This is a genomic window from Microcoleus vaginatus PCC 9802, assembly GCA_022701275.1.
Lineage (GTDB): Bacteria > Cyanobacteriota > Cyanobacteriia > Cyanobacteriales > Microcoleaceae > Microcoleus > Microcoleus vaginatus_A.
Map to the genome: position 1 here is coordinate 3998983 of CP031740.1, position 57671 is coordinate 4056653.

Consider the following 57671-nt stretch of genomic DNA (forward strand, 5'->3'; position numbering starts at 1 on the left):
CACCGACAAGTGATAGCCACCGCGAGTACCTAATTGAATCTCTCCACGAGCCGGAAGAAGCTGCTGGTTTTATCGGCGCTATCTTGGAAGAAAAAGACCCTGAACCAGCACTTTTGAGAAATGCCATCCGAAAGGTGATTGAGGCTCGAATCAGGATGAATACTCTTTCGGAGTCAGCAAAACAGCATCACGAAAAACTCGACAAGATGCTGGCTGAAAGTGCAGGTTCGGAAATCTATAGTTTGGTAGAATTGCTCGAAGCATTAGGATTTAAACTAGAAATTACTGTCGCAGATACTGAGTTGTCGCCTGACTCGGAATCAACGGATTTGGGGGAATCAGAATTATCGCCCGAACCAGTAGTAATTAATCCCAGTTAATGAGTAAATCGCGCCCTCACCCTTCCCTCACAAAATCTAACAATCGGTGAGCCATTTCTAGCTTGCTGCAAGGTGCTATTTCTACTTGCTTGCCGGCGGCATTAATTAATATTGCTTGATTGGTATTGCTGCCGAAACCGGCACCTATTTGATCGATCGGGTTTGCGGCAATTACATCTAGTTTCTTCGATCGCAATTTCTCCAAAGCCGGCTTGACAATATCTCCAGTTTGTGCTGCAAACCCGATTAATTTTTGGTGCGGCTGTTTCAATTTTCCCAACTCTGCCACAATATCCGCTACCGGTGCCAACGGTAAACAATTCGGGAGCGATCGCTTCGGCAATTTCTCACTACTGTACTCGGCAGGTTTCACATCCGCTACCGCCGCCGCCATCACCGTCAAATCCGCATCGGGGAAGCATTGCAGCATCGCCTGCCGCATTTCTTGTGCACTGGTAACTGCGATCGCCCGCAAACCTGAGAGCGGCAACTCGCCAGTTATACTGTGTACCAGCGTCACTGTAGCGCCGCGGTGCTGTGCAGCTTGCGCCAAAGCTATACCCATTTTGCCACTGGAAGGATTGCCGATAAACCGCACCGGATCGAGGTGTTCCCGCGTTCCTCCCGCACTGATCAACACCCGAAGGCCCGCTAAATCTCGATCGCCCTTCGCATACAACAGCGATTCAATATGAGGCAAAATCTCATAAGGTTCTGCCATGCGGCCGACACCCGCGCGATCGCACGCCAGCATTCCCGCCCCCGGATTCGCAGCATGATAGCGCCGATAAGTCAACACTTCCCGCCAATTCCGCTGCACCGTCGGCTGTTCCCACATATCCGTATTCATCGCCGGTGCCAGCAAAATTGGGCAACTAGAAGCTAAGACAGTATTAGTCAGCAAATTATCCGCAAAACCCCCCGCCAACTTAGCCAAAGTATTAGCTGTCAAAGGAGCAATAACAAAAACTTCCGCCCATTCTCCCAGTTGAATGTGCAGGGGGCGCCCGTGGCTTGCTTGCCAAAAATCTTTGTCAGTAAAAGCAGGATGGCGGCACAGAGTAGCAAAAGTCAAAGGCGTTACAAACTCCGCGGCTGCATCAGTAAGAATAGCTTTAACTTCAGCTCCAGCTTTCGCTAAAGTGGAAACTACTTCGCAAACTTTGTAAGCGGCAATCCCGCCACTAACGCCGATTAAAATTCGTCTGCCCTTCATGTCATTTTTTCATAAAAAAAAATCAAGAAAGAAATTAAGATAAAAACAGACTCAAATCTCTAATTCATCTGTTTAATCCGCAACAAGATATGCTGCTAACTTCTTCCTCAATTCCGTCGAAATTTTTGAGCTAGATTTTTAAATCTATGCTTCGTCGTAGGCTTCCATATCCAGAAGGTGGAGATAAGGTTCAACCAGCTCCGGCCGCTGAAAGGCAAGCGATCGCAACAAATGCCAATCATTCAATCCCTCAAAAGGATCTGTATAATCGTCAACTTCCAAACGGACAGCCAATTCTGCCACGTCCTGAGAAGTAAGTACAGCAATATCGCGCGATGCTTTGGTTAAAGTTTTCATTTTTTTCCCCTGCCCGAGACTTCCGCCATACTATATACTAAACCTTTAATCAGATTTCGACACAGTTTGTACAACAAAACTTCGCATTACATCTATAACTTCCGGCAGAATCTCGTGTCCCATCTTAAATTCTTGATACTGCACCGCAGCTCCCCAAGCCGTCAAACTCTCGCGCGATCGCACAGCAGCACTAACCGGCACAATAGTATCTTGAGTACCGTGCACGATTAAAACAGGTGGCAAAGCACTCCCAGCAACTGGCGAAATCGGGTGTAAATAACCGCTCAGACAAATTAAACCGGCTACAGGCAAAGTCAATCCCACATCTAGAGTCATCGCTCCGCCTTGAGAAAAGCCACCTAAAATCGTGCGAGACAAAGGCACGCCCGTGCTGCTTTCCAAAGACAGCAAAAATTCCCTCAGCAATTGCCGGCTTTCTACCAATCCCTGAGCGTCTTTGCTTTGAAGGTTATACCACGCTTTGCCGCTCGTTACCTGGGGATGGGGAAAGGGGGCATGGGGAAACACAAACTGATAATCCGGCAAATTGAAAACGGGTGCTAAGGAAGTCAAATCCCGAGCATTAGCACCCCATCCATGCAAAGCGACAATCAAAGCGACAGGTTTGCGATCGGTTGTGGGTGGAATGCTAATAGATTGTAAAGACATCGTAGTTAATAATTGGTAATCTGGCCTTGCTACAATTATAAATTGTCACGACGGGTAAAACCCAAAATATTTGTCTTTGGCGATATTGGACTCGAAATTAGCACACGCTTGCCAATAACTATAACAGTTAACAGTTGAAAGTAGAGTGCCAAATCCGCACCTTTCCCAAGTTGAGTGCGGATAGTTCACTTTTTCTAGACAGGAATTAGGGAGCATCTCAAATTTGTAAAAACACTTATTCTGGCTCCTGCCTTCTTCCTTTTTTTTTCTTCCTCTTTCCTCCTAGCTCCTGCCTTCTTCCTTTTTTCTTCTTCCTCTTTCCTCTTTCCTCCTGCCTCCTGCCTCCAAACTCCAATTTCTCGCTTGGCTGCTTTCATGGAGATGCTCCCAGCAAGACTCAGCTAGAAGAGAGATTTCTCCCGCTAATTCCAACTGGCACCTACCGCAGGTGAAACCTTAGAAACAGATTGCTTAGAGTGTTGTCGCACCGGCACCTCAATCCAAAATTCAGTTCCCTCTCCGGGAGCCGATAGGCACCTGAGCGAACCTTTATGTTTGTCCACTATTTGATAGCCGATCGACAATCCCAAGCCAGTACCTTTGCCTACAGGTTTGGTAGTAAAAAAGGGATCAAATAAACGTTTTTTTACATTCTCCGTCATGCCCGCTCCATTGTCAGCAATTCGCACGCATACACAATTAGAACTTAAAAGTTCAGTGCGAATCCGAATCCTAGGTAAAAAAGCCGCATCATAGGGATTTTTACCATTTGGTAAAATGTGACTCTTTTTTTCATGTAAAACATCAATGGCATTGCTCAAAACATTCATAAATACCTGATTCAATTGTCCCGCCCAGCACTCCACTAAGGGCAAATTTCCGTATTCTTTGATGACTTGAATGCCCGGAAAACCAGGTTGGGGTTTCAGCCGACTATCCAAAATCATCAAGGTGCTGTCAATGCCTTGGTGAATGTCAACCGACTTCATTTCTGCTTCATCCAAGCGCGAAAAATTCCGCAGAGAAAGCACGATCTGCCTGATCCGTTCAGCTCCCATATTCATTGATTGTAGGATTTTAGGCAAGTCTTCACTGATAAACTCCAAATCAATCTCTTGTAGTTTCGCTTGCACTTCGGGCGTTGGGTTGGGATATTGCTGCTGGTATAGTTCCACAAGTTCCAGCAAGTTTCGGGTATATGCGCCTGTATGGATCAGGTTGCCAGAGATGAAGTTGACAGGATTGTTAATTTCGTGGGCAACTCCCGCCACCAACTGCCCCAAGCTGGACATTTTTTCAGTTTGGATTAGTTGAAATTGAGTTTCCTGCAAATTTTTTAGTGCTGTTTCTAGTTCAGCGGTGCGCTGTTTTAGTTGAATTGTGCGATCGTACACTTGCTGTTCTACTTTTGCGGTACGTTCTAGAGACATCAACAGGTAAATCGTCAAGCTGCCAGTCATCAATAGCCCGATCGCGCCAATTGCCAGCGAACCCTGATGCGTCCTCATACTGTTGTACCCCTTCCCAGGCAAAACTAGCAGCCTCCACTGGCGGTCTCCTACGTTAAATAAGCGAGTGCAAGCACTAGGATTTTGACAGATTTTTCCCTGCAAATTAGCTAACTCTGGCTTTTCGTGTTTTGGGTTATCTATCAACTGCTTAGCTTGTGAGTCGTAGCGCACCAGAAAGCGTTCTTTCTCTATAGCAGAGTTGTCATAGAGGTAAAAATTAATCTTGTCTAAATTTAGCGATTCTAAAGAGAAATCGACCATATTGGTAATCTGAAACAGACCCGCAATAACTCCCATTAGGTTTTGGGGGGCGTGGATCGAGTTATCAGCAGAAGTTCTGCGGCGGGGTACTGGTAGAAATACTTGCAATCCCGGTTGATTGTTGCTGACTAATCTAATCCGCCCGGAAGCGGCTATTTTCCCGGTATTCACCGATTTCTCTAAAGCTGCTTTGCGATCGGGGCTGGAGGCAACATCAAAACCGATCACTTTGTTATCTTCTTCTAGTGCTTCTCTGTAAATAATTGGAAAATATTCCGATCGCACTTTTGCTTTGACCTGCTTTTTGTCAGGAGTTCGCTCGTAAATTTGAAATGCCGGAAAACCTTCGGCTCGAATTGTTTGTTCGTAAGCTGCTTTTTGGGCATCCGGCACGCGCCGAATCCAGTTAACAGAATGTATAGCAGAATTTCGGGAAAGTGCAGGTTGAGTGAATTGCTTAAAATCTTGTCTGCTAACTTTAGCAGATGCGCTGTAGAATGCTTCAAGTGAGTACAGAAATTCTAAATTTTTGTTGATGCTTTGCTGCAATGCCACATTCAGGCGATCGGCTTGCTGATGAAATTCAGCTTGCAGTCGTTGATTTTCCCCATGCCAAACAACGGCCACGGCTGCCAATGACAAGCTTGTACCGGTGCAAAGAGTCAGCGCTGCTGGAATGTAGCGACGGTGCGACAGTAAACTTTCCTTCAGCGAATTAAACCAATTGCTCGCAACATTCATATTTCCACACCTTCTGCTACCGGAGTGCAATTGTTTAAAGACTTGTGAAGTTCCTTGATAGCACGAAGGACAGCCTAGAAACTAAATTGTTTAAAAACTTACGATCGCAGCAATAGGACTTACCCTGAGAAACCCAATTTCTACGAAAATATTGGTGTGGTAACAAGAAAGTTGGGAAGCAATTGGCTTTTTACCAATAGTGCATCCACGACTGAGGAATTGAAAGCAATTGTAACTAAGTGTAACGAAGCCAGTTCCCATCTGGGCCCTCCCAAGTTCCTGCCCCGCAAGAACCTGGGAGCGAAAAAAAACCTTGATCTGCTGGTGGGGCGGGTAATCAATACCCGCCCTACAAAGCTAACTTAAATGTGGAACAGCTCACAAAACAGTCCCTATTTCCTTCAAATAAACCCGTGTGAACGGTTCATCATCTCCCAGAGTATACTGTTCGATCAACCCTTGGCGGCGAAGAGAAATACTATTTCCTTCTCTCACCACAACAGTATCGTGATCAGTGCTTTCTCTGATCAACATCATCTCCGTTTCTCCCGGATTGTCCAGCACCACCATATTGCTCCCCCCATAAAACATTCCCTCAGCTTCCAAAATATTTGCGGGATATTCAGCAATTAACAAATCGAGCTTGGGATTCCGCAGCAAACTTTGCACGTTAAGATTGTAATTCTTATGCAAAACTTTTTCAGAACGGTTAACAAAAAGTCCCCCGCGGCAAACAGCACCGATCGTCCAATCGGGATGCTGCAAAAGAATGTGGTCGATTGTTTCTTGCAGATCGTGCACCGAAATTCGGTTGAAAGTAATAATCGGAATTCGGGCGGATTTTCCAGAGTCAAAGAAAGTTTCGATAATATGCGACGGCACATCAACCCCTTCTCCGACAGCCGGGTTAAGGTGCATAAAAATTCCCGGCGCGGCATTGATTTCGAGAATCCCAAAATTGCCGGTTTTCCAAGATTTGGCGAGAGTTTCTGTGATCACATCAACCCCCAAACAAGTTAACCGAAAATGTAGGGCTATATCTTGAGCTAAAACAATGTTATCCGGGTGAATAGTGTGGGTAGCATCGATGCTGACGCCGCCTGCGGAAAGATTGGCGACTTTGCGTAGATACACAATGCGATCGCGCTCTAGGACACTATCCAATGACAGCCCTTGTTCTGCCAGATACATTTCCATCGCTTCGTCGGACTGAATTTTGCTCAGGGCCGAAGTTGGCGTATCCAAACGTTCTGGTTTGCGGTTTTCACGGCGGATCAATTCGCGAACTGTTGAGTCGCCGTCCCCTGTTACCCAAGCGGGTCGGCGTTCAGTGGCAGAAACAAATTTGCCGTCAACGCACAACAGCCTAAAATCAGATCCTTTGATGCTGTTTTCCACAATTACTCGCACCGATTCTGTTTCGGGAATTGCCTTAACAGATCTTTTAAAAGCGGCCTGCAATTCCTCAGCATCTCGGATATCTGCTGTGACGCCAATTCCTTTATGACCGACTACTGGTTTGACAGCAACTGGATAGCCAATGTCTCTAGCAACTGTCAGAGCTCCGTTTTCTGTGGAGACGATATCGCCTTTGGGAACAGGAAATCCTAATGTAGCGAGAAAAGCTTTACAATCGTCTTTGCGCGTGGTAAAATCTGAGTCTAAATGGCTGTCAGAATCAAACGTAGTTGCAGAGCCGCGCACGAGTTTTTTGCCGTAACCGTATTGCATCAATCCTTCATCCCACAAATAAAATACGGGAATGCCTTTTTGAGATGCCGCTCGCATTAACGAATAAACTGTCGGGCCTCCGTAAACTGACTGCCGGAACATATTTTGCAGCGCCCCGATTTGTGCTTCCAAGGGAAAGTCTTGATTTTGATTGATGGCTTCAAACCAATCCCAAACGGCGTAAACTACGGATCTGGCGGTGCGGGCGTGAAGTGCTTCTATGCTAATTCTGTTAAACTGAGAAAACGCCTGGATGTTCCAGTTGTGGAAGTGCAAACCCATGTCGAGTTTGGCTACTTCTGAGGCGGTACGGCCGAAGAGTTGGGCGTGGTTCGAGAAAGTTTCGTGCAGGAGTTGCGGGTAGCGATGGCCAATAATTTCCTGGTAATGTGCGATCGGCAAAGGTTCGCTCGCGCCCGTCAACGCTAAATCGAAAACTAAAGCTGCTGTGTCTAAATAAGGGTTTGGCCCCATATAGTGTTTGAAGTTGAACACATCAAAAACATCTGTTTTTCGAGCATTGACGCGGGCTGTTTCGGTGCTTTTTTCTTGCAGCATTTTATAACCTCCTTTGAGCTAATTTTTAAAGTTAACTTTATAGTCGGTGCGTGGGATACTACCTGCGGGCATAGATATTATTGCACTGCTCAGTTGAGACAAATACTCCGGCCAATTCTGCCTTCGGCATTCCGGAAGAGGAGGAGAGTAAAAAAATATTTCTTCTTCCTTCAATATCTGACTAAAGGTTCATGACTAAGCACTAATAACTAAGCACTAATAACTAAGCACTAATAACTAAGGACTACTTTCTTCCCGCTTTAAAATAAAATCTATAACTTTAGAGAGGTACAGGGCCCAGTTATAATTGTTTATGACAGTGAAAGAAAATGTAAGAGGCAGCAAATTATGAAAATCGCACAAACTGCTCTCAGGGACAAAGTTCACCACTTAGCCGAGGAAGCCTTTCACCGGAAGCTAATTTCTGGCTACGGCGACGGTCAAAACAGCAACGAATATCAGATTGTCTGGAACGGCAAACCCAGACACCTGCCTTTAGAGCGGGCGAGTACCATATTGAGCAATTTGATCGAGCGATCGCACTAACGGGCGATCGGACTAATTGAGGACTGACGCTCATCAATCTGATTTCTACGAGCAATCAGAGGAGGATTAGCGAAGAATCTGGTCAGAAACCGGATTGATCGCCCCCCGCGCGTCAGCCTGGTAATTTAAGCTCATTTTTTGACCCCTCCTATCTCCTGTTAGGGGGGGTAAGTTTTTTGTGTCGATCATCGAGGATGAGTTAAATAGATAGTCCTAGACGCAGAAACCGGTTCTTTTTACCAGTCGCGGACGCAAAAGCTCTGTCAAAAACCGGGGTTTCGGAGTTAAGTTTATCCGTTAAAACGTAGAATTTTCGTTCATATTCCCGGTTTCTTTAGTCTAGTGCCTCCAAGACTGTTTACAAAACCATCGTTACAGCCCGGGGCAAGAGTAAAAAACAACCAGAACGCTTGAGCTGTGTGCCTGCTGGAGGGGTAGAAGTCTGAGATGTTTTTGGTATCTATATATACCTTTGGGCAGTTCTCGGAAAAAGGAATTTTGTGTTTTAGTGAAACTTAATAAATTAAAAGTGGAGATAATATGGCGGGCCAGGAAACTCAGGGAAAGTTGCTAATAATTGGTGGCGCGGAAGACAAAGAGGGGGACTGCAAAATTCTGCGGGAATTCTTGCGGTGCGCCGGAGGGACTAAAGCGCACATTGTTGTCATGACTGCTGCGACAAGCCTACCGGGAGAAGTAGGAGATAATTACATCCGAGTGTTTGAGCGACTCGGCGCTGAAGATGTGCGAGTGGTTGACACCCAGACACCCGAAGATGCCAAAAATCCAGATTATTTAGAAGCGATCGAACAAGCGACTGGCATATTCTTTACCGGCGGAGATCAAGCGCGGATTATTAGCTGCTTGAAAGACACCAAACTCGACGCAGCTATGCACAAACGCTACTCTGAAGGGATTATCATTGGCGGCACCAGTGCCGGCGCGGCGATGATGCCAGACATGATGATTATTGAAGGAGACTCGGAGACAAATCCCCGCGTTGATGTGGTAGCAATGGGTCCGGGAATGGGTTTCCTTCCGAATGTTGTCATCGACCAGCATTTCGCCCAACGAGGTCGTCTGGGACGCTTAGTTACCGCACTCTTGCTGCAACCTGCTGTGTTGGGATTTGGTATTGACGAAAATACAGCTATTTTAGTCAGCGGCGACGAGTTGGAAGTCATTGGCGAAAACGCTGTAACTGTCATCGACGAGTCGGAAAAACTCCACGACAATATAGATGGACGGTTGAAGGATGAGGGTTTGGCGATTTGCGGGGCCAAGTTGCACATCCTCCCCCACGGATATCGGTTTAACTTGAAAACTCGCCAGCCGGTGTATGATAGCGCAGCAACAACAGCAGATAGACAAAGGCAGCTCGCCTAATTTACTTGCAACTGGCAAACATCTCAAAAGTATGTAGGGTGTGGAGTACACACCTTACCGCTGCAACGAAGTAGGATGGTTAAAAACCCAGTTTCTGCGTCCCGAACCAATAAAAGAAGAGATAAAATTCTCTTCTTTTATTGCTGCGGTTTCGGATTTTTTAAGCACTTTTCTGTTGGCCAAAAATCGACTGCTGCCCTTCTTCAGTCGATATTAAATTCCACCCTTGAACTCTCAGCTTCTGATATGTTGCCCATCCCTTAGAACCGCCCGGTTCCCGGTAATCGGATACAGCAAACTGCGGAAAAGCTGTATAAGGCCGCCACCCTTGACGGGCTTCAGTGCGCAAGTGCAATATCTTTTCTCCATTGCGTCCCAATCTGGGCAACCAACACATTTGTTTTAGCATTTTTAACACTCCAGAGTTTTACAGTAACGGTAATTCGCCAACATCCCACATTAAACTTTTAGAGCCTTAGAGCCACTGCTCGGAATATCTAACGGGTAACAGGGACGAATGAGATTTTCACCAATTACCAATTACTGAGATAGCAGCAGTCGTTAAAGCTGATTTTGGTTCTACAAAGTTTGCCAGTCAAAAACTATAAAACAAGTGGTGCCAAGACATAAGCAAAAATAATCATTGCTATTCTCGGCTCAAACTTGGCTTAAAGTCGCAGGAAAACCCAGTGGAATAAAGGATTCATTTTTCTGGTTTCCCTTGCCTTATAATTACAAGCTCATCCTCGCGGTTTCCGCCTAAAATGACATCTTTCTACGGTATTACCCCTGCCGGATAAAAAATGTTTGTTTAGTTACAAATGTTAAATATTAACCACGATTTATTTAGTTATCAAAAGTTAAATTACTTTTCATACAATACTTCGGACAGTTTTGGATAGCCAACCGTAGAATAAGGGTTTCAAGGCTCCAATGCCTGTTCGCTACCAACGGAAAATCTAGGGTTTCAGACTACGAAATCCAAACAGTCCGGACTATTGTTCATAAATAGCACTTAATAATTTTTAGTTACTTTAACTACATTTTTGATTAAAAGCAGGTTTCCGGGTGCCTAGGGCGCACCTTACTCAATCGCTAGGTTTCGCACTACTAAATCCTCCGGCTGCGCCCCCAAGTACCTTACAACTTAAGAGTGAGAGGTTTAACTCTTAAGAACGATGGCGACAGATTTGCAAAATGGTAAAAATCAATACTTATCACACTTATAAGTTCTGAAAACAAGGCATTCATGGCCGCTGCAATTGAATTCAACCTCTTCGCTCCCAACAACAAAGCAGCTACACTGCTCGGCTCCTTTTCCCAATGGGCAGAAATTCCCTTAGAAAAAGATGACAATGGTTATTTCCGCACTAACATTAAGTTAGAAGACGGTATTTATCAATACAAATTCCGAGTTCAATCGCAAAGTCCATGTTTTGAACCGGACGAATGGGTAGAAGTCAATGACCCCTAAGCGACTGAAATTGAGCGCACTACTAATACAAGTACAGTTCGCATCAAAGCAGGCGCGCGAATTATTGATACCTATGTTTGGCAGCACGACGACAAAGAACTCCCAAATAATGAAGAATTAGTCGTTTACGAAATGCACGTTACTGATTTTTCCGGGCGGGATGGTTGCGAAAGTGGCCGTAAATTCCAGCAGGTGAGGGAGAAATTAGATTATCTGTGCGATTTGGGGATAAATGCGATCGCACTAATGCCAGTTAATGAATATCCGGGCGATTATAGCTGGGGCTACAAAGTCCGCGATTTCTTTGCCGTAGAGTCCAGTTACGGCGCAACCGCAGATTTGAAGCAATTGATGGACGAGTGCCACTGACGGGGCATTCGGGTGATTCTGGACGGGATTTATAACCACTGCGATGAAGAATGTCCCTAATTGCTCATCGATCGCAATTATTGGTACTACCGCGACAAACACTATCCCGAAGATCCGGCTAACTACTGGGGCCCGGAGTTTAACTACGAAAACTTCGACCCAAAACTCGGCATTCGTCCCGCTTGGAAATTCATCGGCGATGTCGTTAATTTCTGGATTCAAGAATATCATATCGACGGCATTCGCTAGGATGCCGTGCGGCAGTTGGACAATCGAGATTTTCTACACGGGCTAACTCGTTAAGCGAAAAAAACCGCCGACAAAAAGCCATTTTACAACATAGCAGAACACATTCCCGAACTTCCCGAACTCGTCGCTGCGGACGGGCCGATGGATGGCTGCTGGCACGAAAGTTTTCGCATTTTTGCCATAGAAAATCTCGCGGGGATACTTTCGATATCGAAAAGCTCAAGCAAGTTTTAGAACTCAAACAACAAGGCTATCAAAAGGTAACTAATGTTATCAATTATTTAGCCAGTCACGACCGATCCCACTTGCTGGCGGAAGAAAGCTTTCGGACTCTCGACCCAGAAGCGGCTTTTAAACCCGCTAAATTGGCAGCAGTTTTGTTAGTCACAGCAGTAGGAATACCGATGCTGTGGATGGGCGAAGAATTTGGACAATCCACTCGGCAAACTCCCAACCAGCCGAATAAACTGCAATGGTCTTTGTTGAAAAACCAGCCAAATCATGAGTTGTTGGAATACTACAAACACGTGATTCTCCTGCGGTAAAAAGTTCCGGCACTTTATACCGAAAATATTGAATTTATCCACGAAAATCCGGAAACCAAAGTGCTGGCTTACTCGCGCTGGAGCGATGAGGGAACGCGAGCAGTAGTTGTCGCCAATTTTTCGGATACTTATCTATCTGGTAACAGCATTCTTAAGTTTCCGGCTGCGGAAACTTGGCACGAGTGGATGTACAACAAAATCGTAGAAGTTGGGGAAGAAGGGTTTAAGTTTGATTTGCCGGAATGGTCAGCCCAAGTATTTGTTTTAGAGCAGGAGAATTATGTCTCCAGGCAGATGAGCGGCGGAGTTGTACAACAGTAAATTGTATTTAAGACGGGCGCACCAAACTCAACAAACCGGGTTTTTCTGCCTAGGTGGATGGCTGTAACGATACTTTTTTGTAAAAAAACTCGGTTCCTGCATCCAAGAGTGCGATCGTAATTCCTGGTATTGAGAATAACAATTACAGGGCGACTTGCCAACCGTGAATTAACACGTCAATTAACACGTCAATTAACACGTCAATTAACACAAACTTTGTCGGAGGACAAACTCTATGGGCTGGCTAAAAAGATTGTTTGGTTTAGAAAAACTTGAAAATCAAGAAACTGTTGAGGCTCCTGCTTACCAAGCACCTGTAGCTGAAGCTCAAGCTCAAGCTCAGTCTGGTGGGAGCGCTCAGACAATCCCGCCGGAACGCATGGGATTGAATGGAGAATACGATCAAAGCGGTTTAGCTAAACGGGTGGCTCAGGCTTTTGATGCAAATCCAGATGTTGCGGATATTGAGACTGTTTATGTGGCTCAACTTGGCACTACTGTGGTTCTCAAAGGTACAGTTCCCAGTCAGGAAATTGTCAACAAGTTGGTGACAATTGCTAAAGGCGTTAAGGGTGCAACTGGGGTGGAAACTAATGAAGTTACTGTCGGCTAACGCGACGGTTATTTCTAACAGTTAGCAGTTAGGAGTTAACAGTTAACTTAACTGCTAACTGTTAACTGCTAACAGTCTTTTTTATTTATCTATCATGGTGTCAATAAAAAATATGACAGGGGAAACCTTAGGACCTACTCGGGGGAAATTAGAACGGACTCTTTCGCAGGGAATTCAAGCTTTGTACCGTTCTCAACTCGGACACCCAACGAGTCAGGCGCTCTGCAATCTTTTGGATAACAAATTGATAATTGTTGTCGAAAATGGGCTTACTCAACCCGAAAAACTGCTGGCCCAGAATGGTCAGCAAGATTTGGCCTTGCAGGTGCGGACACAATTAGAATCACTTCTGGAATTGCCACTGAAAGAATTAATCCAAAAGGTTTTGGGCGTGGGAGTCATTGATTTGCTCCGCGATGCGACCTTGGAGACTGGCCGCACTGGAACGATCGCGATTTTGGCCTCTGCACCTCAAGTTCGTGATTCTAATTATAAATCTAAAACTCAACCAAAAGCATTTGAGAGTTGAGGTGCTGGCGGATAATTCTTTCTAAATCTTTGATGTTAAAAGGTTTGGAAAGGTATTCCACGCAGCCGGCTTGGAGAATTCGAGCGCGGTCTTCTGGTTTTGCTAGTGCTGTGACAGCAACAATCGGAATATCTTTGAGCTCGGGGTTCTGTTGAATCCGTTTTACTACTTCCATACCGTCTATATCCGGCAAGCAAATGTCGAGTACGATTAGGTCGGGAGGTCGATCGACTGCTGCTGAAATAGCTGCATACCCGTCAACGGCTCCCATGCACTCGCAGCCGAATAAATCGAGTATTTGTGCCAGCAGCTCTAAGTTGTCGTGATTGTCGTCTACAGCCAACACTAAGGGACGCTGGTCTAGCGCCTGTTGACCGCTATTTACAAACGAGGATTCCAATTTATTGTTCCAGTGAGGGTAGTTCATAAATGCTGATCGAAATGATCAAAAAAGTTGCCCCCGAGGCATTCTTCAAGTGGCGCTGCGGCACTTGAGACAGATTGGCTCGTATTTGTAGCTTTCCGATGACCAGTTTTTGGTCTAATCCGATACCATATCGCTACAAGCTGCGGGCAAAACGACCACAGTTGATAACCCCATAGCATCTGTTTAATTCTACCTCTCCTAGCGCCAATTACCAACTGAGGCGCTCTTGGTGCGTCAGCCTTGGTAAAAATACGCAATAAATACGAAAAATCTTACCAATAAAGCACCCTCGCTTAATAGCATTCAATAGTGGCGACAGCTTTTTAGGATATTAACCAGATTAGACATGGGTTCCCATAGACGGATCTACCTAAAGGAAGATTCTAGCGGACACTTAAGTTTCCTAACTTCCATCTGCTGAGAGATACTTGATTACTCTACTTTATACTTCAATGTTTTTAAGTAGTAATCATCACCATTTAAGCCAGTAAAAAAATTCAGTTTTTACATGAGCTTTATTTACCGGATATTAACCTAGGAGGTTTTAATGACAATTCCAATCAGAGACGACCTGACTTACATTTTGCTGAAAAAGATTGGCAGCGGCAACGCCAAGGGAGAGTCGGAAATTAGGAATGCAGCGGAAGAATATGTCGGTCACAATGTGGCGGAAGCGGAATTGCTCGGTCATTTGGACTACCTCAACCAAAGAGAATTTATCAAAGCGGACTTTAGTGGAGAACCTTACGGAGGAGCTGAGTTAGTGCCGCCTTTAGTGGCATTTCAACAAGCTGAGTTAACAGAAAAAGGCCGCAAACTGTTACAAAAAATGGAAACGAATCCTCCGACTTCGCTCCACCACAAAGGATCGGCAGTTCCTATCGCTTCAAAGGATATGCCGTTTTTGGAAAAAGTGTTGGTAAACGGTCACTTGGAGGATATTTTTGATGCCAGGGACATTACCGAAGTAGTGTACCGGGTCATGCGCGACGTGATGACAAAAGATGCCATCGAGCACGTGGAATCTGAATTGCACAAAGAAGTTTTGCCTACGGATGACAAAACCCTGCAACAAGAAATAGCAGACCTCTGGAAAGATACAAATCCGCTGGTGGGATTGCTCAGCCGCATACGTCAGCCTTTGACCGGCCCGCCTGCACCTGCGGGGATCGATGGCAATTTGTTTGCACGGAGGGTGGAACTAGAAGGCTCACTTCCTTCAGGAGTAAAACCGGAAACTGCGATCGCGGCTGTATTTTCGGCAACGAAGGATGAGCTGTCCAAGGAGCGAATTGACGAAATAGCTGGCTTTTTGCCGGACAGAATTCGGGAAATGTGGGAGGCGGCTTAACGCCCTATTTCCGGGTATAAATACTTACAAGCCGGGTTGACGACCCAGCATTCTGCGCTCTTGAGCCAGAATGCTGGTTTATCAGCCCGGTTTCTCTATATCTCTTGCCTTGTAAGTCTGCAATTGTTTTGTAGTAAGAACTTGAGCCCTGATCAAACTCGATCGAACTTTCGTCCTCACTAATGGTCAGCTCGCTCTTTCTTTACCTTGTAAATGCGGTGAAAAACCCGGTTTATCACCCAAATTTGTCGGAAAACCAGAAATATCCCCAGAAACGGAGTTTCTAGCTGTTGGGTTGAGTCAAGCCCCTAGACAGAGGCAAAGTGTTGTAATGTATAATACAGGGCAACTTAAGACGGTGGCTCGCAAAAATGCTGTCAACAGCCCGGGAGATCAAAAGGCATGACCCGCACCAAAGCTAGACAAATGTCACGATCGACTTTAGAACAAGAGATTTTACTCAATCGAATTACCAATCGCATCCGCAACTCTTTAGAACTCCAAGAGATTTTAACGACAACAGCCCGAGAAATCCGCAGCTTTTTAGAGAGCGATCGAGTAAAAGTTTATCGCTTTGAGGCCGACGGTAGCGGTGAGGTCATTGCTGAGTCGATCAACGGCGACTATTTGCCCTCTATGCTGGGTTTGCGCTTTCCACCAGGCGACATTCCCCAGAGTGCTCGGGAAATGTTTCTCAAAGCGCGGCAGCGAGTGATTGTAGATGTGGAATTGAAGCATCAAACAATTAATCGGTTAGATTGTCCCGACACCGGCAAAACTTTAGCAGTTGAAGATATTACCTATCGTCCTGTAGACCCCTGTCACGCTGAATATCTGAAGGCTATGGGGGCACGTTCTTCTCTGACGGTGCCGATTGTGCATCAAAATCAGCTTTGGGGGCTGTTGGTGTCTCACCACAGCCAACCAAAACGGTTTAGCGATCGAGAATTAAAAATGGTGCAGTTGCTTGTGGATCAGCTTTCAATTGCGATCGCCCAATCTTTTCTACTTAGTCAAGCTAAACAGCAAGCGCGTGACGAAGCCGTTATCAACCAAATTACCAGTTTGCTGCATTCTCCTCTGGAACTCAACGAAATTCGGAAAGCAGTTCTCGAACAAACAGTCAAGCATTTGCATGGTTCAGGAGGACGACTCTACCTTGCAGCCGAGTTTGGCGATCGGCCGGCTTTGCTTTATACCTGTGGCCAGCAGCCCCCGGACATCGACCTTGAACTCAGCCCGTTTTGGCAGCAGATTATGGGGAGGGCAAACCAAGACGATCAAGCACAAACTGATAATCATACTACCCAATTAGGTATTTTTGAAAATCTATATTCCCAGCATTACACTTCAATTGACACCAATATTTCCAGTTTTCTCGTACCGCACTTGTACGCAATTTCCGATATTTCTAAAGAACCTCAACTTAAATCTGTATCTGCCAATTTAGTCGCAGCTTCCATTCGATCATTTTTGGCAGTACCGCTGCAATACCGCCAACAGTGCATCGGCTGTCTCACCGTTTTTCGCAGCCCTATACAAACCGAAATTTTGTGGGCGGGCCGTTGCAGTTCGGACGCCCGGAACGATCGTCCCCGACAGTCCTTTGCAGCTTGGAAAGAAATCAAAACAGGCGAAGCTCAAAAGTGGACCAGCGAAGAACAGAAGTTAGCACAATCTTTAGGAACTCACCTGTACATGGCTGCAATGCAGAGGCGCGTCGAGGCGATGATCCGACATCAAGCTTCTCACGATCCCTTAACCGGTTTACCTAATAGATTACTGTTTAATGAAAGGCTGTCTTTAGCTTTAGCTAGCGCTCACCAAAATGGAGAAATGCTGGCGGTAATCTTTCTAGATTTAGATAGATTTAAAAATGTTAACGATACTCTCGGTCACCCAGTGGGCGATTTGTTGCTGCAAAGTGTATCTCGGCGTTTAACTCACTGTTTGCGCGTGGGGGATTCGATGGCTCGTTGGGGCGGAGATGAATTTACTGTGCTGCTGTACAATATCAACAGCCCAGAGGACGCAACTAAAATTTGCCAGCTAATTATCCAGAGTTTAAGCAGTCCTTTTGATTTTGAGGATCGGGAACTTTATATTAAGGCTAGCTTGGGAATTGCTTTGGCTCCTTATGACGGAGAAGATGCAGAAACTTTGCTAAAAAATGCTGATGCTGCGATGTACAAAGCTAAACAGAAAGGTCGCAATAATTATCAGTTTTACACGCAGGCGATCGGCAGTAAAGTCTCCGAAGAGCTTAACTTAGAAAATTATCTTTACACAGCTCTAAAAAAATCCGAGTTTGTCCTGCACTATCAACCGCAAATAAACTTAAAGACTGGTAAAATAGTCGGCATGGAAGCTCTGATTCGCTGGGAGCATCCCGAACGCGGTTTGATTTCTCCCGATCGATTTATTCCCTTAGCTGAGGAAACAGGATTAATCTGCCAAATTGACGAATGGGTGATGCGGACTGCTTGCGTGCAAAATCGAGCGTGGCAGTTACTGGGATTGCCGCCGATGCGGATAGCGGTGAATTTATCAGCCCGCCAGTTTCTGCAACCTCACACGGTACAAATCATTGCTGAAATTTTATCAGAAACCAAGTTAAATCCAGAGTATTTAGAAATAGAAATTACCGAGAGCATTGCCATGACAGATGTGAGCTTTACGGTGTCGGTATTGCAGCAGTTGCAGGACATGGGAATTCACATATCTCTGGACGATTTTGGCACCGGTTATTCTTCGCTGTGGTCTCTGAAAAACTTTCCCCTCAATAATTTAAAAATAGACAAATCTTTCGTAGCCGATTTGGTGACTGGCAGCAGCGGTGCTACTATTGTGAAACTGGCGATCGCCTTGGGACAGGGCCTGAATTTACAGGTGATTGCTGAGGGAGTGGAAACAGCAGAACAGTTGGCGTTTTTGCAATCGCATCACTGCGATATGGGTCAGGGTTACTTCTTTAGCAAACCCATACCGGCGGCGGCTATAACCCAATTGTGCTTAGAAAATCAATCTGGGGAAATAATATCAATTCCGGTTGCACCGGAATGATTGTTGACTGTTGACTGTTGACTGTTGAGTGTTGAGTGTTGACTGTTGAGTGTTGACTGTTGACGGGCGGGTCGAAAAACTGAATGGTTGAGTGTTAACTGTTGACTCGGTTTTATTATTCCGATGCAACCGGAAACGATATGAATTAGATTGGAGCCTGTCAAATAACCCTTATAAGTTTGTAGTGAGACATCTGTTCTCGGAGTTTGGGGGAATTAAGAAAAAACTCAAGTTCTTACTACAAAATATTTTTTCGGCTTGGTAGTAAGAACTTCAGTCCTGATATTTTTGAATTGGGAATCAGTGCTTTGGAGGTCTGACAACTTACTGCCAAACAAACACTTTCGCTTCGTATTCCGGCAAGTCAATCATAATATTGTCATCGCCCGATTCAATATCATAATTCCCTGTCCATTCGTGCCAAGTTCCGTTTGCCGGGAAGTGGGGCACGCTGTAACCTGCTAGATAATTTTCCGACATATTCGCCACTACTACAACTCTCGAACCTTCATCGTTCCAGCGAGTGTAAGCAAAAACTTTCGAGTCGGGGTCTTCGTGGAAAAAGTCGATGTTTTCTGTGTAAAGTGCTTGGTTATTTTTACGCAGGTGAATCAAGCCTTTGTAGTATTCCCACAAACCTTTATTCAAGTCATTTCCTAGCAGCGTCCAGTCAATTTTAGATTGCTCAATTGTTTTGGCTTTGTATTCGCCAAATTCTTCGCCCATCCAAATCAGCGGCACGCCAACTGCTGTCATTAACAGTACGGTTCCCAACTTCGCCCGCTTAAAGGCGGCTTCATCCAAAATGCCGCGCGAACCCAATTCGGCAAAAAGGCGATCGTGGTCGTGATTGCTCAAATAATTAACTACATTCGTAGCACCCAAGTAACCTTGCCGCTTGCAGTCGATTACCTCTTTGAGCCGTTCTAAATCAAAATTGTCGCCACAGAGTTGTGGAATTAGGGAGTGATAGAAACTGTCGTGCCAGCAGCCGTCCATCGGCCCGTCTAGATTCGTGATGCTGGGATTGTCGGGAATGTATTCGGCAACGGTGTAAAATGGTTTGGGGCCGGCGACACTTTTGGCTTCTTGAACGATCCAGTGCATGAAATCGTAGTTAGCAATTTGTCGCGCCGCGTCGAAACGAATGCCGTCGAGATGATATTCTTGAATCCAGAAGCGGACTGTATCGCCAGCAAATCTGCGTGCGGGGAAAGTTCCTAAGTTTTCGTCATAGAATTCGTAGTTAAATTCCGGGCCCCAATTGTTGTCTGGATCGCGGGGTTCGTGGTGAAACCAATAATCGTGATCGATTTGAGTGAGGGGGCTTGATGCTTCCGAGTGGTTGTAAATCCCGTCGATGATGACGCGAATGCCGCGCCCGTGACACTCGTCTATCAGGTTTTTGAGTTCTTCTGTGGTTCCGTAGCTGGACTCGGCAGCGAAGAAGTAGCGGGGGTTGTAGCCCCAACTGTAGTCGCCTGGGTATTCTTTGAGAGGCATGAGTTCGATCGCGTTGATGCCGAGTTCGACTAGGTAATCGAGTTTTTCGACGACGTGCTTGTACTTGCCGCGGGCGAGGGGATCGGCTTCGCCGCCGGAAAAGTCAGCAACGTGCATTTCGTAAATCACTAATTCCCGATCGGCGGGTAGCGGTTTATCGTCGTGTTTCCAGACGTAAGTATCGACAATGCGATCGCCATCTTTGATCCGAATAAGACCGTTTTGAGTAGGATCGTCGATGTCAGTCGCGTAGGGATCGACTATATCTACCCACTGATCCGCTTCCAGAAACCAGCTTTTCGACTGAACGCGGAATTTGTATTGATAAACGCCATCCTCCAACTCAACTCGCGTGTGGAAAAAACCCTCTTCGTCCTTTTCCATCGGAATCTCTTCCCAATTAGAAAAAGAGCCAATCAAGGCAGCTCCTTTGTTGTAGGGAGCAAATAACTTGAATTCAATTGGAGCGGCCATAATACCTCTTTCTAAAATATTTCCGTAGTAGTTGATACTTTTAATTTCGCTAATTTAAGCGAACTCAGCATCGCTCTGCGGATATAATTTCTTTAAGGCTTAACTATTCCTAAAAGTATCGTAATCTCGCCTCTGCCTGCGCCTTTTATGAAGTGAGATCGCGCAATATTGGCAGTGCGAGCGAAATTTATTTAACTGGGGATCGCTCAACAATAAGTATTAGTAATATGCTATTTTTTTAGCATCTATCTTCAGGTATATTTAGTTATTTAAAAATTGAAAAAAATATCTATACTGGGATAGATGCGGATTTAAACTTTATTACTTTTTTAACAACAAACAATTGCTCGGCTGGTGCACACTGCCTACCGTAATTTTTTGGTAATAATTAGTCAGTCGGTGTGCACTGCACACCCTAAATCAGTGGCCGTAAGGTGCGCACAGCGCACCCTACTTTTAACTTGATTTTGCCTGATGATCAGGCTTCATCCAACCAAGCCAGAACGCAGGGCGAGAACGGCAGCCTGAGTGCGGTCATCAGCACACAACTTGTTCAAAATATTGCGAACGTGAGTCTTGACTGTACCGACAGTAATGTAAAGCTTTTCGGCGATTGCAGCATTGCTGTAACCCTGCACGATCAGTTCCAAAACCTCTAATTCCCGCTCGGTTAAAGGGTAAGTCTCAATGATGTGACTAAACTCGGGTTCGGCAGCCTTAATTGTGACTCTTTTACCCTCAGCCTTCGGTTCTTCCGGCGCGGACTCCTGAGTGCGAGCTTGTTTCAGGACGATGCGGGCGATCGCCGGATCAATCCAAGAGTTACCTTCGTGAGTTACTTTTACTACATCTAATAACTGATCGAAGCTAATATCTTTCATGCAGTAAGAGTCAGCTCCGGCGGCAAAAGCTGCCAGAACTTCTTCTTCATTGTCCTGAAAAGTCAGAATCAAAATTTTGGTATCCGGATCAGACTCGGCTACCGATTTTTTAAACTTTTGTGTCAATTCAATGCCGTCAAAATCCGGCAAGCCAATGTCTACAATTGCTACGTCAGGTTTTGAAGACTGAAGCAGTTTCAATCCCTCAGTAGCGTTAGCGGCATCCCCGACAACTTCTATCGTGTCACGCTGTTGTAAAGCTGTGCGGATGCCGACTCTTGTCAGGTCATGGTCTTCTATCAAAGCAACGCGAATTTTACTCATCTTTCTTCCAATAGTCCAGTAAACTTTAAAAATATCGTCAACTGACTCAGCTAAACTGAGAAAAATTGAGAATGTGTCCTGATTTAGGGTTTTACAGGTCGCACATCATTTTTAAGCATACTCATGTAGCAGCCCAGAATGCAAGTTAATTTTTAAGTTATTTTGCGACGATGCCTGCACGAGCCCGATCGGGACAGGTAAGCTCTCAATGTTTCAACAGTTTAACTGAATTATCTCATTGTCCGCCCGTTGATAGAGGTAAAGATACCACTACCCAGATAGATTTAAAGTATAAAAAATTTTGATGCACTTGGGCGGTCAAAATCAATAAAGCTAGCAGCACGAGTCTTTAGCCGGTGTTAGGGGTGAAGATCCAATGCTTATTTATATAACCTGTTATGACTCAGTATCCAGGCAATAAGTCTTTTCAGTCGGAGTTTTCCGACTCGGAAATCTTACACAAAGTATCTGAAATAACATCCCCCCAACCGCAAGTTTGCGACTGCCAAACTCAGGACGATTGCCTGTGGTCGGCAAATCCTCACATAGTTTGGAAAGCATATGCCGACGGCTGGGTGACTTATTTAGGTCAGGGCTGGGAGGAATATACCGGGGTACCAACAGCAGCAGCTTTGGGTTTCGGCTATCTGGCGCAGGTTCACCCAGAAGACCGTTCTCGTCTGTTAGCGAGATGGCACACTTCTCAGTTCCCGCCGCCAAGTTACGAAATTATATTTCGTCTGCAGACGCGAGATGGCACTTACCGCTGGAATCTGGCCAGAGGAACGCCCGCTAATCCAGACAGTCAGGAAGTTTTGGAATGGGTGGGAACCTATACAGATATGGACGCGCTCCAACAAACTCCAGCCGAATCCCAAGCAGAATCAGAATTTTTGCCCCATCAAGTGCCCTCGGAAGACAATTTCACAGCAGAAAAGTTGTGCGAAGCCCGGACGGCAAGGGACAGGGGGCCGGATTTGCACGCGCTTGATCGGTTTACAAATCTGTTGACCCAGCGCGCGGGTAGCTTGTGCCAGTTGTTGCAAGGCATTGCGGATGCGACTGTAGAGGCGATCACAGGAGCTGAATTTTGCTTAGTTGCTCTCCTGGAGTACGATTCCAGCGGCCTCAAACTCAGCGCTGTCGGGGGCACGGAAAACTTTGGTAAGGGCAAAACCCCGCACGTGCAAAACAAGCTGCTGTGGGAAGCATTTGCGACGGGAGAGTCTGTACTGTTGCGGTCGGAGTCGAGCGACGGCTTCCTGCCGGCGGCGGCTTGTGCTGCGGCGATCGAGTCCGGGCCAAGCGGGCGTTTGGGTGTGTTGGCTATCGGCAACGGGAAAGACAGCACGGCCATGGACGCCCATACTCAGCAACTGCTGGCGGTGATGGGAAAACAAGCTGCGATCGCGATTAACAACGCGCGGGCGATCGAAATATTAAAAAAACAGGAACAGCTTTTAGACTTGCAAAACGAGCTGCTAATTCGCCAGCAGAAAGAACTGGAAAATCAGGGGCGACGCCTTCAACAGCAAAAATTGCAACTGCTAGAAGCAGCCAAGTTAAAATCGCAATTTTTGGGCATCATGTCCCACGAATTGCGAACTCCCATGAATTCGATTATCGGCTTTTCCCAATTGCTGCTGCGCCAGCACAAACAACTGCTGACCCCCCAGCAAACAGAAATGGTGGGGCGCATTTTACATAACGGCAAAAACCTGCTACTGCTAATTAACGATATCCTCGACCTCTCCAAAATCGAGAGTGGCCGCACAGAATTAAAAATTGAAAAATTTCATTTAGGGCATTTAGTAATGGATGTCGCCCGGGAATTAGGAAATCAAGCCACCGATAAGAACGTGGCAATGGCCGTCAGCGTCTGCTTGCCGGATCAGTTTATAGTTAATGACAAGTTGCGCCTGCGGCAAATTTTGGTCAATCTCGTCTCCAACGCCGTTAAATTCACACATGAGGGCAGCATTTACATTGAGGTACGGGAATTAAATTGCGATCGGCTAAGTATAACCGTTCGGGATACAGGAATCGGCATCTGTGAAAAGGATCTTCCCCACATTTTCGACAAGTTCCACCAAGGCGACCAAACCACAACTCGCCAATATCCAGGCACCGGTTTAGGACTAGCTCTTTGTGCTTCTTTAGTCAAGTTGATCGAGGGTACAATTACTGCCGAAAGTCAACCCAAAAAAGGTTCGATATTTCGGATGGAATTCCCGCGAAAAATTTACCCTAAAAAACTCCCTGGCTGACTGAAGACCTTTTTTCTAGAACTTCTGAAAAATAGGGCTATATATAGATTATAGGGGAGCATCTGTACGGAAACGCCCAGACCTAAGTCGGGCGCGGGGTGCTTCGGCTTTTAATAATTGGTATAAGATTGAGGATTAGAGTTCTTGCATAAGTCAAATTCACCCCCCGCAAGTCCCCCCTTATTAAGGGGAAACAAGAATAATCCTCCCTCCTCTCCTCCCCTTGAATCAGGGGAGTGTTCCCGATAGGGCGGGTGGAGTGAATCTAGTTCACTCAGTTGAAATGTGCAGCAGCAAGACTTTGTTAAACAGGTATTATATTTCCAGCAAATTGCTGCTCTCAAGAGTGATGTAATAGTCATGGCGAGCGATTGTTTCGCGATCGCTCGCCATGACATCCTATACTTCTGCAACTAAAAAAAGCAACTATTAAAACCCGATTTAGTATACAAACCTGCGGACACAATGAGGTTTATTTATGTCCGCTAATCAGAGAAAATCTGGTTTTAATATCTCCTTTATTTTTCAGTCTGCGGATGACGTTGGGCGAAGCTCAGTCGATCCGCCGGCTGGGTTTGACTCTCCGCAGCGGTTTGAACCGCCGAGTCTTCTCTAAAGACTAGAAGTTTTCCCTACTTCCGCCTGAGTAGCAATTGGTTTAACATCGGTGTAGCCCATATTATTAGCTACGTCGCGCAGCACTGTAATTTGCTGTTCAAACTCAAGACCTTCAATTTGACCCAACAAGCCATTGACCGCCTCAGTTGCCTCATATCCTTCGGGGATATCGACAATTGTTTCCCCCATACCAATAGCCCAAGCATACCAAACAACCAACTGATTGTTGGCAGTTAAAGCTCCGTAAGCGTGGGAATACGGCGTGTCGTCGCCGTTGACAATACCGCGCATTATATTCAGTTGTTGGTCATGGGAAAGCTTGTAAAAATCATCGAGCAGCATGGGAGCTAATTGTGGGTCGGCGGCGGCGGGAGCGGCTGGTGTAACTGAATCTCCCATTTTTTCATAAACAAAGTAGAGCAGCGCCAGTTTTTCATCTGTACCCAACCCGTTGATTGCCTGAACGATGTTTTGAGTTTCGTTGGAGAGAGAGTGAGGATTGGTCGCGGCGGGTGAGTTCATAAATAAAATTCCTTAAAAATGTTTCCAGAATATATAAGTATCAACATTTGTAAGTGCAAGTCACCATCCCCGAGAGGTAATACGATTTGAGATTTGAGATTTGAGATTTGAGATTAAACAATGGGGAATGGCTGAGTATGTATGGGTTTGGAGCTTGCCTAAAGTTGCATTATTTTCAGAAAGTGGTGTAATGTTAACACACCACCCTAGAATAAATCATCCTTAAGATAGAAGCCAACGATACATCTGCGGGTAGATGAAAAAGCCTGGGATTCAAGTAATAATTGATACAGTGCATTGTTAAATAAAACTAGCAAGGAGTCGGCTATGTCTGAAATCAATAATACAGAAGTCAATAACATTGAAAACTTTGACGCTCAGCAGATCACTGAAAGCGCGGAAGCTGGAGAACAAAAGTTGCCGACCGTTAATGTATCAGCAGACTACGAAGCTTCAAAAGAATTCAGCGTTAGTGACATCGATCGCACGGGTGCCGGCGCTGAAGCTGCCGCCGCTGCAACTGCACCTAAATTTGATATTCCCGCTCCTACAGAGATCCCAATGCCGGCAGATTCAAGCGGCAATCCCGATGCTTTTCGTTCGATGGCTCACGACATTACGCCTTCTGGTACACCGGGCGAAGTTACCGACGATTTGATCCAGAAAGCGCTCGATCTTGGTACTCCTGGCAGTTAATTTAGAAATTCTCCATCCTCGATGCAAAACCTCTGTATTGTAGGGTGCTGATGGCGCGCCTTACCCCTCTAATTCGCGCGTCAAATCACTTTTTGCATAAGTCCTGAATAGTCAAGTGAGTGCACGATAAGCTGCAATACAGTAGGGACACAACAATGTTGTGTCCTTAAAAGCTGCAATAAGGTAGGGACACAACAATGTTGTGTCCTCAAAGCGTTAGTTTTAAGTCTTTCTAATCGCTTAATTTTAAGTCGATCGCCCGACAAATTTTGCCGACAGTGCGATCGCCCAAAATTTCAATTACTAAATCCACCCGATCGCCCTCCTCAACCATCGACTTAATAAATAACTCGGGATGCAGCGCTTTCCAGAAATATTCGACAAACCGATTAATTTCAGCTTCTGACATTCCCGGCTTCCCCGTCGCCATCATTTCCCGTTCCGCCTGATTGCGCCACACTTGAGAAATGCGATAATCTTGGGGATACAAAACTATCAACCGATCTAATCGGTTCCACAGCGGCAGATAGTCGTGCAGCTTCGCATTCATATCGCGCGCAAACTGACAGTCGCCCTCTGTGGAAATCGGAAACGGTGCACCCGCCAAAAACTCGTTTAATTTGGCATCAACCACCGGATTCACGCCGACAAACCAACCTTCAAAAAGTACAATATCCGCACCGGAAATAATTTCGGGTTGACTTCTATCTCCTGCACCTGCGTAGGCTGATTTGTCAAACCTGGGAATTTCTATATTTTTATTAATTATATCCGGTTTGAGGGCATCAGATTTGGGATTGTCAACTGCTGCTAAATTGTGAGTTTGAGAACCGCGCAACTTGTCTAAAACTGCGATTCCCAAGTCAATATCGTGAGTGCCGGGGGGGCCGCGCCAAATTAAACGCGGGTCGGCTTTTTGGAGTTGTTGGCGATCGGCATAAGTCTTGTAAAGATCGTCTAAAGAAAGGCTGACAGTAGAATATCCCAATTTTCTCAGAATCAGCCTCAAAACTTGGCATAAAGTAGTTTTTCCCGTTCCTTGCCCTCCTAAAATTCCTTGAATTAAAGGACGGTTTAAACTTTGTTTGGCAGTCGATAATTGCATGACCAGCGGCAGCCACAGATTCCACAAACTTTCGAGAAAAACAGTTGACTTTAGCGGGAAAGTATGCAGTTCGTCAAGAATAGAAAAGAATAAATCGGTTTTGCAGCGGACAACATCGGTTGCATTGTCGGGAGTAATGCCAAAAGCGCGCGATCGTAAATCATCTGCAAGTTCCCAAAAAGCCAGGTGCTCGAAGTCGGGAGGGCTCGGGCGATTGCCGGCTTGCCACCGATGTAAAATTTCAACAGGGGTTACAGTCGATCGATCCATCTTCTCAAAACTCTTGATGCCAGAGCGGGTTTTGTACAAATCCTATCTGCAATTGACAAATATTTGACCCCACGCAAAACGGATACAAGCCCCAACTCCGGTCGTGGAGAGTTCAAAAATTCCGACCCTAGTTCAAATTAAGATTTTTTTAAGAGCACGTTTATATAAAAACTATCTACAGCAGACAAATATTTCACCATTTTTTAAGAACCTAGTTTGAAAGCCTCGACAAATAAATTGTAAGTCAGACCAATTTTCAGAGCATTGAGCATCTCCACCCACAAAGAACCTGTCGCAGGTCGCGGGCCGCCGTAAACCAGCCAGTTCACCAACTCGGTCAACAACACCAACAGCCCGGCGGCGATAATATCCCAATCCGCAGATTGTCCGGCGATGGTCGAAATAGCTGTTCCCAAAAAAGTGCCGAACAGCAAGCTAATGATCAAGAGCGAAATCCGCCGCCAAGGATTGCTCAGCCAGCCTCGGAAGCGATCGCCCAGAACATCAATTAATCTGTTAATTCGGGTATTCTGCATAAAAGTTATACCATTTGAGATGTGAGATTTGAGATTTGAGATGCGGAATGACTTATGAATATTGGCGTTTGGAGTACGGGGCTATAGTGCCACTCTTTTTTTCAACTGGTATTAAAAGCTAGACCGATGAGTAAACAAATGCCCCTCCTGACCAACTCCAAATTCTTACCGGGGTGAGTATGTGGCCATCTAAAATATAAAATTTAACATCTAAGATGGTATTGAGCGATCGCGGATTTATAGCCGAGAACGCTCAAGTAATTAAGTGTAACTGTATCTTGTGGCACAGCAGCCCCTGGTTTTACATTAAAAATAGTTAAGACTAATTGCGAGTGCAGCCTATCCTTTAAGCCTAAAATTTATGAATCTTAAAATTTACCAGATCATAATTGGAGTGTGGATCGTCCTAATTACAGGAATGTTTCTAGGACGTTTTGAAATCACTATCTCCAACAGTTCAAATCAGTCGAGCGATTGGCCCTCACAAGCGACCGCACATCCCCGCACACCCCCGGTTCCCCCAGTCCCGACAGCTTCTGCCGGCACCGCCACCGCGCCCAAGCCCGACTCAACACCAACCCCCCCAGATCCAGAGGAGGAATTGCTTTCCTCAATCCCTATAAATGCTAAGGCCTCCGGCCTTTTGCGCGTCAGCAACCGCAGCGAACACCCAGTGCGAGTGGCCCTGCTGTCGAAACGGCAAGCCAAGGAATCCTACGGCAAACCCGCGCACTGGGATTTTGCGCCGGGGGAAGGCGGCGGCAAGGGACTGATGCTATCGCTGCCGGAGGGCAAGTTACAAGTCAAACGGGGAGACATTCTGGTGGTTTTTGCTCAGGATGGTTCTCGCCGCTACTGGGGGCCTTTCGTCGCCGGGGAGACACCCTCGCCCGCTTGGAACAGCACAGCCAGAGAATGGCAATTAATTTTGCAGCCGTGAACACTTAGCTGCAGGTGCCGAGATTTTGGTCGAGAAACCCGGTTTATACGGTTTTATTGAGAACGATGCGGCTATGTGAGTTAACCTCACATAGCCGCATCATTATAAAGAACAGGCAAAATGCCTGTTCCACAAAGAGTGAATTTTCTTGTGGTGGGCATCCTGCCCGCCCATGAAAGCCTTGTTGAGAATGGTGCAACATCTCTGTTTAACCGGATTCGATCGAATTGGGAGTTTCGAGAATGCGAATCTTTCGGTAGACTCTCTATGCGAGCTAAAATTTTAAATCTAAAATCGCAGGAAGTTTGGGTGAAGGAAGTTATTAAAAATTTGTCAGAGTTTAGGAAGCGCCGGATCGCACCTTTGCTGCTATCGATTTTATGGCTGTGCGCGATCGCCTGGGTAGGTTTCTTGTGGAATCTCGGCAACATCGGTTTAGTTGACGAAACCGAACCGTTGTTTGCCGAAGCCGCCCGTCAAATGACGGTGAGAGGAGATTGGATCACTCCTTATTTCAACGGCGAAACCAGGTTTGACAAGCCGCCGTTGATTTACTGGCTGATGGCGGTGGCTTACCGCACTCTGGGCGTTAACGAATGGGCCGTGCGTCTTCCCTCGGCTTTGTGCGCGATCGGTCTGACTTGCCTCGGATTTTATACCTTATCGAAGGAAGAAGGAAGAAGGAAGAAGGAAGAAGGAAGACAGAATGAGGAAGAAGCAAAGTCTCCCCCCTCGGACACTCCCCGCCTCGGACACTCCCCCAATCTTCCAATCTTTTTTTCTACTCCTTGGATTGGTGCGGCCCTAATAGCTTTAAATCCCCAAACTATTGCCTGGGGACGGACTGGCGTTTCAGATATGCTATTAGTCGGTTGTATGTGTTCGGCACTACTCGCATTTTTTCTCGGTTACACTCTAGAAGAACAGAGAGAAAAAGCAGAACTTTCCCCCCTTTCCGCTTCCCGATTTCCCAATAAGTGGTATCTGACTTTTTACGTACTAATTGCCTTAGCAATTCTGGCTAAGGGGCCTGTGGGAATTGTCGTGCCAGCGCTGATTGTTGGCAGCTTCGGGCTTTATTTGGGAAATTTTCGGCAACTTTGGCGCGAAATGCGTCCGGTGTCGGGAATCTTGATTATTCTGGCGATCGCCTTGCCTTGGTACATTTTGGTTATTTTAGACAACGGTCAAACTTATATTGACAGCTTTTTCGGCTATCACAATTTCCAGCGTTTTACTGGAGTAGTCAACAAGCACTCGGCGCCTTGGTATTTTTACTTTTTTGTAGTGCTAGTTGGTTTTGCACCTTGGTCGATTTATTTGCCCGTGGCGATCGCCCGTACCCGTTTTTGGCAGCGCAGTTACTGGCGTCGTCAACCGCGATCGGCTCAGTTGAGTTTATTCGCCCTATTTTGGTTCGGCTGCATCTTTGGCTTTTTCACGATCGCCGTGACCAAATTGCCCAGTTATGTATTGCCTTTAATCCCCGCCGCTGCGATTTTGGTAACGCTGCTGTGGAGCGATATTATTGCAGGTAACGAACCTGAAAACAGGCGGATAAAGTTAGAAAAAAAACCGAATTCTTTACCGCGAGGGCTGTTAGCTACATACATTTTCAATGTCGTATTTTTATTAATTATAGCCGGAGCAACTTTCTACTGCTACAACTGGCTCGGAGACGACCCGGCAATGCCCAATTTTCCCCAAGCAATTCAGCAGTCGGGATTGCTGATTGTCGGCGGTACGATTTGGATAATTACAGCGGTGGCGATCGCACTTTTACTCTGGAAGCGGCAACAGCGCTGGATTTTGGTTGCTAACCTCATCGGGTTAGTAGCATTTATCATCTTTGGTCTTACTCCCGCCTACAAAGTGGTCGATATCAACCGCCAGTTACCTCTGAGACAGTTAGCGCAGGTTGCGGTTCAACAAAAACTGCCAGGGGAAGAGTTTATTATGGTTGGTTTCTGGAAACCAAGTCTGGTTTTTTATACCCAAGAGCCGGTGACTTACTACCGATCTGTCACAAAGGCGATCGACTACATTAAGGAATCTAAAAACCCAACTTCTCCCTCTATTTTGTTGCTGGGATATCCAGAGAAATTTGTGCAATTAGGATTGCAGCCAAATCAATATCAATTGTTGGACAGTCGGGGCGCTTACCAACTCGCCAGGGTTCCGAGACAAGCGTTTCGATAGTGCCTATAGTGTGATCTCATACTTGTTAAACAAGGTAGAAAAATGATTACAACTAAGAATCTTCAACTACTTGCCGTCGAAAGGATTCACATAGAAGCTTTCTTACGAAGTAAAAGCGAGCTTGCAGCAATTTTAAATGTCATAGTGCCAAATAGCTGGCCTCATTTCCCGGAAGCATTTTCCCTCCCTGCTGACGAATCTTCCGAATCCAATCCGCCTCCAACTGACTGGCGCAACTACTTCTTTATTTATCCAAAAAATGAAGTGCTTGTCGGCAATGGAGGTTTCAAAGGCCCACCTGATGAGTCAGGGACTATAGAGATAGGTTATGAAATTGCTTCCGAATATTGGAATCGCGGATTTGCAACTGAGGTGGCACAGGGAATGATCGATTATGCTTTCGCTCACCAGGAGGTGAAAGCAGTCATCGCTCACACTTTAGCTGAAAAAAATGCCTCGAATAGCGTGTTCCAAAAAGTGGGAATGAAGTTCATTGCAGAGGTGGACGATCCTGAAGAAGGCAAGATATGGCGATGGCAAATAAGCAGGGATGAATATCATCCGACTTGAACTGTAACGCCCTTTCGCTGTTTAACTCACTGGTTTGGGCGGTAATTTGAAGGTTCTCGGTTGGAGCATTAAAACTGCCAGATTGCTGCATAAAATCTATAATCTAGTCACTACCTAAAAACCGAAACTCGGAGCTTACAATGGTTTCAATTCTCAACAAACCCTCCTCGTTAATCCATGAGATTTGCATTGAAAAAGTCGAGCGGTGGAAGTTGTTCAAATTTAGTGAATCGCTGCAACAGCGTATGGAAAATTTGTTAGAGAAGAAGAAGGCAGACCAACTAGTGGCAGAAGAGGCAGCCGAACTCGACGCCATTGGGGAATTAGATCGCATCTTTACCCATATCAATGCAATGATGGTGGCTGAAGATGTCAATCAGTAACCCGACGATATAGAAGGTTTTGGTTAGCCCCGCCCTTCAATGTATCCCTTGACAAGTTGGGTAAAAGCTAATATCTCAAGCATTAAGTAAGTGAATAAATTAGCTATTAAAAATGATTTATTAACTTTGCTTTTTTCAAGTTTTTTTACTCCCCAACTCCCTATTAATAATTCGAGGTAAACGGAAAAGAAAAACATAGGAATCAGTGTAATCATAATTTCCAACGGCAGAAATGGAAAAGAACCCGGCTGTACAGGCACGGTTGTGTGGAAGACGATATGTCCAATAAACGCCCCAATACAGAGGATAATAAAACCTCCCCCAATCGTCGATATGATATTTGTTATAAAAGCAATAAAAATTGCTTTTAGGATACTGAGATTGAGTAGCTTTTTGTGAATATAAGCTTCTATCGCGATAATTGGGATGAGCAAAATAATTTGATAGAAAACACTCTGACTGAATAGTGGAATTCCTGCATTGGCGAGATATAGAGATGTATTTAAGTGCATAAAAAAGCTAATAAAAAACATAGAAGTGGGTTTCCCGTAGTTATTAATGATGATAATTAGCCTGCCATTTGTTCGACCTACCCTCAACTTGGCTGAAACAATGGATAATGGATAGGACGCCATTTTCATTCTAAAAGTGTGGTAGCCATGACTGAGTTACTCGAACGTGCGATCGCCAAGTTGAAAACATTGTCTGCCAGCGAGCAAGATGCTCTCGCTTCAATGATTCTGGAAGAACTTGAAGACGATAGGCGCTGGGATCAAGCAATCTCCCGTTCCCCAGATGCTCTTGCTAAACTCGCAGCGACCGCAATGGCTGAGTATCGTGCAGGCAAAACCCAAGAACTCGATCCAGAAACATTGTGAATTCACGCACTACAACCGAGTTCCGTAGATTATTTGCTGATTTACCCGAACAAGTTCAACAGCAGACACGCGGGGCGTATCGCCAGTTCAAGGAAGACCCAAGTCATCCAAGCCTGCGTTTCAAGAAGGTGCATCCAGACTTACCAATCTACTCAGCCCGAATTACCAAAAACTATCGAGCAGTTGGTCAGTTGGATGGAGACACTGTAATCTGGTTTTGGGTTGGTTCACACGCAGAGTACGACAAGTTTCTGGGGCAGTTGTAGCAGTGTCTACAGCCAGCCAATATCAATTAGAAAAGTGTATTTAGACAAGTGGAAGATTATGATCCCAATCAATGAAGCTCAACAGCAGTTACAGCAGTTGATCGATGCGGTGAGTCAGTCGCACCAACCTATTGTGATTGCAGGACAGACTAGCAATGCAGTGTTATTATCAGAATCTGACTGGGCATCTGTGCAGGAGACACTGTATCTTCTATCAGTCCCAGGGATGCGGGAATCGATTCGGGAAGGACTGGCAACGCCGATCGAGGATTGCGCTAGGGAGTTGGAGTGGTGAATTGGAATCTGGTATATACCAAACAGGCACAGAAAGATGCCAAAAAGCTCGCTTCTAGCAATTTACGAGACAAAGCGCAAGAGTTACTCGACATTATTCAAACCAATCCGTTTCAGAATCCGCCACCCTACGAGAAATTGGTGGGAGATTTGGAAGGTGCATATTCACGGCGAATCAACATTCAGCATCGTCTGGTGTACGAGGTGATTGAGTCCGAGAATACGGTAAAAATTTTGCGGATGTGGACGCATTATGAGTAGTGTTTCTAACAGGTTAACTAATACAGGGGTAGATCGATCGCCCTTAGGACTGGTGAGGAGGGCCGACCATACGTGCCATAATCAGCCATATTATCTGGTACGCGATCGCCTGAACCTATGGATGCGCTAATCGGCAAAACTTTACAGGGTGGAAAATATACCCTCGAACAAGAATTGGGCCGCGGCGGCTTTGGAATAACTTTCAGGGCAAATCACCGCTATTTAGGACAGCCTGTAGTCATTAAAACCCTCAACGAATCTCTGCGGCAGCAACCCAATTTTGCTGAGTTCGATCGCAAGTTTCAAGACGAAGCGAGGCGGTTGGCTTCCTGCGTTCATCCGAATATTGTCCGCGTCAGCGATTTCTTTGTGGAAGACGGGCAGCCTTACATGGTGATGGACTACATAGCCGGTCAGAATTTGGGCGATGTAGTCGGTTCAAATAATCCGCTGCCAGAAAATCTTGCAATTCTCTACATCACTCAAATTGGCGCTGCTTTAAAAGTTGTTCATCAAAAGGGTTTGCTGCACCGAGATGTCAAGCCGCAAAACATTCTTTTGCGCCAAGGTACTCAGGAAGTCGTGCTGATTGATTTTGGCATTGCCCGCGAGTTTACTCCCGGTGCAACCCAAAGTCACACTAATATGGTGTCCGACGGCTACGCGCCCCCAGAACAGTATTTCGCCCAAGGAAAATATACGCCCGCCACAGATGTTTATGGTATGGCGGCGACGCTTTACACTTTACTGACAGCACAGGTGCCGGTGGCTGCAATTTTGCGTACCAGCCAGCCGATGCCTTCGCCCCGCGACTTGCAGCCTCAGCTAAGTACGACAGTCAGCCAAGCGGTGATGCGGGGGATGACGGTAGAAGCTCAAAATCGCCCTGCTACCGTGGATGAGTGGCTGTCGCTGCTGCATGGGCAGCCTCATGGTGCAGCGTCGCCGAGTACCGGGCCGACGGTGGCGGTGATTCCGGGACACGGGCCTCAGTCGCCTGCGGGTTCGAGAACAGCGCCTGCTGTGGTGCCTTCAGGGAACAACAACCGCAAGGTTTGGTGGATTTTGGGGTTCGTGGCGATCGCACTTATTGTTGCAGGTTTGGTCGGGATTGCTAGGGTTTTCCTCAGCCGGCCGTCTTCGGAACCCGCACCGGTGGCCCAGGACGATCGCACTTCGGCCCCTGTAGATCCAGACGCGCGCTCAAGCCCCGCACAAATTCCCGCGCCGACACCAACGCCAGCGCCGACTCCCAGAGAAACTCCGCCGGCTGCTGAAACTCCAGCGCCGACTCCCAGAGAAACTCCGCCGGCTGCTGAAACTCCAGCGCCGGATGCTGAAACTCCAACACCAGCCCCAGCGCCAACACCAGCGCCTTCTCCGGAGGCTGTCGAACCTACACCAACGGAAAAACTTGTTGACAAAGAGTTGCCGCCAGATCGATCGCCCGCACCTAGCGAACAACCGGGAACCAATTATCAGAAGACTCCCACAATCCCTGGGTATGCCGTTGGTACGGCGGAAAGTCAGATTTTATCGGAATTGGGAGAACCGACTGACTCTCAAGCGCGGGGCTATTGGCCGAATACTCGCACCGCACTTTACGAAATATTGCCGAACCGGATTACTCTCGGCTACATTTACGATCGCGATTCGGACCAGCTAGTACAAACAGAGGGTTCTTTTGCCCCGTCGGTGGACGATTTGGTAGTGCGAACTGCGTTAAACGGGATGGTGGGCGGCGCCAGCAGGGAGATTTTGCAAGGCTTGGGCGACGTGCAGCAGCGCCGGAGTAATCGGTTTACGTTTAGGAAGGGTTCGCTCGAAGGGATGATCGAACGCAATGAGCGCGATCGGATTTACATCGGCGTCTGGGACGACAACTTGCATTAAACTTGGCAGCGGTGACATCCTGCACCCTTGTCAATAAACCAGGGCGGGCAAGATGCCCACCCCACAGGAAAACTCAACTCTTGTGCAACAGGCATCTTGCCTGTTCAAGAAAATGGTGAAAGATGTAAATATTCCCCACTCAGCTTTGTGCCAAAATCGAAAATCCAAAATCTAAAATCTAAAATCTAGTTGACGCAACACGAAATATTGTCTATGATTAAAGAACACACGAGGGGCTGTAATGGTTTCGACAGGGTGGCGAAAGCTGCTCCGTGATGCAGGTCGAGAGGGAGTCTACTCTCGTTAATATCGGCTCAAAAAAAATAGTAAATGCGAACAACATCGTTCCTTTCGCTCGCAAAGCCGTAGCTGTAGCCTAAAAACTTCTTGAGCTTGGTTTAGAGTGTATGCCACCTCACTCCGTTAACGGTAGCATAACAACCCCCAACGGATGCCCTAGCTAAACGTTTCTAGTCGGCTAGCTAGGAAAGCAATCACTAGAAAATCCCCCCATTTGGGATAAAGATGGTTCCCGCCCTGAGGATTAGAAGGGATAAACCTGTGAACGATCGGAAGGTAAATACCCGCTTTGGACGGCAGTTCGATTCTGCCCAGTTCCATAAAAGAAGTGACGTAAAATCAATGGTTTAAGCCATTTGAAAGGCACTTTAAAGCATCAAAAGGGCCCAGAGTTAACTCTGGGCCCTTTTGTTTGGCATTCCATGTTCAATCTAAAACCTAAAATCTACAATCTAAAATAGATCAGCTCGATCGACTAAGTAAAAATACATAAATTACCCACCCATTAGCTACGCTGCAGGCTCATATAATTAGAACTTCACCCTGTCTGTGCGTTCTTGGAGCCTGTCGGGCGATATACTATTAGGCGGTAAAGCATTAAAAATCTTTACAAAGACCCCGATTTCTAAGCCTACTCCTACAAAGGACGGGTGAAAAATTATATGCTGATCGCTCAAAAGCTGGACAAATGAACCCAGGAATTGACTTACAAGGAAGTTTTGTAGAAGCCCTCATGAATTGGGGCTTACCGGCGGACATCGCCCAAGTGCTTTGGCTACCACTGCCAATGGTGCTGATGATTGTCGCTGCCGTTTTCGGGGTACTCACTAGCGTCTGGCTGGAACGGAAAATTTCCGCCGCCGCTCAACAGCGGGTAGGCCCGGAATTCATCGGCCCTCTGGGAGTTTTAGCACCCGTTGCTGACGGTCTGAAGTTGGTATTCAAAGAAGACATTGTACCGGCAAAAGCTGACGCGCTGCTATTTACCCTAGGCCCGGTAATTGTGGTAATTCCAGTTTTTCTCTCCTACTTAATCGTGCCCTTCGGAGAGCATATGCTGATCGCCGATATGGGGACAGCGATATTTCTCTGGATTGCCCTGTCTAGCATTCAGCCGATCGGCTTGCTGATGTCCGGCTATGCTTCAAACAACAAATACGCCCTCCTCGGCGGACTCAGAGCAGCCGCTCAATCCATCAGCTACGAAATTCCCCTAGCTTTGGCAGTATTGGCAGTTGTGATGATGTCCAACAGCCTCAGTACGATCGACATCGTACACCAGCAAGCCGACTACGGCATTGTCGGCTGGAATATCTGGCGGCAACCAGCAGGTTTCCTGATTTTCTGGATCTCCGCACTAGCAGAATGCGAACGGTTGCCCTTTGACCTCCCGGAAGCAGAAGAAGAATTGGTAGCAGGATATCAGACTGAGTACTCGGGCATGAAATTTGCTTTGTACTACATCGCTTCCTACGTTAACCTCGTCCTTTCTTGCCTGCTAGTAGCAGTTTTGTACCTCGGCGGCTGGGAAAGTCCGATTCCGGTCGAAGTGCTGACAAATGCCCTGGGATTGAGCGAGACGACTCCTTGGTTGCAGGTAATTACTGGCTTGCTGGGCATTACGATGACCATGTTGAAAGCCTACTTTTTCCTGTTTCTGGCAGTTCTGCTCCGCTGGACTCTGCCGCGAGTTCGGATCGACCAATTGCTAGATTTGGGATGGAAGTTTTTGCTGCCCGTTGCTTTAGTTAATTTGCTATTGACCGCAGCTTTGAAGCTTGCCTTTCCCTTTGCTTTTGGCGGTTAATTGATAATAGGTAAATGGCAACAGCTAAAAAAAATAGCTGTTAACCAATTACCTATTATCAATTAGCTATTACCAAAAACTTAAGTACAGAGAGAGAACACCATGTTAAAATTCCTCAATCAAGTAGGCGAATACGCCAAAGAAAGTTTTCAAGCTGCTAAGTATATCGGTCAAGGTCTAGGTGTTACTTTTGACCACATGAGACGCCGACCGATTACGGTGCAGTATCCTTACGAAAAATTAATTCCTTCCGAACGTTTTAGGGGCAGAATTCACTTTGAATTTGACAAGTGCATCTCCTGCGAAGTTTGCGTTCGGGTATGTCCGATCAACTTACCTGTAGTGGATTGGGAATTCAACAAAGAAACCAAGAAGAAACAGCTCAAGCACTACAGTATCGATTTCGGTGTTTGTATCTTCTGTGGCAACTGCGTAGAATATTGTCCGACTAATTGTTTGTCGATGACAGAAGAATACGAGTTAGGCGTTTACGAGCGCCACGAATTGAATTTTGACAACGTGGCCCTCGGACGTTTGCCCTACAAGGTTACAGATGACCCGATGGTGACACCGCTGCGAGAATTCGCTTACTTACCGAAAGGTGCGATCGACCCCCATGAAGTTTCCTACACCGATCGCCGCGCCGGTCTGCGTCCAGAGGAAATTATCGAAAAGTAGGTAATGGGGCATGGGGCATGGGGCATGGGGCATAGTTAGTAATTAGTGATGAGTGGTTACTTGTTAGTAGTTTTTCTAATAACTAAATAACTACTAACAAATGCCCAATGCCTCATGCCCAATGTCCTCATGCCCAATTACCAATTCCCAATTACCAATTACCAAAGGATAAAAAATTGTGAATCTAGCTGAAGGGGTTCAAATTGTTTCATTTGGCATACTGTCCGTAATGATGATTGGAGGAGCACTAGGAGTAGTGCTGTTATCTAACATCGTTTACTCAGCTTTTTTGCTGTGCGGCGTATTTACCAGCATTGCCGGCTTGTACTTGTTGCTGAATGCCGACTTTGTAGCAGCAGCGCAGGTATTGATTTATGTTGGCGCTGTTAACGTCTTGATTTTGTTTGCGATTATGTTGGTGAACAAGCGAGAAGATTTCCGCATAATTCCCAACGCTTGGGTGCGTCAAGTAGCAACAGCAGTAGTTTGCGTAGGCTTGTTTGCGCTTTTGGGTACGATGGTGGTGTCTACTCCTTGGACTATTGTCGCGACGACAGGAGCACCGGCCGAAAGTTCGATCGTCACGATCGCCAAACATTTCTTCACCGACTTTTTGCTGCCTTTCGAGTTAGCATCCGTGTTTTTGTTGATGGCAATGGTAGGGGCAATTGTGTTGGCGCGCCGTGATTTTTTCCCGGATGAACTGTTGTCAAAGAAGCTATCCGAAACACCTGCTTTGAGTTTGCCGGAAAGACCTCGCGAATTAGTTTCTGCCGGAGATGTGTCTTCGCCAGAATCTAAGTAAAAGTAGTGAGTCTAAATGATTCGTACAATTAAGGTAGGGGCAATTTACCCGTGGTTGCCCCGCTCGGAGGTAGGTAGCTATCACTACCCCTAGTGTATGAATGATTTAGACACGCTACAGTAGGGTGTTCACTGCACCTATCTCTCTGTCTTGTAGTAATGTTGATTGAGAAAGACTCAAAAAATTTATGCAACTGCAACTCCAGTATTTCCTGTTATTAGCCGCCGCACTTTTCTGTATTGGTATTTACGGTTTGATTACCAGCCGAAATGCAGTGCGCGTGTTGATGTCGATCGAGTTGATGCTGAATGCTGTCAATCTCAATTTGATGGGTTTCTCCAATTATCTCGACCCCGTACAAGTTAAGGGCCAAGTATTTACCGTGTTTGTAGTTACGGTTGCGGCGGCTGAAGCTGCGGTGGGTTTGGCAATTGTTTTGGCGATTTATCGCAACCGCAATACCGTAGACATGGAAGAATTTAACTTGCTGAAGTGGTAATTAATCAATAGTCATCAGTCATCAGTCATCAGTCATTAGCGATAAACTAATGCAGATTAAAGACTGATGACTAAGGACTAAGAACTAATGACTAATGACTTCTAGTAATTTCTAGAGTAATTCTACCCCCGAAATCAGGGATGGGAGCCGCAGGTTTCGAGAGTTGTAGTTTAACTTTTTCGACTAACGGTAGTTCTAAAAGCGCTTGAGCAATAGTATCGGCTAGGCGTTCGATTAATAAAAACTTCGAGTCTTTGACTAGCTTTTGAATCAGAGTAATTGCGCTGCGGTAATCAAGAGTATGTTGAATATCATCACTTTTTCCAGCTTGCGATAAATCCAGCCAGAGAGTAACATCCACTTCAAACCACTGCCCCAAAACTTGCTCTTCAGGCAGATAGCCCGTATATCCGTAGCAGCGAATTCCTGTAAGTTGAATAGAATCCATTTTGCAATAAACTAAAAGTGCGTTGCCTAACCAATTTGTATTAAACCAGATAAAGGTTCTCTTTCTGTTCCCTCTCTTTTTTTGCCCTTTTCCGCTTCTCTCTGCGCTCTTTGCGCCCTCTGCGGTTCAATCACTCTTATTCTATCTTAAATTTCACAACTCTCCTCCTTTCTCCAACTTGTCCAGTAAATCCTCAGCAACTTCATACCATTTCCGCCTAATTTCAGCATCTTCTGGCTTTTCTGTCAAGCTGCGCCCTTGTAATTCGGGATATTTATTGTAATATAATTCATCCACTTTTTGATAGAAAATATCTTGATTAATGTTGAGATTTTTGCGCCGTTTACCAATGTTTTCTTGACGAATTATTTCTGCTTGCTCTAAAGATGTATCGGGAGGTGGCTGGCGCGAAGAAAATTTAGGTAAATCCGGCAACTTGGGCAACGTGAAACCAGATTTGACTACACTAAAAGCTAAAATTCCTGGCACCAAAATCACACTTAAACTCCCTAGGGTTTTCCAAGGAATTAACTTGAATGTGCTGTTGTTGTTAACAAGTTGAGGATTTTGGTGAACAGGAGTATGATTACTGGTAGCAGTTTGAGTGGTGTTTTTGAAAGGGCGGCCGACAAAGTTCATTGTCACCATTTGGGAAATTATACTGCCAATTTGAGATAGTTTTGGATCTTTTAGTGCTTCGCGGACTGCTTTTGCAGATTGGTAGCGATCGCCGGGTTGTTCTGCTAACATCTTATCCAACACTGTGCCGAGATTTGAGCTGACACTGACGTGCGATCGCCAATCCCAAGTTTTATTATTGATATCGTACAATTTTTGAGGCTTTTTGCCGCTTAGCAGTACCAAAGCCGTGACGGCTAAAGCGTACAAATCGCTAGCAGCAGAAACTTTACCCAGCCGGATTTGTTCTGCCGGCGAATAACCCTGTTTGCCGATCGCCGTATCCGATTGTCCGTTAAACTGAACTACGGCATTGGCTGCGATTTGTTTGACCGAACCGAAATCAATTAAAAAGGGTAGTTTGTCAGCATCATGCTGAATAATATTATCCGGGGAAATATCGCGGTGAATTAAATTTTTTGAGTGGATGTATTCTAAAACTGGTAAAAGCTGAAATAGCAGTTGAGTAACTTCGGCTTCGGTAAAATTTTTACCTTGCTGCTGGCGCGATATCAATATTTCTTCGTAGGTTTGACCCTTGATATAATCTTGTACTAAAAATAAAGATGGATTCCCGCCCAAATCCGTTCGCAGAAGTTCTCGAAACCTTGGAATTTGCGGGTGTTGGAGGTGGTAAAGCATACTGGCTTCGCGATCGAACAATTCGGCAGCTTTCGGGCTGTGAACTACCGGAGAAAACTCTTTGAGTACGCAAGATTCGTTGTAGCGGTTGATGTCTTCGGCGAGGTAAGTGCGCCCGAAGCCACCGCGGCCCAATTCGCGGAGAATGCGGTAGCGTTTTTCGAGAGTCGAACCGGGGGCGAGGAGGGAGGAGTTAGACATAAACCACGGCAAATTGTTCGAGTTGGGGAGTCGCCGAGCACAGTATAGCTTATTGTAGCTAAGTTTGTTTGAATGTCAGGGCGATCGCTTTTTTTGGGATGGATGAAGGAGGAGGGACACTTGGCTTAAGATTCACTATCTACAGGCTATTGGGTGGGTTTTACCAGCCATCTATGTGGGAAACAAACAATAATATAACAGCGCACTCTTAAAATCATCCCAACTGCGATCGCGCTTATTCACCTGCTTTTTCTGGTAACTTATGCTCTTTGAAAGCTTCTAACTGCTTTCTCTTTTGAAATTTAGGTAAAATGCGATTTCGATCGCCCTTGTGCCGTCAGGGAAAAGGCAAAAGTGCAGAGGGTAAAAGGGTAAAGAAGAGTCTTCGCCGGGAAAACTAGGACGAGGAAGAAACCGCTACGCGAAAACCCCCGTACACCCTCCTACCGCCCTCCGAGACCAAGCAGCGATAGTCACTGCGGCAAAGGCCCGCGAAGTTAGCCCAACTGCCGCCACGCATCACTCGGTAATTATTTGTGGTTTCCCAGGAACTTCCGTCAGTTGGTGCGCCGTTATAGTTTTCGTGACACCTATCGCTGCACCATTGCCAAACATTGCCGTGCATATCGTACAGTCCAAAGGCATTGGAGGGAAAACTCCCGACATCGGTTGGTTGTTTCGAGTGGAGTGGTCTGTCGGGGTAGTCGTCCTCATAGTTGACTAATTGCCGGGTAATGGTTTCCCCAAAATGAAATAGGGTTGTTGTACCCGCACGACAGGCATATTCCCATTCTGCTTCACTCAGGAGGCGATATTTTTTCCCCGTTTGTTGCGAGAGTCGATCGCAGAATTCGACGGCCTCATCCCACGATACTTGTACAGGACGTTTTTCAAATTTTAACCACGATGGGTTGTTTCCCATCAGTGCTTGCCACTGTCCTCGGGTGATGGAATATTTGCCTGCAAAAAAAGCGGGTACTGTTACTTGATGCTGCGGACTTTCCTTATCTCTTCTATATTTATCTCTTGCTGGGCAACCCATCATAAATGTGCCGCCGGGAATATAAACCATTTCCTGTACACTTCCATTCCCTAAGTCTTCGGGGAAGAAGTGAGCATAATGACGGCGGCGACTGTTTTCTTTTCCTTGAGCATTTACTGTTATTACATCAAACTCATAAGTAGGCAAATATTTTTGGAACTGCCCTTTTAAATTTAATTCATCTCTATCCTTGAGCAGCGAATAGGCTGCAAATCTCACCGCGATTGATTCATCTTGCAGTGCCCCAATTATTAATTCTAAACCTGGCTCTCCATATTTCAGCGCTTCAGACAGTGCAGCAATTTTAACCTCAACAATGGGAGAAGCTAACCGACTTTTAACGCCGGGAATCCCGCCTAAAACGGCCGCAGACAATGGTACTTGAGATTCACCGCCGAGGACAGCATCGTATTCTCTGGGTTGATTTGGATTTTCTGTCATAATCGGGACTTACGTAAGTGTCACACATCTATTGAGTTGTAGGGTGCGTCAGACGCAGTTCTAGGGTGATTATTCAGGAACTCGGGTTCGGACGCACCCTACTAATTATGCCCGTTGCGTAAATCTTGTATTACAAATCCCGATGTGTAAATCCCTTAGCATCTTTTCCTACATAACTCGCGGCAACATGGCCATCTCCAACAACTCGATACTTATAGGTAATCAAGCCCTCTAAACCGACAGGCCCGCGAGGCGGCATTTGCTGCGTGCTAATCCCCACTTCTGCACCGAAACCGTAGCGGAAACCGTCGGCAAATCGAGTCGAACAATTGTGATAAACTCCGGCCGCATCGACTCCATTTAAAAAAGTTTCGGCGACTTCGCTGTCTTCGGTAACAATGACATCTGTATGTCGGGAACCGTAAGTATTGATATGGTTAATTGCCTCGTCCACAGAATCTACTATTTTGATTGACAAAATCAAATCGCTGTATTCTGTAGACCAATCTGTTTCTGTCGCTTCGGCAATATTTTCGAGGATGGCGCCAGTTTTTTCGTCTCCCCGCAGTTCGACTTTTTTCTGCTGCAAAGCTGCGGCAACAGCGGGCAGGAATTTGGGGGCGATCGCACTGTGAACTAACAAAGTTTCAATGGCATTGCAGGCGGCTGGATACTGAGTTTTTGCATCTACAGAAATCTCTACTGCTTTCTGAATATCCGCCGCTTTGTCTGCGTACAAATGACAAATTCCGTCGGCGTGTCCCAGCACGGGAATTCGCGTATTTTCTTGCACAAAACGCACGAAAGAATTAGAACCTCTGGGAATAATCAAATCTACATATTCATCCATTTTGAGCAGTTCGATTGTTTCTTCCCGCGTGGTCAGCAACTGCACGACTTCGGGATTGACTGCGGTTTCAGCTAATGCTTGATGTATCACTTTTGTCAAGATTTCGCAGGAACGGACTGCTTCTTTGCCGCCTTTGAGAATGACGCCATTTCCCGATTTGATTGCCAAGGATACTATCTGAATTAAAGCTTCGGGGCGCGCTTCAAAAATAATGCCTAAAACGCCCAAAGGACAGGTGATGCGCTTCAGAATTAATCCTGTATCCAATTCACGGTGGATTTGCACGACACCGATCGGCTCAGGGAGTTTCGCAACGTCGCGCACGCCCGCGATCGCACTTTTCAACTTGCTCTCATCCAACTTGAGGCGATCGTACAGTGGTTTCGCAATTCCATCCGCCTCAGCCGCCTTGCAGTCAGCCGCATTCGCCGCCAAAATATCCGGCGCAGCAGCTTCTAAAGCTTTCGCAATAGCTTCAATAGCTTGATTTTTGGCATCAGCGGACAAAACTGCCAACTTTCTAGCAGATACGCGCGTTTTTTGGGCAATTTCAATAATAGACATGGCAGTAACTTTCAAATAGTTTTGATTGTTGGATTTTGAATTTTGAGTTTTGAATTGAATCCGCACAAATAAATTTAGGGGCGGTTTTCAGTCTTAACAATTCTAGAGGAAATTCTATATTTTTGTTGACACCCCTTACAGCAATCCATATTAACAGGTTAAAACAGTGAAGTATAGATAAAATCCCACGGTCATTTCCATTTGTCAATAACCTTTGGAGATTATTATGTCATCTCACGCCCCTTTACGCAAGGCAGGGCGAGCCGCCAAAGCCGGCGTTAAACTGATACAGAAAACTGGCGGAAATCTCGTTTTAGCTTCCGGCGTCACCATTACCATGCTATTTGGTATGGTGTTAGCGCTATCTTTAGCCTCAGTTTTGATTCTCAACAGTCCCGATCCAGTCGCCGGATTGGCGATCGCACTTCCCATAACTCTGATTTTTAACATCGCTGCTTTTTTCCTATCGCCTTACTTGATGGACTTAAGCCAAAATTGGCTATACCATACTCGCTGGGTTTCCCTAGCAGAAATTGAAAGCCTCAGTCCCGAAACAGCGAAAGTTATTAAGAAGGTTTGCAAGCAGAAAAAACTCCAGCAGCCGCGTTTAGGAATTATCGACGACCAAAACCCTACTGCTTTTACTTACGGTTCATTTCCAAACAGCGCTCGCTTAGTCGTCAGTCAAGGTCTTTTTACCTATTTAGACGACGAAGAAATTGCCACTGTTTACGCCCACGAACTCGGTCACATCGTCCACTGGGACTTTGCAGTAATGACTTTAGCTTCGACTTTGGTGCAGATTACTTATTTAATTTACACTACAGCTCACAGGATGGGTCGAAGTGGTGGCAACAAAGCTAAAGATGCTGCCGGTACTGTAGCTGCTGTTGCTTATTTGTTTTATATCGCCGGCACTTATTTATTGCTGTATTTGTCACGGACGCGAGAATATTTTGCCGACCATTTTGCAGCCGAAACAACCGGAAATCCCAACGCTTTGTCTCGCGCTTTGGTAAAAATTGCTTACGGTATTTTGGAAGAAGGGCAAAGAGCCACCGAACCCAGCCGCTTATTAGAAGGAACTCGCGCTTTAGGCATTTACGATGCCAAAGCTGCCACATCTACCGGAACTGCTTACAGGATTACTTCGGAACCGGAAAAAATTGGGCGAGTGTTTTTGTGGGATATGTTTAATCCGTGGGGTTGGTGGATGGAGTTGAACTCTACTCACCCCCTGACTGGTAAACGAGTTCGCGCTTTGAGCACTTATGCCGAACAATTAGACTTGGATGTTGAGTTTGACATGGGCCGGATTGTCGGTGAAGGCAACGATTTGAGCAAGCGGAGATTGTACGGCAATTTTGTGTTCGATTTACTGCTGTACAGTGCAGAAACTCTGGGATTAGCGGTGGGTTTTGCGATCGGCATTTCGCTGTATGCTGTAAACCCGATGATGATGGTTGCTTGTCCTTTAATCGGTGTAGGTACGGGAATTTTGCTCAAGACTTTGGTGATGTTCCCGAATTACGAAGAAGCAGAACATTTGGATGTTTTAACCTTAATGTCTGACCCTTACGCCAGTCCCTTGCGGGGTCAACCGACGCAACTACAAGGCGAATTAATTGGTCGCGGCGATGCGGGTTATACCTTCGGTTCTGATTTGAAATTGCAAGACAGAACGGGAATGATTTATCTGCGCTATGCTTCTCGTTTTGGGCCAGTTGGTAATTTTATGTTTGGCTTGAAACGGGTTGAAAGCTTGATTGGAATGGATGTTAGGACTTTGGGTTGGTTCCGCCGGGGTGTTGCACCTTGGATGGATTTGATTCAGCTTGAAAGCGATAGCGGTACGACGGTTAAGAGTTATCACCGCTTCTCGTCTGTTGTGATGGCTATAGGGGCGATCGCGATCGGTATTGCCTCGCTATTTATATCATTCGCTGCTTGAAAGTTGACAGGTGAAACGTTTTAAGTTAAATATAATTAAGCTCGAAAATGCGAGCTGCTTTTTTTTTGTTACATACGGTACTATAGAATTTAATACCGCTCTAAATTATCTTTTTTTATCAAAATAGTGAGTTGACGAACCGCTTTCGACCTGTTAGCGCAGCGGCGGGATACGGCTCTTATCACCAAGAAAAGAAGAAGTAAAGAAGGAGATAGGTAATCTTATGGGGCAAAGGGAGTAATTCAGTTATGAGCAAACATGACAATCAAAATTGCTACAATTAGTTTGTTGTTGATAGTATTAAGTTTAGCAGTCAGCAACCCCAGCCAAAAACTCAGGGGTAACTTAACAAAGTTGACCGCCCAGACGGAAAACAAGGAGAAAAAAAACGCCGTGCAAGATATTCTTGATGACAGTGCGAAATTAGAAAAAGTCGCTGGCAATTTTCAATTTATAGAAGGCCCGATTTGGCATCCAGACGGCTTTTTGCTGTTCAGCGATATTCCCGCCAATATTATCTATAAATTAGCCTCAAATCAGCAAGTTGAGATATTTCGCACCCCTTCGGGAAAAGCCAACGGGAATACTTTAGACAAAGAAAACCGCTTACTTACTGGCGAACACGAAAATCGCCGCGTATCCCGCACTGAAAAAGATGGCAAAGTTATCACATTGGCGGATAAATACGAGGGCAAGCGGCTCAACAGTCCCGAACGATTTGGTTGTTAAATCCGACGGCAGCATTTATTTTACCGATCCGTCCTACGGTGTTACTAAAGATCAGGAAGAATTGGGTTTTTACGGTGTTTACCTGCTGGCACCCGACGGAAAATTAACTCTGCTGGTTAAGGATTTGGTGCTGCCCAATGGCATCGCGTTTTCACCAGACGAGCAAAAACTTTATGTCAACAATTCGGAAGCGGGATACATTGCCGTTTTCGATGTAAAACCAGACGGAACTGTTACAAATGAGCGGCTTTTTGCAGATTTAAAAGACGCCAGTCAAAGCGGAGTACCCGACGGTTTAAAAGTTGATGTAGAGGGGAATGTTTACACCACCGGGCCGGGGGGAGTGTGGATTTTCTCGCCGGATGGCAAGCTTTTGGGGAAGATTTCTGTGCCTGAGACGGCGACTAATGTGGCTTGGGGAGAAAGCGATCGCAAAACGCTTTACATTACGGCTAATACAAGTCTGTATCGGATTCGTCTTAAAATTGCGGGTGTGCGGCCGGGAAAATAATCTAAAATACGGCGAAGTTGAAAGTAAAGCGGTTTGTCGTGAGGACTAAAGTCCTCACGACAAACACTTTTTATTAGGGGTAATTGACCGGGCATGATATAATCTCAGTTTTGAGAATCAGTCCTGCTCAATTCTTTAATCTAAAATCTCAAATCTCAAATGGTATTAATAGCTCGGTTGCACAAATTTCTGACTGCTACAGTCGATCGCAAATCCCGATCGCACACAATATTTTGGTTGACTTTGAGCTTGACATTTGCTGCACTTTATGCGGTTTTAGGACTCAAGCAAGCCTTCAGGGCCGAGTATATGGTGCAAGACGATGCGAGACAGCACGTTTTCTGGATGATGCGGTTTGTCGATCCTGAATTATTCCCCAACGATTTCATTGCTAATTACTTTCAATCAGTCGCCCCCGCAGGATACAGCACGCTCTACAAATTAGCCGCCACAGTTGGTATTCACCCGCTATTTCTTCACAAAATATTGCCGCTATTTCTCGGCTTAATCTCGACTTATTACTGTTTTGGTCTTTGTCTAGAAATGCTGCCAGTGCCGATGACTGGATTTATTGCATCTTTGCTGTTAAATCAGCATATGTGGATGACCGATGATTTGGCTTCCACAACGCCAAGAGCTTTTATATACCCAATATTCCTTGCTTTTTTATATTATTTGTCGCGCACTTCATTGCTGCCTTGTTTGGGAGCGATCGCGCTGATCGGACTATTCTATCCTCCTTACGCCTTGGTTGCTGCCGGAATTTTAGTTTTGCGGCTGCTATGCTGGAAAAACGGCGGTTTGCGCTTGTCGGGCGATCGTACTAATTATCTATTTTGCAGTACAGGTTTGGGAGTAATCTTTTTAGTAATGCTGCCCTATGCCTTAGATAAGTCTGAATTTGGCCCAACTTATACCGCAGCAGAAGCGAAGCAAATGGCCGAATTTGTCCCCAGCGGCCGAAATGCTTTTTTTCGTCCAAATCCCAAAGATTATTGGTTGACAGGGCGGGGCAGCGGGATGTTTCCCAAGTCGCTGTTTACGCCTGTAACTCACTGTGTCGGGCTGTTATTTCCGCTGCTGGTGTTTTTGCGATCGGCTTTTCCCTTAGCAAATCAAATTCAAAGCAAAATCTGGCTTTTGCTTCAGCTATTTGTAGCATCATCAGCGATGTTTTTTGCGGCTCACGCTACCCTTTTTAAGCTGTATCAACCAGGTCGCTATACTGCCTACAGCTTGCGATTTATTGTTGTGTTGATAACTGCGATTGCCCTAACTTTAATTATCGATGGAGTCGGTTATTGGGCATCAAAAGCCGCAACAAAATTTGATATAAAAAATCTACTTGCACTAATTACGACAGCCACAATCGCTATCGCCGTTGTGTTTTATCCCTGCTTGGTCGAAAAATTTCCCACAGTCGGCTATGTAGAAGGTAAAATGTCGGGTTTGTACAAATTTTTTGAGCAACAACCTAAAGATATTTTGATTGCTTCAATCGCGGCAGAGACTGACCATTTGCCAACATTTAGTCAACGTTCAGTTTTGGTGGCAAAGGAATATGCAGTGCCGTATCAAAAAGGCTACTACAGCAAATATCGGCAGCGACTTAGCGATTTAATTCGCGCTCAGTACACTCCCGAGCGAGCTGTATTGCAAAATTTTATTAATCAATATGGAGTTGATTTTTGGATGCTCGATCGCCATGCTTTGAGTCTTCAGTATGTAAAGGATGATGGCTGGCTAAATCAATTTGATTCTACACCGCAGGCCATGCTTTCTCTCCAACAAGGAAAAATTCCCGCCTTAGCTTCAGCAATCACAAGTTGTACTGTTTTTCAAAATGAAATTCTAGTGGTTTTGGAGGCGTCTTGTATTGTGAAATAGGCTGGCAGTTAAGACGGATTACACCCAGAAATAAATGCCTTACCATCTGCTGACTGAAAACGAAAAAAAATCGGCTTTCTTAACTAAAACTCTTGATTTTTAGGTGGAACCGGAGCCAAGAAACCCGGTTTTTGACCCAAGAATTAATAGTTTAGTGATTTGTAGGGGCAATCCCCCTGCGGTTGCCACTCCTGAGAGGTAATATTGCGGATATCGTGCAATTAAATAATCTCCGCAATCAAAGGTGAATATAAATCCGGGGTCAAGTTCGCAGACAATGAAAATTGCACAAAAGCTCGATCGCCAATTATCTCTTGGGCAAAAACATGGCAACACTTTATGTCAACCCGCAAACAGGCAGCGATTCCGCAGTCGGCAGCCAATCAGCCCCATTCAAAACTATAGCCCGCGCGATCGCCCGCGCTGCATCGGGAAGCACTATTCAATTAGCACCGGGAATTTACAGCGCTGCTAGTGGCGAAAAATTCCCCTTGGAAATTCCCTCGGGAGTAAAAGTTATTGGCAATGAAACTAACAAAGGTAGAGGCATTCTGATTCAAGGCAGCGGCAAATTTGTCAGTCCCACCGCTGCGGGTCAAAATATCACGATACTGCTAGCAACTAATTCGGAATTGCGCGGAGTAACTGTTACTAATCTCGATAGTGGCGGCACGGGAGTCTGGATTGAGTCAACTTCTCCGACTGTGGCTAACTGCACTTTCACACTTTGTAAGGGCGAAGGCGTTTTTGCCACGGGCACTGCTAATCCTGCGATTCTCGACAACATATTTGTGGAAAACTCAGCCGCTGGGGTGATTATAGCGGGAACTGCTAAAGGAGCAATACGGCGCAATATTTTTCAAAAGACGGGTTTCGGCATTTCTCTGCAAGCTCAGTCGGGTCCTTTGATTGTTGATAACCAAATTTTGGAAAATCGATCCGGTATCGTTTTAGCGGGGGAATCTCAGCCGGTTTTGCGTAAGAATCGCATTGAAAAAAATACCGAAGACGGTTTGACTGCGGTGGGGAAGTCGCTGCCAGATATTGGTACTGCTCAAGATTTGGGCGGCAATATTTTTCAGAATAACGGTGAATTAGACTTACAAAACGCGACTGGGGTTAAGATTTCTGCGGTGGGAAATCAGCTCAATTCTTCGCGGGTGAAAGGTTTATTTGATTTGGGCAATGTGACGCCAACTCCGACTCCTGGCGGGCTAAAGTTTAGCGACATCAGCACGCATTGGGCTAAGGATTTTATCGATCGCTTGGCAAAGAGGAATATTGTTAGCGGGTTTCCCAACGGCACTTTTCAACCTTACGAGATTGTAACTAGAGCTCAGTATGCGGCTATGTTGGCGAAGGCGTTTGAATTGGTGCCGCGCCGTGAGGCGATGGTTTTTAAGGATGTGGCGGCGGATTTTTGGGCCAAGGGAGCGATCGACCAAGCTAATCGAGCTGGCTTTTTGGCTGGATATCCAGACAGCACGTTTCGCCCGGAGCAGAATTTGACTAGAGTTCAGGCGATCGTTTCTTTGGTAAACGGCTTGCAGTTGGCGGGGGGCAACCCCAATTCTTTGAGCGTTTATGTCGATCGAGCTCAGATTCCCAGTTTTGCCACCGACGAGATAGCAACCGCCACAGAGCGCAAAATCGTGGTCAACTATCCCGCGCGCGAAAAGCTTTCCCCCGCCCACGACATCACCCGTGGCGAGATATCCGCCCTCATCTACCAAACTCTGGTAGCTACAAACCGCGCCGATCCAATTAACTCTCCCTACATCGTCTAAGGGAATTGGGAGACAAGGGAGAGGATAACTTGGGGTACAAAGAACCAAACCATCTCCCCTCGCCCTTGTCTGCGATTCCCCCACTCTCCCCCACTCTCACCCGCTTCCACTCTCCCAAGTCTTGATTTGCGAGTACCCGAATCGTTTTATGATTAAACATTAAGAAATTAAGCAATCCTTAAGGTTCGACTGTCAGATTATGGCTAAAATTCAATTTTCTCGGGGTATAGACGAAGATGCTGTGCCCGAAGTGCGCCTAACCCGTTCTAAAACGGGAGCTCAAGGCACTGCCACGTTTATCTTTGAAAATCCCAAAGCTCTCAGCAGCACCAGTACCGAAGACATTACTGGAATGTACATGATCGACGAAGAAGGCGAAATCCTCACTCGCGAGGTTAAGGCTAAGTTCATCAACGGTCAGCCTGCTGGTTTGGAAGCTCTTTATCTAATGAGAAATCCCGCAGAATGGGATCGATTTATGCGTTTTATGGAACGCTACTCGGAAGCAAACGGCTTAGGATTTAGCAAGGCATAATGGGTAGTTGGTAATTGGTAATAGGTAATTGGTAATTAGCCGATCGCCCGTTGCCGATTGCCGATTGCTTAGAAGAAGAAACTATGACGCAAATTCCTCACCCCGACTTATCTAAAATAACCGTAAATTGCGCTATCATTACTGTTAGCGACACGCGCTCCGCTGAAACAGACAATAGTGGCTTGTTAACTAAGAAGCTGCTAAAAGATGCGGGTCACTCGGTGGTAGCTTACACTGTTGTTAAAGATGATGCGGCCAAAATTGTATTGCAAATGCAGGCTTTTTCCCAGCGTGAAGATGTGGATGCAATCATTTTTAACGGCGGCACGGGCATCGCTCCCCGAGATACGACTTATGATGTGATGGAGAGTTTGCTAGACAGGATTTTACCAGGATTTGGTGAGATATTTCGGTTTTTGAGCTATCAAGAAATTGGTTCGAGAGCGATCGCCTCTCGCGCAGTTGCAGGGGTGTATCAAGGCAAGTTAGTCTTTTCTCTTCCGGGCTCTAGCAATGGTGTGAAACTAGCTGTGGAAAAGCTAATTTTACCGGAATTAGTTCACTTGGTTACGCAGTTGCGCGGAGGGTGAGAGCGAAAGTTCGGTTAATTGACTGACAATCAAGAAATTTGGTTACAAGTCGCCCGAGCATCGGTGGAGCCTGAAAAAAGCTTTGAATCCTCATCGCAAGCCCCCGGGTTTAGCAGTGAGGTCGCTTTCTTCAATCTAAAATCTAAAATCTAAAATCGACTGACTGCATTCACCGCAAGAAACGGGTGGCTTTGAGCCTACTCTATGGCTAAAGTGAGGAAACATCAAAATTCCCTTGATTTAGACTAGATGATTTCGATGCAGAATGCGAGTGTCTATGCTAGCGAAGATTATCACCGGATTGCTCGGGCGATCGCCTTTATGCGACAACACCACCTAAACCAGCCCAATCTGGCAACTGTGGCCCAACACATAGGACTGAGTGAATATCATTTTCAACGGCTATTTACTCAATGGGCCGGCATTAGCCCCAAGCGGTTTTTGCAATATCTGACAGTTGAATATGCCAAGTCAAAAATCACTCACACTAAAAGCCTTCTCGACCTAACATTGGACGTGAGACTATCGAGTCCCGGACGATTACACGATTTATTTGTCAACTTGGAAGCAATGTCACCAGGGGAGTTTAAAGCAGGCGGAGCAGGTTTGCAAATTCGCTATGGTATTCAGGATACCCCCTTTGGCACATCTCTAATCGCGACAACTGCCCGTGGTATTTGTAATCTTTATTTCTTGGATACAACAGACGAACAAACCGCCGCACAAAGACTGCGATTGGAATGGAAAAACGCTGAAATCATTCGTGATGAGCAAGCCACTCAATCATTGCGTGACCTGATTTTCAATTCAGAAACTTTCAGCGAGCAAAAACCACTAACGCTCTTGGTAAAAGGCACTAACTTTCAGATTCAAGTTTGGCGAGCACTTTTGAAATTGCCATTTGGTGCGATCGCCACCTATCAAACTATAGCTCAAATGGTAGCACGCCCAACTGCTGCTAGAGCTGTAGGAAATGCGATCGGTAACAATCCGATTGGCTATCTAATTCCATGTCACCGAGTCATTCGAGAATCTGGAGAACTCGGTGGCTATTGCTGGGGAGTAGAGCGTAAAACAGTCATGTTAGGTTGGGAAGCTAGCCGTACAATCTGCGGAACCACCCTCGCAGAAATAGAGCGATCTAACTGTGTCAATCACCCGCAGCAGACTACCTCTGCTCCCAACACATAACCTCTGTGCGATCGGGTGCATGGGCGTTGTTTTGCTGCGTCGCTTAGAGAACTTTTAAGAACCTCCGACTTCAATCACTTCCCCCGGAGTAATGGTATTCAAAACGTTACGAGCATCTGCTACCAGAGGAAGTAAATCAGGAAGCCTGTTGCTTGATGCTACAAGAACAACGACTGCAACTCCAGCTTGCTGCAAGTTTTGCTGATAGCGCAAATTTTGATCTGTGGTGAGCAGAATTGTGAAGCCCTCTTGACTCATAAGCTGCAGCAATTCACCGTTCTTTTTTCCTGACCATCCCATCTCAACAACTGTGCGTATCTCGTAATCAGCAAGTTCACGCTTTAAAGGTCGTGGGGCACATTCATCAAGCAGGATTCGCATAGGCTGTCAGCATTTCCTTGGCTAATTCAAGAGCTGCAATTGTCTGTTCCCGACTGACACTAGGGAAATGGTCTAGAAATACCTCTAATGAATCACCAGCCTCAAGATAATCAAGTAGGGTTCTCATTGGTACACGAGTCCCAACAAAAACAGGGGTTCCCCCCAGAATATCGGGGTCGCTATGAACAACACGGGATGTTAATGTCATAACAAATTTAGCCAACTGGCTACCAGCTTTTACAACAATTGTATCCCAAAGTCCTTTGATTTTCGCGAGCATAATGCCCAAAGGATCGCTACCATCCATTTCATCTAAAACTACAACTTTTAGCAGTTTAGGTTGGGAAGCTAGCCATACAATCTGCGATCGATCCCGATAGCATTACTATTTTTGCTACTTGCCTTCGCAATCGATCGCAGATAAATTTCAGGCTGCAAGGTCGATCGAGAACTTCGGAGTATGTCAAAATACACTAGAAATATTGTGTATCGCCAGTTTTGCAATGACGCTGCCTACCGGATCTCGTTCTCCTGCTTTGTTCCAAACGCTTTCGCTGGTAGCTGACCCGATCGCATTTTTCGATCGCTACTCTGCCAAATACGGCGATACATTTACCGCCCGCGTGTTGGGGCCCGCTTCGCCCCCCGTGGTGTTTCTGGGCCGTCCAGAAGCGATTCAGGCGGTGTTTACGACGTTAGCGGATGCCTTTGAGTTTGGCAAAGTGACCAACGTATTTCGCCCGCTGGTGGGAAATGAATCCCTCATTATGAATGAAGGGACGCGACATCTGCGACAGCGACAGCTATTAATGCCCGCGCTGCATCGGGAACAGTTGCACAGTCAAGGGCATTTGATTGTGGATTTGACGAAAAAGCAGACGATCGACTGGAAAGCCCCAGATGCGATCGCAGTCCGCGAAGAAATGTCAGAAATTTCGCTGCAAGTAATCTTGCAAGTCGTGTTTGGATTAGTGCCGGGAGAGCGCTACGAACAACTGAAACAATTGCTCAGCAAGCTTTTAGAGGCGATTACCTCTGAGCTGTACTCCATGCAATTTTTCTTTGAACCGTTGCAGCAAAATTTGGGGCCTTGGAGCCCGTGGGGGCAGTTTTTGCAGCAGATGGCGCAGATTGACTCGCTGATTTATGCGGAAATTGCCGAGAGGCGATCGCATTCTCTCGATTCGTCTCGCACGGATATTCTGTCGGTGTTGATGATGGCCCGCGACGACAGCGGCGAATCCCTCGGCGATCAAGAATTGCGCGATCAGTTGATGACGCTGTTGTTGTTGGGACATGAAACGACTGGATCGGCCTTGACTTGGGCGTTTTACTGGCTGCATCAGTTTCCCGAATGTCTCGCTAGATTGCGGCAGGAATTGGATGAATTAGGCGAGAATCCCGATCCGATCGCGCTTTCCCAGTCGCCTTACTTAACAGCAGTCTGCAAGGAAGCGCTGCGGGTTTATCCAATTGCCTTAATTTCGCAGCCGCGCAAAGTGAAACGGACGATCGAACTCGAAGGCTATACATATCAACCGGGAACGATTTTAATCCCCTGTGTCTATTTGGCGCACCGTCGGCCTGAAACCTACGAAAACCCGGCTCTATTCAATCCCGATCGCTTTTTAGACCGCAAGTTTTCCGCCTCTGAATTTTTACCATTTGGAGGCGGGAGTCGAAGCTGCATCGGGATGGCGTTATCGATGTTTGAAATGAAGCTTGTTTTAGCAACGGTGCTGTCTTCCCGTGAGTTTGTATCGAATCTCGATCGGCCCATTCGTCCGGCGCGCCGGGGAATCACCTTTGTACCACCAGATAGATTCCGATTAACGGTTGTGGGCGATCGGCGTTAGATTCATTGCAGTAAAACGGCGTATCAAGCAAGATATGTTATTCGATGAAAATCCCAGCAACTTTGTCTCCATTCATCGTCATGTGTGCCACAAATTCATCTCCACCATCTTCAAAACTCAGCTTCCACAAATAAATCGGAGAATTACCTTGTTTTATCTCACCAAAATAAGTAATTGAGTATCCCTTTTGCAGACGTGAAGCGAGCTGCTCGCTAACATCGTCAAACATTTGTTGTGTAATAGCCGCTTTGTAACCTGCATCGCCCACTGTGGTAAAAAGCTCGTAATTTTTCGATGCAGTCGCATTCAAAATAACCTGGAAACAATCGATGACGTTTTGAGAGGGGGCTGTCGGGGTCATGATGATGTCCTTGTTTTAGGGTTCTATCAAAATGTGTAACAAATAACGGTGTGAATAGTTCCTACTGCTGTCTAATATCAAATCCGGTAGCATCGGAATTATTTATCGGTAGGGGGCGCGGGAACAGAAATTTTTAAATCCACAAATTAGACTATTTACACTCACGCACCGCCCCAAAGATTGAATAATATCGATGCAACTTTACTATTTATAGCAGTTTTCAATCGGATGAAGTACAGCTTTAGACACGGCAGTGCCGTCTCCTACCCGATATCTGTACTTCACTCTACTGAAAACCGCTATATCGCCTCAGCAACAACAGTGCGGTGTCGGACTGTATTGCAAGTGATTGTCGGCTGGGCAAAACCCGAATCAACTAAAGCTTGCTCGATATCCAACCCAAAATACTGATCCAAATAAGGCTCCGTACTCTTGAGCAAAGTCAAAATATAAGGAGGCATTTTGGCATAAACTTCCGACTGAGGATTCATATCCATAATTGTCAAATGTCCGCCCACACGTAGCAAACGCCTCGCTTCCCGGAATATTTCTCTAGTAGCTTTCTGCGGCAATTCGTGACAAACTAAACAAATAGAAACTAAATCAAAAGCAGCCGCAGGCAAACCCGTAGATTCCGCAGCAGCGTGAACCCAAGTCGGAGATTTTTGATTTAAAGATTCAGCTTCTCGCTGTTGAGAACGGTATTTAGCAACTGCTAAAAAATAAGGCGACAACTCCACCCCAGTCATCTTCGCTTCCGGGTAAATATCCCCAAGAGCAAAGGTACTCATTCCCACACTGCATCCCAAATCAACAATATCTTGGGGTGAAGAAGCAATTTGAGATTTGATGACTTCGTGATAGCTGGCGCGGAGTTTAGCATCGCCTTCTGCACCCGCTTCCGGCCAAATTCCGGCGTGAACTGTACGGGCGGCAACTTCAACTTCTGTAGCAGCTTCCCAACTCATATTACCTTTTTCATAAGCGTGGAATGAAGTTAGATAATATTTCGGGTAAACAAGATCGGGATTTTGGACGCTGAGCAATTCTGCCTCCCAATTTCGAGCTAAAAGTGCTTGGGATTCTTGTCGCCAATGCACTCCGATTCTTTCGGCTCTTTTTATCATCATTTCCCGCGCTTGGTGCTTGGCTAGATTAGCCAAAGGCTTGATGGAAAGTACGCCATTTACTAAGCGCGAGGCTAATCCCGGAGTTGTGTTAATTGCAACAGTCATATTTTATATTTTTCTATTTTGCGCCATCTATTTTAACACGTTTAGGCGATTTTGAGTCTGTCAATATAATGAAACTTAACTTTGTGCTGGCGAGTGAAATGCAAATGTTTTGGGAAAAAGACTTTTTTAATCAACGGCAGAGGGCGCATAGAACGCAGAGTTAGAGAATAGAGAAAAGCTCAGAGGATTGCAAAACGGGAGCTGGTCGTCTAATATTTATTTGTGCTTACCTACTTAGTTCTGGGAAATTCATCGGGAATCTGGAATCGGATTTTCCGAAGTTGGAGTATTTGATAGAACACTTTAAATCTGGCTATTCAGGAGTGTGTGATGAGTAAATCTATTGTGGAATTGGTTGACAATTTGCCGTCTAATGGCGTCACTGTGAAGATGTTAAAATCTCTCGATTTTGTAGTTCCGGGCGAGTGGAACAATCTAACGGGTTTTGATAATACTATTCAAGCGGTGACAGGGGAAACAAAGCGCAAATTAGTTGGGAAAATTCGCGATCGCGCGATCGAGCTT

The 57671-nt window shown here is 45.9% G+C and carries 52 protein-coding genes, 1 other RNA gene and 4 pseudogenes (3 of these 57 cut by a window edge); 35 read left to right on the forward strand and 22 right to left on the reverse strand.

Translation table 11 applies throughout. The annotated features are described in order from the left end of the window. A pseudogene (locus D0A34_16205) lies at window positions 1-13 on the forward strand (type II toxin-antitoxin system RelE/ParE family toxin); it begins 333 nt to the left of the window's first position. Next, window positions 1-380, forward strand: the 3' portion of a protein-coding gene (locus D0A34_16210; GenBank protein UNU20209.1) for a transcriptional regulator. 16 nt of this gene lie to the left of the window's left edge; 380 of the gene's 396 nt are visible here — the last part of the coding sequence; the start codon falls outside the window, past its left edge; its stop codon occupies window positions 378-380. Before D0A34_16205 ends, D0A34_16210 begins: the two are co-directional and overlap by 29 nt. A 16-nt stretch (window positions 381-396) precedes the next feature. Here D0A34_16210 and coaBC read toward each other — a convergent pair whose 3' ends face one another. The 5 genes from coaBC to D0A34_16235 form a co-directional block, all read right to left on the reverse strand. Continuing rightward, window positions 397-1596 (reverse strand): bifunctional phosphopantothenoylcysteine decarboxylase/phosphopantothenate--cysteine ligase CoaBC, encoded by a 1200-nt coding sequence (gene coaBC, locus D0A34_16215; protein ID UNU20210.1) that lies wholly within the window; start codon window positions 1594-1596, stop codon window positions 397-399. Window positions 1597-1740: 144 nt separating this feature from the next. Next, window positions 1741-1953, reverse strand: coding sequence for a DUF2555 domain-containing protein (locus D0A34_16220; protein ID UNU20211.1), 213 nt, complete (start codon window positions 1951-1953; stop codon window positions 1741-1743). A gap of 45 nt (window positions 1954-1998) precedes the next feature. Beyond that, on the reverse strand, window positions 1999-2622 hold the full coding sequence (locus D0A34_16225; protein UNU20212.1) for an alpha/beta hydrolase: 624 nt from the start codon (window positions 2620-2622) through the stop codon (window positions 1999-2001). A 194-nt stretch (window positions 2623-2816) separates the two neighbouring features. Next, a complete protein-coding gene (locus D0A34_16230) occupies window positions 2817-2999 on the reverse strand; it encodes a hypothetical protein (GenBank protein UNU20213.1) in 183 nt (60 codons plus the stop codon). A 45-nt stretch (window positions 3000-3044) separates the two neighbouring features. After that, complete coding sequence (locus D0A34_16235; GenBank protein ID UNU20214.1) at window positions 3045-5135, reverse strand: histidine kinase; 2091 nt, start codon at window positions 5133-5135, stop codon at window positions 3045-3047. A 156-nt stretch (window positions 5136-5291) separates the two neighbouring features. On the opposite strand from D0A34_16235, the gene D0A34_16240 reads away from it, so the two are divergent. After that, window positions 5292-5501: a hypothetical protein gene (locus tag D0A34_16240; GenBank protein ID UNU20215.1), complete on the forward strand. Its 210-nt coding sequence runs from the start codon at window positions 5292-5294 to the stop codon at window positions 5499-5501. 12 nt (window positions 5502-5513) lie between these two features. Here D0A34_16240 and D0A34_16245 read toward each other — a convergent pair whose 3' ends face one another. Further along, complete coding sequence (locus D0A34_16245) at window positions 5514-7424, reverse strand: cyanophycin synthetase (protein UNU20216.1); 1911 nt, start codon at window positions 7422-7424, stop codon at window positions 5514-5516. A gap of 348 nt (window positions 7425-7772) precedes the next feature. On the opposite strand from D0A34_16245, the gene D0A34_16250 reads away from it, so the two are divergent. Both D0A34_16250 and D0A34_16255 read left to right on the forward strand, forming a co-directional pair. Beyond that, window positions 7773-7970, forward strand: coding sequence for a hypothetical protein (locus D0A34_16250; protein ID UNU20217.1), 198 nt, complete (start codon window positions 7773-7775; stop codon window positions 7968-7970). A 540-nt stretch (window positions 7971-8510) separates the two neighbouring features. Beyond that, complete coding sequence (locus tag D0A34_16255) at window positions 8511-9356, forward strand: cyanophycinase (GenBank protein UNU20218.1); 846 nt, start codon at window positions 8511-8513, stop codon at window positions 9354-9356. 160 nt (window positions 9357-9516) lie between these two features. On the opposite strand, the gene D0A34_16260 is transcribed toward D0A34_16255, so the two are convergent. After that, window positions 9517-9765, reverse strand: coding sequence for a hypothetical protein (locus tag D0A34_16260; GenBank protein UNU20219.1), 249 nt, complete (start codon window positions 9763-9765; stop codon window positions 9517-9519). An 840-nt stretch (window positions 9766-10605) separates the two neighbouring features. Here D0A34_16260 and D0A34_16265 point away from each other — a divergent pair. The 3 genes and pseudogenes from D0A34_16265 to D0A34_16275 all read left to right on the forward strand — a co-directional run bounded on the left by D0A34_16265 (window position 10606) and on the right by D0A34_16275 (window position 13456). Then, a pseudogene (locus D0A34_16265) lies at window positions 10606-12314 on the forward strand (alpha-amylase). 235 nt (window positions 12315-12549) lie between these two features. After that, the gene (locus D0A34_16270; GenBank protein ID UNU20220.1) at window positions 12550-12927 is read left to right on the forward strand and encodes a BON domain-containing protein; all 378 of its coding nucleotides are present in this window, start codon (window positions 12550-12552) and stop codon (window positions 12925-12927) included. Between the two features lie 112 nt (window positions 12928-13039). Continuing rightward, the gene (locus D0A34_16275) at window positions 13040-13456 is read left to right on the forward strand and encodes a DUF2294 domain-containing protein (protein ID UNU20221.1); all 417 of its coding nucleotides are present in this window, start codon (window positions 13040-13042) and stop codon (window positions 13454-13456) included. On the opposite strand, the gene D0A34_16280 is transcribed toward D0A34_16275, so the two are convergent. After that, window positions 13425-13883 (reverse strand): response regulator, encoded by a 459-nt coding sequence (locus D0A34_16280; GenBank protein UNU20222.1) that lies wholly within the window; start codon window positions 13881-13883, stop codon window positions 13425-13427. The genes D0A34_16275 and D0A34_16280 overlap by 32 nt on opposite strands. Before the next feature lie 547 nt (window positions 13884-14430). Here D0A34_16280 and D0A34_16285 point away from each other — a divergent pair. Together D0A34_16285 and D0A34_16290 are read left to right on the forward strand one after the other, a co-directional pair. Continuing rightward, window positions 14431-15234 carry a DUF2267 domain-containing protein gene (locus D0A34_16285; protein ID UNU20223.1) on the forward strand — a complete coding sequence of 268 codons (804 nt, stop codon included), beginning with the start codon at window positions 14431-14433 and terminating at the stop codon, window positions 15232-15234. Window positions 15235-15636: 402 nt separating this feature from the next. Next, window positions 15637-18297, forward strand: coding sequence for an EAL domain-containing protein (locus D0A34_16290; GenBank protein UNU20224.1), 2661 nt, complete (start codon window positions 15637-15639; stop codon window positions 18295-18297). A gap of 324 nt (window positions 18298-18621) precedes the next feature. Here D0A34_16290 and D0A34_16295 read toward each other — a convergent pair whose 3' ends face one another. Both D0A34_16295 and D0A34_16300 read right to left on the reverse strand, forming a co-directional pair. Then, on the reverse strand, window positions 18622-20274 hold the full coding sequence (locus tag D0A34_16295; protein ID UNU20225.1) for an alpha-amylase: 1653 nt from the start codon (window positions 20272-20274) through the stop codon (window positions 18622-18624). A gap of 485 nt (window positions 20275-20759) precedes the next feature. Further along, window positions 20760-21479 (reverse strand): DNA-binding response regulator, encoded by a 720-nt coding sequence (locus D0A34_16300; GenBank protein UNU20226.1) that lies wholly within the window; start codon window positions 21477-21479, stop codon window positions 20760-20762. A gap of 398 nt (window positions 21480-21877) precedes the next feature. Here D0A34_16300 and D0A34_16305 point away from each other — a divergent pair, with 398 nt between their 5' ends. Further along, a complete protein-coding gene (locus D0A34_16305) occupies window positions 21878-23746 on the forward strand; it encodes a histidine kinase (protein ID UNU20227.1) in 1869 nt (622 codons plus the stop codon). 612 nt (window positions 23747-24358) lie between these two features. Here D0A34_16305 and D0A34_16310 read toward each other — a convergent pair. Beyond that, window positions 24359-24886 (reverse strand): orange carotenoid protein, encoded by a 528-nt coding sequence (locus D0A34_16310; GenBank protein UNU20228.1) that lies wholly within the window; start codon window positions 24884-24886, stop codon window positions 24359-24361. 327 nt (window positions 24887-25213) lie between these two features. Between D0A34_16310 and D0A34_16315 the strand changes: the two genes are divergently transcribed. Continuing rightward, window positions 25214-25582 (forward strand): hypothetical protein, encoded by a 369-nt coding sequence (locus D0A34_16315; protein UNU20229.1) that lies wholly within the window; start codon window positions 25214-25216, stop codon window positions 25580-25582. 232 nt (window positions 25583-25814) lie between these two features. Here the strand turns inward: D0A34_16315 and D0A34_16320 are convergent, their stop codons facing one another. Together D0A34_16320 and D0A34_16325 are read right to left on the reverse strand one after the other, a co-directional pair. Next, window positions 25815-26957 carry a glycerate kinase gene (locus tag D0A34_16320; GenBank protein ID UNU20230.1) on the reverse strand — a complete coding sequence of 381 codons (1143 nt, stop codon included), beginning with the start codon at window positions 26955-26957 and terminating at the stop codon, window positions 25815-25817. A 203-nt stretch (window positions 26958-27160) separates the two neighbouring features. Beyond that, a complete protein-coding gene (locus tag D0A34_16325) occupies window positions 27161-27493 on the reverse strand; it encodes a DUF565 domain-containing protein (GenBank protein ID UNU20231.1) in 333 nt (110 codons plus the stop codon). A 361-nt stretch (window positions 27494-27854) separates the two neighbouring features. Between D0A34_16325 and D0A34_16330 the strand changes: the two genes are divergently transcribed. From D0A34_16330 to D0A34_16345, 4 genes are all read left to right on the forward strand, one after another. Then, window positions 27855-28433, forward strand: coding sequence for a hypothetical protein (locus tag D0A34_16330; GenBank protein ID UNU20232.1), 579 nt, complete (start codon window positions 27855-27857; stop codon window positions 28431-28433). Window positions 28434-28742: 309 nt separating this feature from the next. Further along, window positions 28743-30632 carry a glycosyltransferase family 39 protein gene (locus D0A34_16335; GenBank protein ID UNU22329.1) on the forward strand — a complete coding sequence of 630 codons (1890 nt, stop codon included), beginning with the start codon at window positions 28743-28745 and terminating at the stop codon, window positions 30630-30632. Window positions 30633-30674: 42 nt separating this feature from the next. After that, window positions 30675-31202 carry an N-acetyltransferase gene (locus tag D0A34_16340; GenBank protein UNU20233.1) on the forward strand — a complete coding sequence of 176 codons (528 nt, stop codon included), beginning with the start codon at window positions 30675-30677 and terminating at the stop codon, window positions 31200-31202. Between the two features lie 140 nt (window positions 31203-31342). Beyond that, window positions 31343-31585: a hypothetical protein gene (locus D0A34_16345; GenBank protein UNU20234.1), complete on the forward strand. Its 243-nt coding sequence runs from the start codon at window positions 31343-31345 to the stop codon at window positions 31583-31585. A 23-nt stretch (window positions 31586-31608) separates the two neighbouring features. On the opposite strand, the gene D0A34_16350 is transcribed toward D0A34_16345, so the two are convergent. Continuing rightward, entirely contained in the window at window positions 31609-32097 is a 489-nt protein-coding gene (locus D0A34_16350) for a hypothetical protein (GenBank protein UNU22330.1), read from the reverse strand. Between the two features lie 147 nt (window positions 32098-32244). On the opposite strand from D0A34_16350, the gene D0A34_16355 reads away from it, so the two are divergent. The 10 genes from D0A34_16355 to nuoK all read left to right on the forward strand — a co-directional run bounded on the left by D0A34_16355 (window position 32245) and on the right by nuoK (window position 39266). Further along, a complete protein-coding gene (locus D0A34_16355) occupies window positions 32245-32463 on the forward strand; it encodes a hypothetical protein (protein UNU20235.1) in 219 nt (72 codons plus the stop codon). Next, window positions 32460-32729: a hypothetical protein gene (locus tag D0A34_16360; GenBank protein ID UNU20236.1), complete on the forward strand. Its 270-nt coding sequence runs from the start codon at window positions 32460-32462 to the stop codon at window positions 32727-32729. Before D0A34_16355 ends, D0A34_16360 begins: the two co-directional genes overlap by 4 nt. A gap of 58 nt (window positions 32730-32787) precedes the next feature. Beyond that, entirely contained in the window at window positions 32788-33024 is a 237-nt protein-coding gene (locus D0A34_16365) for a type II toxin-antitoxin system Phd/YefM family antitoxin (GenBank protein UNU20237.1), read from the forward strand. Beyond that, window positions 33021-33284, forward strand: a complete 264-nt coding sequence (locus tag D0A34_16370) for a Txe/YoeB family addiction module toxin (protein UNU20238.1) — start codon at window positions 33021-33023, stop codon at window positions 33282-33284. The genes D0A34_16365 and D0A34_16370 overlap by 4 nt, the downstream gene beginning before the upstream one ends. Window positions 33285-33401: 117 nt before the next feature. Beyond that, a complete protein-coding gene (locus tag D0A34_16375; GenBank protein ID UNU20239.1) occupies window positions 33402-35177 on the forward strand; it encodes a serine/threonine protein kinase in 1776 nt (591 codons plus the stop codon). A 232-nt stretch (window positions 35178-35409) separates the two neighbouring features. Further along, window positions 35410-35800, forward strand: a transfer-messenger RNA (tmRNA) gene (ssrA, locus tag D0A34_16380). Window positions 35801-36165: 365 nt separating this feature from the next. After that, on the forward strand, window positions 36166-37284 hold the full coding sequence (nuoH, locus tag D0A34_16385; GenBank protein ID UNU20240.1) for an NADH-quinone oxidoreductase subunit NuoH: 1119 nt from the start codon (window positions 36166-36168) through the stop codon (window positions 37282-37284). Window positions 37285-37386: 102 nt separating this feature from the next. Further along, window positions 37387-37962 (forward strand): NAD(P)H-quinone oxidoreductase subunit I, encoded by a 576-nt coding sequence (gene ndhI / locus D0A34_16390; GenBank protein UNU20241.1) that lies wholly within the window; start codon window positions 37387-37389, stop codon window positions 37960-37962. 178 nt (window positions 37963-38140) lie between these two features. Continuing rightward, on the forward strand, window positions 38141-38767 hold the full coding sequence (locus D0A34_16395) for an NADH-quinone oxidoreductase subunit J (protein ID UNU20242.1): 627 nt from the start codon (window positions 38141-38143) through the stop codon (window positions 38765-38767). 187 nt (window positions 38768-38954) lie between these two features. Further along, window positions 38955-39266 (forward strand): NADH-quinone oxidoreductase subunit NuoK, encoded by a 312-nt coding sequence (nuoK, locus tag D0A34_16400; GenBank protein UNU20243.1) that lies wholly within the window; start codon window positions 38955-38957, stop codon window positions 39264-39266. Between the two features lie 91 nt (window positions 39267-39357). Here the strand turns inward: nuoK and folB are convergent, their stop codons facing one another. From folB to D0A34_16420, 4 genes are all read right to left on the reverse strand, one after another. Beyond that, the gene (gene folB / locus D0A34_16405) at window positions 39358-39714 is read right to left on the reverse strand and encodes a dihydroneopterin aldolase (protein ID UNU20244.1); all 357 of its coding nucleotides are present in this window, start codon (window positions 39712-39714) and stop codon (window positions 39358-39360) included. Window positions 39715-39867: 153 nt separating this feature from the next. Then, window positions 39868-41235 carry a serine/threonine protein kinase gene (locus tag D0A34_16410; protein ID UNU20245.1) on the reverse strand — a complete coding sequence of 456 codons (1368 nt, stop codon included), beginning with the start codon at window positions 41233-41235 and terminating at the stop codon, window positions 39868-39870. A gap of 397 nt (window positions 41236-41632) precedes the next feature. After that, on the reverse strand, window positions 41633-42718 hold the full coding sequence (locus D0A34_16415) for a formylglycine-generating enzyme family protein (protein ID UNU20246.1): 1086 nt from the start codon (window positions 42716-42718) through the stop codon (window positions 41633-41635). 130 nt (window positions 42719-42848) lie between these two features. Then, complete coding sequence (locus tag D0A34_16420) at window positions 42849-44132, reverse strand: glutamate-5-semialdehyde dehydrogenase (protein ID UNU22331.1); 1284 nt, start codon at window positions 44130-44132, stop codon at window positions 42849-42851. A 226-nt stretch (window positions 44133-44358) separates the two neighbouring features. Here D0A34_16420 and D0A34_16425 point away from each other — a divergent pair, with 226 nt between their 5' ends. The 7 genes and pseudogenes from D0A34_16425 (at window position 44359) to D0A34_16455 (ending at window position 53226) form a co-directional block, all read left to right on the forward strand. Further along, window positions 44359-46083 carry a peptidase M48 gene (locus D0A34_16425; protein UNU20247.1) on the forward strand — a complete coding sequence of 575 codons (1725 nt, stop codon included), beginning with the start codon at window positions 44359-44361 and terminating at the stop codon, window positions 46081-46083. Between the two features lie 258 nt (window positions 46084-46341). Next, window positions 46342-47323, forward strand: a pseudogene (locus D0A34_16430) (SMP-30/gluconolactonase/LRE family protein). A 159-nt stretch (window positions 47324-47482) separates the two neighbouring features. Next, the gene (locus D0A34_16435; protein UNU20248.1) at window positions 47483-49210 is read left to right on the forward strand and encodes a hypothetical protein; all 1728 of its coding nucleotides are present in this window, start codon (window positions 47483-47485) and stop codon (window positions 49208-49210) included. 326 nt (window positions 49211-49536) lie between these two features. Further along, entirely contained in the window at window positions 49537-50997 is a 1461-nt protein-coding gene (locus D0A34_16440; GenBank protein UNU20249.1) for a DUF1565 domain-containing protein, read from the forward strand. 199 nt (window positions 50998-51196) lie between these two features. Beyond that, on the forward strand, window positions 51197-51532 hold the full coding sequence (locus D0A34_16445) for a photosystem II reaction center protein Psb28 (protein ID UNU20250.1): 336 nt from the start codon (window positions 51197-51199) through the stop codon (window positions 51530-51532). Between the two features lie 83 nt (window positions 51533-51615). Then, entirely contained in the window at window positions 51616-52122 is a 507-nt protein-coding gene (locus D0A34_16450) for a MogA/MoaB family molybdenum cofactor biosynthesis protein (protein ID UNU22332.1), read from the forward strand. Between the two features lie 249 nt (window positions 52123-52371). Further along, a pseudogene (locus tag D0A34_16455) lies at window positions 52372-53226 on the forward strand (methylated-DNA--[protein]-cysteine S-methyltransferase). A 141-nt stretch (window positions 53227-53367) separates the two neighbouring features. Here the strand turns inward: D0A34_16455 and D0A34_16460 are convergent. Beyond that, window positions 53368-53694: a hypothetical protein gene (locus tag D0A34_16460; protein ID UNU20251.1), complete on the reverse strand. Its 327-nt coding sequence runs from the start codon at window positions 53692-53694 to the stop codon at window positions 53368-53370. Then, complete coding sequence (locus D0A34_16465) at window positions 53678-53941, reverse strand: DUF433 domain-containing protein (protein UNU22333.1); 264 nt, start codon at window positions 53939-53941, stop codon at window positions 53678-53680. Before D0A34_16465 ends, D0A34_16460 begins: the two co-directional genes overlap by 17 nt. 256 nt (window positions 53942-54197) lie before the next feature. Between D0A34_16465 and D0A34_16470 the strand changes: the two genes are divergently transcribed. Next, complete coding sequence (locus tag D0A34_16470) at window positions 54198-55550, forward strand: cytochrome P450 (protein ID UNU20252.1); 1353 nt, start codon at window positions 54198-54200, stop codon at window positions 55548-55550. 37 nt (window positions 55551-55587) lie between these two features. On the opposite strand, the gene D0A34_16475 is transcribed toward D0A34_16470, so the two are convergent. Both D0A34_16475 and D0A34_16480 read right to left on the reverse strand, forming a co-directional pair. Continuing rightward, entirely contained in the window at window positions 55588-55911 is a 324-nt protein-coding gene (locus D0A34_16475; protein ID UNU20253.1) for a hypothetical protein, read from the reverse strand. A gap of 299 nt (window positions 55912-56210) precedes the next feature. Further along, window positions 56211-57146 carry a methyltransferase domain-containing protein gene (locus D0A34_16480; protein ID UNU20254.1) on the reverse strand — a complete coding sequence of 312 codons (936 nt, stop codon included), beginning with the start codon at window positions 57144-57146 and terminating at the stop codon, window positions 56211-56213. Between the two features lie 330 nt (window positions 57147-57476). On the opposite strand from D0A34_16480, the gene D0A34_16485 reads away from it, so the two are divergent. Then, window positions 57477-57671 carry the 5' portion of a hypothetical protein gene (locus D0A34_16485; GenBank protein UNU20255.1) on the forward strand. It continues 705 nt past the right edge of the window, so the window shows 195 of its 900 coding nt (coding positions 1-195); it begins with the start codon at window positions 57477-57479; its stop codon lies beyond the right edge, outside the window.

Excerpts from the sequence above, each read along its gene's own strand:
- coaBC (UNU20210.1), bottom strand. The coding sequence starts at position 1,596 with ATGAAGGGCAGACGAATTTTAATCGGCGTTAGTGGCGGGATTGCCGCT.
- D0A34_16220 (UNU20211.1), bottom strand. The coding sequence starts at position 1,953 with ATGAAAACTTTAACCAAAGCATCGCGCGATATTGCTGTACTTACTTCT.
- D0A34_16225 (UNU20212.1), bottom strand. The coding sequence starts at position 2,622 with ATGTCTTTACAATCTATTAGCATTCCACCCACAACCGATCGCAAACCT.
- D0A34_16230 (UNU20213.1), bottom strand. The coding sequence starts at position 2,999 with ATGAAAGCAGCCAAGCGAGAAATTGGAGTTTGGAGGCAGGAGGCAGGA.
- D0A34_16235 (UNU20214.1), bottom strand. The coding sequence starts at position 5,135 with ATGAATGTTGCGAGCAATTGGTTTAATTCGCTGAAGGAAAGTTTACTG.
- D0A34_16245 (UNU20216.1), bottom strand. The coding sequence starts at position 7,424 with ATGCTGCAAGAAAAAAGCACCGAAACAGCCCGCGTCAATGCTCGAAAA.
- D0A34_16250 (UNU20217.1), top strand. The coding sequence starts at position 7,773 with ATGAAAATCGCACAAACTGCTCTCAGGGACAAAGTTCACCACTTAGCC.
- D0A34_16255 (UNU20218.1), top strand. The coding sequence starts at position 8,511 with ATGGCGGGCCAGGAAACTCAGGGAAAGTTGCTAATAATTGGTGGCGCG.
- D0A34_16260 (UNU20219.1), bottom strand. The coding sequence starts at position 9,765 with ATGCTAAAACAAATGTGTTGGTTGCCCAGATTGGGACGCAATGGAGAA.
- D0A34_16270 (UNU20220.1), top strand. The coding sequence starts at position 12,550 with ATGGGCTGGCTAAAAAGATTGTTTGGTTTAGAAAAACTTGAAAATCAA.
- D0A34_16275 (UNU20221.1), top strand. The coding sequence starts at position 13,040 with ATGACAGGGGAAACCTTAGGACCTACTCGGGGGAAATTAGAACGGACT.
- D0A34_16280 (UNU20222.1), bottom strand. The coding sequence starts at position 13,883 with ATGAACTACCCTCACTGGAACAATAAATTGGAATCCTCGTTTGTAAAT.
- D0A34_16285 (UNU20223.1), top strand. The coding sequence starts at position 14,431 with ATGACAATTCCAATCAGAGACGACCTGACTTACATTTTGCTGAAAAAG.
- D0A34_16290 (UNU20224.1), top strand. The coding sequence starts at position 15,637 with ATGACCCGCACCAAAGCTAGACAAATGTCACGATCGACTTTAGAACAA.
- D0A34_16295 (UNU20225.1), bottom strand. The coding sequence starts at position 20,274 with ATGGCCGCTCCAATTGAATTCAAGTTATTTGCTCCCTACAACAAAGGA.
- D0A34_16300 (UNU20226.1), bottom strand. The coding sequence starts at position 21,479 with ATGAGTAAAATTCGCGTTGCTTTGATAGAAGACCATGACCTGACAAGA.
- D0A34_16305 (UNU20227.1), top strand. The coding sequence starts at position 21,878 with ATGACTCAGTATCCAGGCAATAAGTCTTTTCAGTCGGAGTTTTCCGAC.
- D0A34_16310 (UNU20228.1), bottom strand. The coding sequence starts at position 24,886 with ATGAACTCACCCGCCGCGACCAATCCTCACTCTCTCTCCAACGAAACT.
- D0A34_16315 (UNU20229.1), top strand. The coding sequence starts at position 25,214 with ATGTCTGAAATCAATAATACAGAAGTCAATAACATTGAAAACTTTGAC.
- D0A34_16320 (UNU20230.1), bottom strand. The coding sequence starts at position 26,957 with ATGGATCGATCGACTGTAACCCCTGTTGAAATTTTACATCGGTGGCAA.
- D0A34_16325 (UNU20231.1), bottom strand. The coding sequence starts at position 27,493 with ATGCAGAATACCCGAATTAACAGATTAATTGATGTTCTGGGCGATCGC.
- D0A34_16330 (UNU20232.1), top strand. The coding sequence starts at position 27,855 with ATGAATCTTAAAATTTACCAGATCATAATTGGAGTGTGGATCGTCCTA.
- D0A34_16340 (UNU20233.1), top strand. The coding sequence starts at position 30,675 with ATGATTACAACTAAGAATCTTCAACTACTTGCCGTCGAAAGGATTCAC.
- D0A34_16345 (UNU20234.1), top strand. The coding sequence starts at position 31,343 with ATGGTTTCAATTCTCAACAAACCCTCCTCGTTAATCCATGAGATTTGC.
- D0A34_16350 (UNU22330.1), bottom strand. The coding sequence starts at position 32,097 with ATGCACTTAAATACATCTCTATATCTCGCCAATGCAGGAATTCCACTA.
- D0A34_16355 (UNU20235.1), top strand. The coding sequence starts at position 32,245 with ATGACTGAGTTACTCGAACGTGCGATCGCCAAGTTGAAAACATTGTCT.
- D0A34_16365 (UNU20237.1), top strand. The coding sequence starts at position 32,788 with ATGATCCCAATCAATGAAGCTCAACAGCAGTTACAGCAGTTGATCGAT.
- D0A34_16375 (UNU20239.1), top strand. The coding sequence starts at position 33,402 with ATGGATGCGCTAATCGGCAAAACTTTACAGGGTGGAAAATATACCCTC.
- nuoH (UNU20240.1), top strand. The coding sequence starts at position 36,166 with ATGAACCCAGGAATTGACTTACAAGGAAGTTTTGTAGAAGCCCTCATG.
- ndhI (UNU20241.1), top strand. The coding sequence starts at position 37,387 with ATGTTAAAATTCCTCAATCAAGTAGGCGAATACGCCAAAGAAAGTTTT.
- nuoK (UNU20243.1), top strand. The coding sequence starts at position 38,955 with ATGCAACTGCAACTCCAGTATTTCCTGTTATTAGCCGCCGCACTTTTC.
- folB (UNU20244.1), bottom strand. The coding sequence starts at position 39,714 with ATGGATTCTATTCAACTTACAGGAATTCGCTGCTACGGATATACGGGC.
- D0A34_16410 (UNU20245.1), bottom strand. The coding sequence starts at position 41,235 with ATGTCTAACTCCTCCCTCCTCGCCCCCGGTTCGACTCTCGAAAAACGC.
- D0A34_16415 (UNU20246.1), bottom strand. The coding sequence starts at position 42,718 with ATGACAGAAAATCCAAATCAACCCAGAGAATACGATGCTGTCCTCGGC.
- D0A34_16420 (UNU22331.1), bottom strand. The coding sequence starts at position 44,132 with ATGTCTATTATTGAAATTGCCCAAAAAACGCGCGTATCTGCTAGAAAG.
- D0A34_16425 (UNU20247.1), top strand. The coding sequence starts at position 44,359 with ATGTCATCTCACGCCCCTTTACGCAAGGCAGGGCGAGCCGCCAAAGCC.
- D0A34_16435 (UNU20248.1), top strand. The coding sequence starts at position 47,483 with ATGGTATTAATAGCTCGGTTGCACAAATTTCTGACTGCTACAGTCGAT.
- D0A34_16440 (UNU20249.1), top strand. The coding sequence starts at position 49,537 with ATGGCAACACTTTATGTCAACCCGCAAACAGGCAGCGATTCCGCAGTC.
- D0A34_16445 (UNU20250.1), top strand. The coding sequence starts at position 51,197 with ATGGCTAAAATTCAATTTTCTCGGGGTATAGACGAAGATGCTGTGCCC.
- D0A34_16450 (UNU22332.1), top strand. The coding sequence starts at position 51,616 with ATGACGCAAATTCCTCACCCCGACTTATCTAAAATAACCGTAAATTGC.
- D0A34_16460 (UNU20251.1), bottom strand. The coding sequence starts at position 53,694 with ATGCGAATCCTGCTTGATGAATGTGCCCCACGACCTTTAAAGCGTGAA.
- D0A34_16470 (UNU20252.1), top strand. The coding sequence starts at position 54,198 with ATGACGCTGCCTACCGGATCTCGTTCTCCTGCTTTGTTCCAAACGCTT.
- D0A34_16475 (UNU20253.1), bottom strand. The coding sequence starts at position 55,911 with ATGACCCCGACAGCCCCCTCTCAAAACGTCATCGATTGTTTCCAGGTT.
- D0A34_16480 (UNU20254.1), bottom strand. The coding sequence starts at position 57,146 with ATGACTGTTGCAATTAACACAACTCCGGGATTAGCCTCGCGCTTAGTA.